The following is a 55,908-nucleotide window of genomic DNA, read 5'->3' on the forward strand; positions in this document are numbered from 1 at the left end:
CGAGAAGATCTACGACGCATTCGCGGCCGGCACCGTGCCGATCTACCTTGGCGCCCCGAATGTTGATGAATTCGTCCCTGCAAATTCATACATCGACGCCAACGCTTTCCCCAACGCCAGGGACCTGGCGGCCTATCTCCAGCATCTGATCGAAACGCCGCAAGATTACGAGACCTACTTTGCCTGGCGCTCGACGCCACTGCCCGACAGTCTCGTCAAACGTCTGCAAGGCTTGGAAATCCCTGCCTTCTGTCGGTTGATGAACCTTGTGGGTCAACGCCGGGAAGAACGGCCAAATCCGCCATCGGGACGGCCAATTCTCCCTTTCGGCCGCATCTCCTTCCTGCGCACGCGGCTGCGTCGCTGGAAGAAAAAGGTCGGAGGCTGACGACCGGGGCATGAGGGGAGAAGGAGGAATGCTCCTTCAACCGATTTGCATTCACACCACCCGCAATCTCCGCTTGAAGGCCATTGTGCAACGCGATACGCCCTTGCCCAAATCGACAGACCGGAGACTTGCCGTGAGCACGCCAAAGACCAGAACCGAAACCGATACGTTCGGCCCCATCGAGGTTGCAGCCGACCGTTATTGGGGGGCGCAGGCGCAGCGTTCCCTGGGCAATTTCAAGATCGGCTGGGAAAAGCAGCCGGCTTCGATCGTGCGCGCGCTCGGCATCGTCAAGCGGGCCGCGGCGGAAGCCAACATGGAGCTGAAGCGGCTCGATCCGGCGATCGGCAAGGCGATCATCGCGGCCGCGCAAGAGGTCATCGACGGCAAGCTCAACGACCATTTCCCGCTGGTGGTCTGGCAGACCGGCTCCGGCACGCAGTCCAACATGAACGCCAATGAGGTGATCTCCAACCGGGCGATCGAGATGCTTGGCGGCGTGATGGGGTCGAAGAAGCCGGTGCACCCCAACGATCACGTGAACATGAGCCAGTCGTCGAACGACACCTATCCGACGGCCATGCACATTGCCTGCGCCGAGCGCATCGTGCACGATTTGCTGCCGGCGCTGAAGCACCTTCACAAGGCTCTGGACGCCAAGGCCAGGGCCTTCAATCACATCATCAAGATCGGCCGCACGCACACGCAGGATGCCACTCCCCTCACCCTCGGCCAGGAATTTTCCGGCTATGCGGCGCAGGTCGCCTCCTCGATCAAGCGCATCGAAATGACGCTGCCCGGACTGCAGGAACTGGCGCAGGGCGGCACCGCCGTCGGTACCGGCCTCAATGCGCCTGTCGGCTTCGCCGAGCGGGTGGCTGATCGCATCGCCGCCATCACCGGCATCGCCTTCGTCACCGCGCCGAACAAGTTCGAGGCGCTCGCCGCACACGATTCCATGGTGTTCTCGCACGGCGCCATCAACGCGGCTGCCGCAGCACTCTTCAAGGTCGCCAACGACATCCGCTTCCTCGGCTCCGGCCCACGCTCCGGGCTCGGCGAATTATCGCTGCCGGAGAACGAGCCCGGCTCTTCGATCATGCCCGGCAAGGTCAACCCGACGCAGTGCGAAGCGATGACACAGGTCTGCGTGCAGGTGTTCGGCAACAACGCCGCGGTGACCTTCGCCGGCAGCCAGGGCCATTTCGAGCTCAATGTCTACAATCCGCTGATGGCCTACAACTTCCTGCAGTCCGTGCAGCTCCTCGCCGACGCGTCGGTCTCCTTCACCGACAATTGCGTCGTCGGCATCGAGGCCCGCGAAGACAACATCAAGGCGGCCCTCGACCGCTCGCTGATGCTGGTAACGGCGCTGGCCCCGACCATCGGCTATGACAACGCCGCCAAGATCGCCAAGACGGCGCACAAGAAGGGCACCACACTGCGCGAGGAAGCACTGGCCACCGGGCTGGTCAGCGAGGCTGACTATGACCGGCTGGTGCGGCCGGAGGACATGACGCATCCGGGATAAGGTGTTTTCGGCGGGAGAATTTCCTCCCGCCGCCCCGCCTTTCGACACGAATTTCGCGCGTCTTGCCCGATCATGGAAATGTACGGACTGTGAACAATGTGTCGCCAGATAGGCGGCTTTGGTGAACAGTCGGCATCGTCTATCTCTGGCTCATTCAACCCATTCGGAGAGCCACCATGTCCATCAACACTTCAGCCGCCGGCGCCGGCACCGCGTCCAACAGCTCTGTCACCATCCTCCTCGGCCGCATCCTGCTCGCTGTCATTTTCCTGCTTTCCGGTTTCGGCAAGCTCACCGCCATTTCCGGCACCGCCGCCTATTTCGGCGGCCTCGGCTTGCCGGCGCCAACGGCAACGGCCGTCATCGTCGGTCTGATCGAACTGCTTGGCGGCCTTGCCGTCCTCGTCGGCTTCCAGACCAGGCTCGCCGCCTGGGTGCTCGCTGTCTTCACCGTCGCCACCGGTCTGGTCGCGCACACCGGCTGGGCCGACCAGATGCAGATGATCCAGTTTCTCAAGAACCTCGCCATCACCGGCGGCTTCCTGCTGCTGGCTTCATCGGGCGCCGGCGCCTACTCCATCGACGCCAAGCGCGGCTAATCCTTCTTCCCATACCTGAGAGAAGCGGCGCGGAATTTTCCGCGCCGCTTTTTCGTTGTCTGGAATAGCCAGTTCGGTTTCGGCTCCAGCTTCGCAGGCGTAAGCTGCGCGGCGCCGGCTCGATCCCAATCGGGCGCCGGCAAGGGAGGTGGCCATGACCCGCAACGCATTGCTTCTGGTTTCGCGACTGCTGTTTGCCGTGCTGTTCGTACCGTCCGGCTTCCAGGCCCTCGCCAACATTGCCGGCACGACCAGTTATTTCGCCGGCCTCGGCCTGCCGCTGCCAGCCCTTGCCGCCTGGGGCACGGGCCTGTTCGAGCTGATCGCCGGATTGCTGGTCCTCGTCGGCTTCCAGACCCGGGTCGTGGCGCTGCTGCTGGCAGCCTTCTGCGTCGTTGCCGGCTTCATCGGCCATTACGGCCAGGGCGCTGACGATGCGACGCTCGCCTTCCTGCACCAGCAGATGCTGATGAAGGACATTGCGATCGCGGGTGGCTTCGTGGCGCTGGCCATGGCCGGTGCCGGAGCCTGGTCGGCCGACGGACGCAGTTTCGGCATCGGTGCGGACGCGACCTGAGCCTCGATCCACCGGAACGCGCTATTTGACCGAAACGCTCGGCCCGCCTTCCACTGCCAGCACCAGCCTGCGGTTGGTGATCCGAGCCAGCTGCGCCAGCCGGCCGGCTGGCCGCTCGCCGTAGAGGTCGGAGAGCGAGGCCGGCAACACCAGCGCCAGCACGCCATTGGCGCGCGGCTCCCATTTCAGCCTGGGCATGATGCCGGGCATCGAGGCCGTCAGCAGATAGACGACACGCATCATCGCCGCCAGCACCCTGGCCCGCTCGAGGTAGCGCGGCGTCGCCAACGCCTTGATTTCCGGCGCGATGGATTCGTTGAAGATGCCGTCGTGACGATAGGCGTTGGCCAGCGCCAGGAAGGCACGGCCCGGATGGTCGACGCCGAAGAAAGAGGCATGAGCAATGATGTTGAGCGATTGCCTGCCGCGATACTCGGGATGCGCGCGCCAGCCGATGTCGGCCAGCAGTGCGGCGGCATGGCGGTAGCGCGCCTCGTCCTCGGTCTCGTCGATGCCGAAGGCGGCGAAGGATTTGGCCGTCCAGTCGACCAGTTCATGCGCATGGGTGACCGAGCGCGAACGCAACCGGGCAAGCTCCTCGGACGCCGAAATCAACGGATCCGCCTTCTGCTCCGCCTCGTCGAGCAACGAATAGAGGAAGCCTTCGCGCACACCGAGCGCCGAGACGATGATCTTCGACGGCTGCATCGCCGCCATGATCTCCTGCAGCACAATGGCGCCGTATGGCAGCAGCGAACGGCGGTTCTTCGAGACGCCTTCGATGCCCTTGACCTTCTCGATCTCGGCTTTGCCCACCTGCTTGAGAAAGTTCGCCGCACTGTCGGCTGATATCTCGTAATGGTGCATGACGCCGAGCGGGTAGTTGGTCATCTCCATGTGCAGCCGGGCGAGGTTTCGCCAAGTGCCGCCGACGGCGTAGAAGGGCCGGCCCTGCCCGCCCTTCAACAGCTTGGCCCGCGCAAGCTCTTCGCGCGCGATCTTCTGCGCCTGGGTGAGCGAGTTCTTCGCCATGTCCTGCAGGCGCAGACCACCGAGCGGCAGCGTTATGCCGTCACCGATTGCCTCGCCACTGACGTCGACAAGTTCGAGACTGCCGCCGCCCAGGTCGCCGGCGATGCCATTGGCCGGATGGAAGCCGGAAATGACGCCGAGCGCCGAATAGTGGGCTTCCTGGCGCCCGCTAATCACCCGGATCTCGGTCTTGAGCACGTCCTCGGCCCGATGGATGAAATCGGGACCATTGATCGCCTCGCGCGCGGCGGCGGTGGCCAAGACATACATATGCTCGGCGCCGGCCTGATCGGACAGCGCGCGAAAGCGGCGGAACTCTTCCATCGAGCGCGTCACCGCCTCGGGGTCGAGTTTGCCGGTCGAAACGATGCCGCGGCCAAGACCAGCCAGCATCTTTTCGTTGAACAGCATGGTCGGCGAGCGCGCCAGCCCTTCATAGACAACGAGGCGGATCGAATTCGACCCGATGTCGATGATGGATAGCGGTCGGCGGTCCTGCAGCCGGCCCTGGGAATCAGACAGCATCAGGTGGACGCTGCGGCGTTCTTCTTGCGGCGCTTGAACTGCGCAATGCGTTTGGGCGCATGCGACTTCAGCGCGTCACCCCGTCCGGACAGGCTCGGATTGGTCATGAAATATTCCTGCGCGTTGAACGGTTCCTCGCCCTCCTCCAGCACCACGCGCCGGGAGGTTCCATCAGCCAATACGTCGAAACTTTGCTGATTGTCCATGATGTTGCCGAGCATGATCTGGCCGAGCACCTGTTCATGCACAGTTGGATTGGTGATCGGCACCATGGTCTCGACACGACGGTCGAGATTGCGCGGCATCAGGTCGGCCGAGGAGATGTAGACGATCGCCTCGTCCGACGGCAGGCCATGGCCATTACCGAAGCAATAGATGCGGCTGTGCTCCAGGAAGCGGCCGACGATCGATTTGACCCTGATGTTTTCCGACAGGCCCGGCACCTGTGGCCGAAGGCAGCAGATGCCGCGCACGACGAGGTCGATCTCGACACCGGCGCGGCTGGCATCATAGAGGGCGTCGATGATGATCGGGTCGACAAGCGCGTTCATCTTCATCCAGATGCGCGCCGGCCTGCCCTCCAGCGCATGGGCGACTTCGTCGGAAATGTGCTGCAGGATGCGGTTCCGCAGCGTGAACGGCGAGATCGCGAGCCGCATTTCGGCGGTCGGCTCGGCATAGCCGGTGATGAAATTGAACAGCTGCGCGACGTCGCGGGCAATCGTCGGGTCCGTGGTGAAGAAGGACAGGTCGGTGTAGATGCGCGCGGTGACCGGATGGTAGTTGCCGGTGCCAAGATGCACGTAATTGCGCAGCTTGCCGTCCTCGCGCCGCACCACCAGCGACATCTTGGCATGGGTCTTCAGTTCGAGGAAACCGAACACGACCTGCACGCCGGCGCGCTCCAGGTCGCGCGCCCAGCGGATGTTGGCTTCCTCGTCGAAGCGCGCCTTGAGCTCGACCAGTGCGGTCACCGACTTGCCGGCCTCGGCCGCGTCGACCAGCGCGCGCACGATCGGGCTGTCGTTGGAGGTGCGGTAAAGCGTCTGCTTGATCGCCACCACTTCGGGGTCGGCCATTGCCTGGCGCAGGAACTGCACCACCACGTCGAAGGATTCGTAGGGGTGGTGGACGATGATGTCCTTCTCGCGGATGGCGGCAAAGCAATCGCCGCCATGCTCGCGGATGCGCTCGGGAAAGCGCGGATTGTAGGGCCTGAATTTGAGGTCGTCGCGGGGCACGGCGACGATCTCGGAGATCTGGCTGAGCGCCAGCGGCCCGGTCAGGACGCTGATGCGGCTCGATGAGACGCCGAGTTCGCTGGCCACGAAATCGCGCAATTCGTCAGGCATCAGCTTGTCGAACTCGATGCGGATCACCGATCCGCGACGGCGGCGCTTCAGCGCGGTCTCGAACAGGCGCACCAGATCTTCCGATTCTTCCTCGACCTCGATATCGCTGTCGCGGATGATGCGGAACGTGCCCGAGCCCTTGACCTCGTAGCCGGGGAACAGCTTGCCGATATAGAGCCCGACCGCCTCTTCCAGCGGGATGAAGCGGACATGGTGCTTGCGATCCGGAAGGCGGATGAAGCGCTTCAGCGCCACTGGCAGGCGCAGGAGCGCGCTCATTTCCTCGCCGTTCTTGCGATGGCGAAGCTGCAGGGCCATCGAGAAGCCGAGATTGGGAATGAACGGAAACGGATGCGCCGGGTCGATCGACAGCGGGGTAAGCACCGGAAACACCTGATCCTGGAAATGCTCTTCCAACCAGATCTTCTCGTCCTTGGTCAGAGCGTCGCGGGTGATGGTCTCGATGCCTTCCTTGTTGAGCAGCACAGTCAGCGCCGAAAGGCTCTTCTGCTGGTCTTCCTGCAGCCGTTCGACCTCGCGCAGCAGCTGTTCGAGCTGCTGTTCGGGAGTGCGGCCATCAGGGCTCTTCAGCACGATGCCCTCGCGGACCTGGCCGGCGAGGCCGGCGACCCGCACCATGAAGAATTCGTCGAGATTGGCAGCCGAGATCGAGAGGAAACGGACGCGCTCCAGCAGCGGATGATGGGTGTTCAGCGATTCCTCGAGCACGCGGCGATTGAACTGCAGCCAGGAAAACTCGCGATTGACGAAACGATCGGGATTGCCGCCTTCCGGGCTCGCCACTTCAACATTGATGAATTCGCTCTGCACCGGCTTCAGTTCGTTCATGGTTCCTGCTCTTTCCACCGCTCAGCCGGTTAACCGGCTTAACTTATCCTCTGACAGGCTTTTGCGACAGTTTCATTTCATCGATCTTGCAAAGAGACCTGTTATGATCCAGATGCATGCGAGACTGCGTTAAGGAGACGACGATGGCAGGCGGTTCCATTCCCCATTTCCAGAACGATGCGGGCCATCCGGCGATCGACATCGGCGTCAAGGAATTCATGTGCACGGGCGCCAACCCGCCTTTCGATCACCCGCATGTGTTTCTCGACATGGGCGACGACAATGAGAAGGTCTGCCCCTATTGCTCGACGCTCTACCGCTATTCGCCGAAGCTGAAGGCGACGGAAACGCTGCCTGCCGGCTGCCTCTACATCGACCAGGCCGCCTGATTCCTTCGCGACGGACCTAATGGACGACATGCGCTCCCGGCAAATCGTCATCGCCGGAGCGGGCGTCGCCGGGCTGACCTCCGCACTTGCTTTTGCCAGACGCGGCTACCCAGTGCAGGTGTTCGAGCAAGCGCCGCGCCTGGAAGCTGTAGGTGCCGGCCTGCAGCTTTCCCCCAACGCGACACGCATCCTGCGTGACCTCGGCGTACTCGACCGGCTGTTGCCGGCGGCGGTGCGGCCGGAGGCAGTGGTGCTGAAGGATGCGAGGACGTTGCGCGAATTGGCGCATGTGCCGTTGGGGCAGTCGGGTGAAGACCATTGGGGCGCTCCCTATCTCGTCGCGCATCGGGCCGACTTGCAGAGCGCGCTGATGGCGTGTGCTGCCGAGATGCCTGATATCCATCTCACCGTCGGGGCGCGCGTCCAAGGAATTGCGACTGACAGCCATGGTGTCACGGCGACCGTCGAGATCGGCGGCAAGACTGCGGAGGAACAAGGCTCGTTGCTGGTCGGGGCCGATGGCGTCTGGTCGTCGGTGCGCGGGCTTGTCGATGCAAGAAGGATGGCATCGCCAAGAAGCCGTTTTTCGGGAGAGTTGGCCTGGCGCACCACCGTCGCGGCCGACAGCAGCGCCGGGCGGGCCTTCGCCGCGATCGGCGCAGCCGATTGTGTCACGACGTTCCTGCATCCGGGTTTCCACATGGTCGCCTATCCCGTCAGCAAGGGCGACGCATTCAACCTCGTCGCCTTCACCAAGGGCGAGCGCATTGCCGAGGGCTGGTCCGGCCATGCCGATCCCGGCATCCTCGCCGCCGCCATGCGCGGCACCGCGCCAGGACTCGTGAAGCTGGTGGAAATGGCCGGGCCGTGGCTGACCTGGCCGCTGCATACCGTCGAACAGAAACAGCCCTGGACAACGCCGACCGGCATTGCGCTGATCGGCGATGCCGCGCATGCGATGACGCCATTCGCGGCACAGGGCGCGGCGATGGCGATCGAGGATGCCGCGACGCTTGCCACTCTGGTCGCCGACTTCCCCGCCGATCCGCGAAAGAGCCTCACCATCTGGGAGAATCTGCGGCGGCCGCGCGTGGAGAAGGTGCTCAAGCGCGGTGCGCTCAACCGGTTTGCCTGGCACGCCCGGGGCCCGGTGGCGCTGGCCCGCAACCTGGTGCTGGCGACGCGGCCGGCGGAGAAGCTCGCGGCTGATCTCGACTGGCTTTATGGCTGGGAGGAACCGAAGGTCGTTAGGCGGTAGGACGTCGGGACAAGTCAGCCCGATAGGTTGACGGGACAGCGCCTCTCTGTCCTGCCGGACATCTCCACCACCTGGGGAGATTGGCGGCTTTGGCGCCGGCGTCCATCTTGGAAACGTTGCCGAGTCTCAATTATACAACCGCATCGACCACCCCAGCGACACCGGCAGCGGGTTCCACCAGCCGGTCCGCAGGCCTGCGGTACGCAGAGCGGCAGCGGTCCAGGTGTTGCAGCCGACCAGCGCGTTGAAATGGCCTTTGGCTTCGAAAAAGCCGTCGAATTTTGAATAGGCAGCGTTCTGGACATGGATCGGACCGTTCGGCCCCTGCTGAAAACTGGCCTGGATGAAATCGAGCAACGCCGCGAACCGCTTCCCGTCAATGTCGAAGCCCGCGACATCCGGATGTGGTTCGGCGATGGCGCCGGCGACATCAACATGCATCACCGAGGCATCGAGGGTCAGCGCCTTCATCACCGGACCGGCCTTGAGTTCGGACCAGGTCGGTGTTTCCAGATAAAAGGCGCGGCCGCCCCAGCCGAAGATGATGTAGCGCACCTCCGGACTATCGGCCGGGATGCCGGCCTCGACCAGAAAATGAAAGCGCTGGCGCACGGCATCGTCCACCGGGATGGCGATGTCGGTGTGGATCGGGTTCTTCAGCACCAATATGTGCCGCGTGCCCTCGCCCGCGGATGCTGCCGGCCAGAGCGGACGCGGCACCAGCGTGCCGAGGGCCGCTGCAAGCAGGATCGCGGCAAGCGACATGGAAAGGAAACGCAGGACTTTTCTCATCGATGACGCCCGCTGCCCTGCCGCCAATCGCATCAGCCGATCCATAAGAAAAGAGCCCGGCCGCATTGCGGCCGGGCTCTTGCGCTCGGTGTGAAACCGGTCAGTGCAGGATCTGCGACAGGAACAGCTTCGTGCGCTCATGGCGCGGATGGTCGAAGAATTCGGCCGGCGTGTTCTGCTCGACGATCTGGCCCTGATCCATGAAGATCACCCGGTTGGCGACCTTTCGGGCAAAACCCATTTCGTGCGTGACACACAGCATGGTCATGCCTTCCTCGGCGAGCCCCACCATGGTCTCCAGAACTTCCTTGATCATTTCCGGGTCGAGCGCCGAGGTCGGCTCGTCGAACAGCATGATGCGCGGGTTCATGCACAGCGAGCGCGCGATCGCCACGCGCTGCTGCTGGCCGCCTGAAAGCTGTCCCGGATACTTGTTGGCCTGCTCCGGGATTTTCACGCGCTTGAGGAAATGCATGGCGATTTCCTCGGCTTGCTTCTTGGGCGTCTTGCGCACCCAGATCGGCGCCAGCGTGCAGTTTTCCAGGATGGTCAGATGCGGGAACAGGTTGAAGTGCTGGAACACCATGCCGACCTCGCGGCGCACCTCGTCGATCTTCTTCAGATCATTGGTGAGTTCCTTGCCGTCGACGATGATCTTGCCCTTCTGGTGCTCCTCCAGCCGGTTGATGCAGCGGATCATGGTCGACTTGCCGGAGCCTGAAGGCCCGCAGATGACGATGCGCTCGCCGCGCATCACCTTCAGATTGATGTCCTTCAGCACATGGAATTCGCCATACCATTTGTGCATGGCGATGATGTCGATGGCGACATCGGTGGTCGAGATGTGCATCTTGGCGGCGTTGACCTTGATCTCTTCCGCGCTGACGGCATTTTCGGTGGCCATTGACAGGGTCCCCTTGGTCTTTCGTTTAGCGTTTGTAGCCGGTGTCGAGCCGGCGTTCGGTGTACATTGAATAGCGCGACATGCCGAAGCAGAACAGCCAGAAGACGAAGGCGGCGAACACCAGGCCGGACCGGGCCGTTTGCGGCGTAGCCCAGTTGGCGTCCGAGAAGTTCTGCTTGACGACACCGAGCAGGTCGAACATCGAGATGATCAGGACCAGGCTGGTGTCCTTGAACATGCCGATGAACGTATTGACGATGCCGGGAATGACCAGCTTCAGCGCCTGCGGCAGAACGATCAGCCCCATCTTCTGCCAATAGCCGAGGCCGAGCGAATCGGCGCCCTCATACTGGCCTTTGGGAATTGCCTGCAGGCCGCCACGCACGACTTCGGCCATATAGGCGGCGGCAAACAGCGACACGCCGATCAGTGCCCGCAGGAACTTGTCGAAGGTGACGCCAGCCGGCAGGAACAGCGGCAGCATGACGCTGACGAAGAACAGAACGGTGATCAGCGGGATGCCGCGCACCGTTTCGATGAAGATCACGCACAACGTCTTGATGATCGGCATTTTCGAACGCCTGCCCAGCGCCAGCACCGTGCCCAGCGGCAGCGACACGGCAATGCCGACGAAGGACAGGCTGAGCGTGACCAGCAGGCCGCCCCAGCGCGAGGTCTCGACATGCGGCAGGCCGAACACGCCGCCGATCAGCAGGAAAAAGGAGACGATCGGCAGCACCAGGAAAAGCAGGATGGCGTTCAGCCCCTTGCGGGGGACACGCGGGATCAGCATCGGCACCAGCAGCGCCACGAACAGGATGGCAACCAGGATCGGCCGCCAGCGTTCCTCGATCGGATAGGTGCCGAACATGAACTGGCCGAACTTGGCATTGACGAAAGCCCAGCAGGCGCCGGTCCAGCCATCCGGCTGAATGCCGCCTTGTGCAACGGTCGCACAGACGGTGCGGTCCGGCCCTGTCCACTGCGCGTTGAGGAACGCCCAGTTGACGACCTGTGGCAGGATCCAGGCGACGATGACGATGCCAAGGATGGTGAGGATGGTGTCGCCAACCGTGCCGACCAGGTTCTTGCGCACCCAGGCCATCGGGCCGCGGACGCTTGTGGGCGCGGGCTGCGCCAAGGCCATTTCGGTGCGCACCCAGGACATATCGTGTTCCTGCATGGCTCTACCTTTCCACCAGCGCCATTCTGGCGTTGACCACGTTCATGACGGCCGAGGTCACCAGGCTGAGGATGAGATAGGCGATCATCATGATCAGCACGCCTTCGACCGCCTGTCCGGTCTGGTTCAGAACCGTGCCGGCTGTCGCCGTCAGGTCCGGATAGCCGATGGCGATCGCCAGCGACGAGTTCTTGGTCAGGTTGAGATACTGGCTGGTCAGCGGCGGGATGACGATGCGCATTGCCTGCGGCACCACAACCAGCCGCAGGATAGACCCGGATCGCAGCCCAAGGGCCGCCGCCGCCTCGGTTTGGCCCTTGCTGACACCCCTGATGCCGGCGCGCACGATTTCGGCGATGAAGGCCGCCGTGTAGCAGGACAGCGCCAGATAGAGCGACAGGAACTCCGGCTTGACCTGGAAGCCGCCGGTCAGGTTGAAGGTGGATTGTTTCGGAAGATCAAAGCTCAGCGGAAAACCGCTCAGAATATAAGCGAGCAGTGGCAGGCCGACGATCAGCGCCACGGAAGTCCAGAACACCGGAAATTGCTGGCCTGTCACCATCTGCCGCTGACGCGCCCTGCGGGCGACGAACCAAGCCATGGCGATGCCGACAAGCAGAGCGACGAAGATCAACCAGGAGCCCTCGCCCCACACTGCGCGGGGAAAATAGAAGCCACGCTGGTTGAGGAAGGAGCCGAAGGGCAGATGATAGCTGTCACGCGGCGCCGGCAGCACCGCCAGCACGCCGGAATACCAGAAGAAGATGACCAGCAGCGGCGGGATGTTACGGAAGACCTCGACATAGACCGTGCAGATCTTCTGGATCAGCCAGTTCTGCGACAAGCGGCCGATGCCGATGACGAAGCCGATGATCGTTGCGGTGATGATGCCCGCGACGGCGACGATGATGGTGTTGATCAGGCCGACGAGGATGGCGCGGCCGTAGGTCGAGTCCGACGTATAGGCGATCGGCGTATCCGAGATGTCGAACCCGGCGCGTCCCCTGAGGAAGCCGAAGCCGGAGGCGATGTGCAGGCGCTGCAGATTGTCGATGACGTTCTGCACGATCCACCAGACAGAGCCGAACAGGACGATGACGACCAGCGTCTGGAAGAAGAGACTGCGGACTTTCGGATCATTGATGAAGGAAGCCCGGCTGGGCTCTTCGCGAAGAACTTCCTGCGATGCCATGTGACCGTCCCCTGGAAAGAGAAACCGGAAGGCAGAGTATCTGCCTTCCGGATCACATTTCGGTCAGCGGATCGGCGGAGCGTATTGGAGGCCGCCCTTGGTCCACAGCGCGTTGATGCCGCGCGCGATCTTGAGCGGGCTGCCCGAGCCGACATTGCGATCGAACATTTCGCCGTAATTGCCAACGGCCTTGACGATGTTGACGACCCAGTCGTTGGAGACGCCGAGATCGGTGCCGATCTTGGTATCGACCTCCTGGCCGAGCACGCGCTTGATCTCCGGGCTGGCCGAATTCTTCATCTCATCGACATTGGCCTTGGTGATGCCGAGTTCCTCGGCGTCGAGCAGCGCGAAATAGGTCCACTTGACGATATGGTACCACTGGTCGTCGCCCTGGCGCACGGCCGGGCCGAGCGGCTCCTTGGAGATGATCTCGGGCAGCACGACGTGATCGGCCGGCGAGCCGAGCGTCAGGCGGATGCCGTAAAGGCCCGACTGGTCGGTGGTGTAGACGTCGCAGCGGCCGGCATCATAGGCGGCATTGACCTCTTCGAGTTTCTCGAAGACGACCGGATTGTACTCCATCTTGTTCGCCTTGAAGTAGTCGGCGAGGTTGAGTTCGGTGGTGGTGCCGCTCTGCACGCAGACGGCGGCGCCCGAGAGCTGGAGGGCCGAATTGACGCCTGGCAGCTTCTTGGCGTTGATCATGAAGCCCTGGCCGTCATAGTAGGTGGTGCCGACGAAATTCAGGCCGAGCGCGGTGTCACGATTGATGGTCCAGGTGGTGTTGCGCGACAGGATGTCGACCTCGCCGGACTGCAGCGCGGTGAAGCGTTCCTTGGCGCTGAGCGGCGTGAACTTGACCTTGGTGCCGTCACCGAAGACGGCGGCCGCGACAGCGCGGCAGAAATCCGCATCGATGCCCTGCCAGTCGCCCTTGTCATCCGGCGCCGAGAAGCCGGCCAGACCGGTCGAGACGCCGCACTGGATGAAGCCCTTCGCCTTGACGGTGTCGAGCGTCGTGGCCGACGCGGCCGACGCCATCAATCCAAGCGTAGCGGCGCCAAGAATGCCGATAGCAATATGTTTCATGACCCACAGACCCTTTTCTCTGTTTTTCAGGCAAACCCTGATCTTTTTTCCCGTGTGAACGCAGCTCCCATCCCGGCCCATTTCCGGGACCCCGCATCGTAACCGACGCGCCGCCTCCCATTCACGAATGGCATCGAAGGCGATAATTCCTGTGAGGTCAAGGAAAATGACCGAATCCGAACGTGTTTGAAAATCGATTGCCTGAAATGCCCGATCCGCAGACAAACGCGCTCGATATCCAGGCCGTGACTCCATAAATCTGCCGGGCGGACTGCATGCAAGATCCTCTGTGACCCGATAGCCAACTTATTATTACTGCACAGCAGCGCATCAACGCTGCACCAACAGCCGGCATTTCTTGATCAGCCGGCGCTCAAGCGCTCGATTTTGCCGACAGCATCGTGAATGCTCCACATGGTCCCGATCTCGTGAGCGATCCGGCCAGCAGCGGCTCGAATTCTGGGATCGGCGAGTGCTCTCTCTATTGCCGCGCGCAGCGATGTCGTATCGGGGTTCGGCAGCGCGATGCCTGCGCCGGCTGCTTCCACCCTCCGCGCATTTTCGGGCTGATCGGCGTTCAAGGGTGTGAGGACGATCGGCAACCCGTTTGCCAATCCGGCCAGGACCGTGCCTGCACCGCCGTGGCAGACGAGAGCCGCTGCCCGTGGAAATATCTCGCGCTGAGGTACCCAAGCCTCGACCGTCACATTCTCGGGAACGGCACCGAGCAGCGACCGATCCATCTCCGCGCCGGTCGAAAACAGCGCCCGAACAGGCAAGTCCGCGACGGATTTCAGGGCCGTGCGAAACAGCTCGTGATTCTTGGACGATCCCGCCGCCAGCGTGCCAAACGTAATGAAAACCAGCGGTCTTCCATCGTCGAGCGCCCATGTCGGAACGGCACTTTCCGGGTCCAGGCTCTCCCTCTCCGTCCGCACACGGAACGGCGCCAATGAGCCGACCGTCTCCACATCGCCGTCCAGGGACGCGGGAAATGACGTGAAAGTCGGCGTGGCGCGCAGAGCCGCCCCGACATCCGGTTCGAGTCCGGCTTCCTGACGCAGGACGTCAACCGGCGCCACTGCGCTTGCCATTGCGACCGCTTCTGAGAGACCGTTGATGGTCGCGACGCTGGCAACCGGAATGCCATTCTCCGCGGCCACAATCGCGGCCGCAAACTCCAGCGACTCACGCACGATGACGTCCGGGTTCCAGGTCCGGAACGTTTCGCGAAGCCCTGGCAGTGCGGCTCGCGCGTTGAGGTCCGCGAAAACGTCGCGGACCATTGTGCGGCCCATTTCCTCGGCGGTCATGTTGGAGGTCGCCGCCCAGACCTTGCCAAGTTTCTCGTCACCCGGATGACCGAAAGGCACGTGCGCCAACCCTGTGTCCCGAAGTATTGGACCGGCGCTCTCCGGTGAGGCGAACAAAACTTGATGGCCGTGCTTCATCAGCGTATGCGCGTAGGGCAGCAATGGTCGTATGTGGCCTGTCATCCGCATGGATGAAAATAGGACGCGCATGCCGCTCCCCTGATCTTGTAAGCAGACCGACTTTGCAGACCGTCCAAGTGACGACGTGCATGAAATGAATGGACCCTGTTTTACAAAACAAAGCAATGCCGCGGCATGTCACCCTCGGCCCACTCGCGACCGGTCAAATCGGCGGCAAGTCTGGCGATGTCCGTGTTACACCGAAGCGAACGTAAGGTCGGAGCATCAGCGGCTGCGCGGTGGGGCATGGGGGATTGATGGCGTTGCCCGAGACGTGATCCAAGCTTCGAGACCGGAGCCCGAGCCATGCGCTAGGAAGCGATTAAGACTGGACCGGGATCAAGCCGCTGCTGCTGCCCGACAAATCGCGCGAGGTCGGCGGGCACGTGACAGAAGACGGCCTCCGCGAAAGAAATTGGCATATCCGAAGTCGGTTTCCTGGCGAACGCCATGCTGTTGCACGGCCCATGCCGCCGCACTATGGCTAGCGGCTTACCAGAAGAGGCAAGATGAATGGCAAAAGACGGCAACGAGCAGGGTTCAGGCAAAGTGGGCATCAACACGCGGCTTGCCCATTCGGGTAACAACCCGCACGACTATTTCGGTTTCGTCAATCCGCCGGTCGTGCATGCCTCGACGGTGCTGTTTCCCAATGCCGCCGCGATGGCGAGCCGCAGCCAGAAATACACTTACGGCACGCGCGGCACGCCGACGACGGACGCCCTTGCCCAGGCCATCGACGCGCTGGAAGGATCCGCCGGCACGATCGTGGTGCCGTCGGGCCTTGCGGCAGTGACCATTCCGCTGCTCGCCTTCGTATCGGCCGGCGATCATCTGCTGATCGTCGACAGCGTCTACCATCCGACCCGCAATTTCGCCGACACCATGCTGAAGCGGCTCGGCGTCGAGGTGGAGTATTATGATTCGCGTATCGGCGCCGGCATCGCCGCCCTGATCAAGCCCAACACCAGGGTGGTGTTCACGGAATCGCCGGCGTCCAACACATTCGAGGTGCAGGACATCCCGGCGATCGCCAAGGCGGCGCATGCGGCCGGCGCCATCGTGATGATGGACAACACCTGGGCGACGCCGCTCTACTTCCGGCCGCTCGACCATGGCGTCGACATCTCCATTCATGCCGCGACCAAGTATCCGGCCGGCCATTCCGACGTGCTGCTCGGCACCGTGTCGGCCAATGAAAGCCACTGGAAACAGCTCTATGAGAGCTTCTGCACGCTTGGCTGCTGCGCAGGCCCCGACGATGTCTACCAAGTGCTGCGCGGCCTGCGCACCATGGGCGTGCGCCTGGAACATCATCAGCGCAGCGCGCTTGCCATCGCTTCGTGGCTCGAAGGCCAGCAGGGCGTGGCGCGCGTGCTGCACCCTGCCCTCCCCAGCCACCCGGACCACGAATTGTGGAAGCGCGACTTTTGCGGCTCGAGCGGCATCTTTTCCATCGTGCTTGCCGGAGGCGGCCAGAAGGAGCAGCACGCTTTCCTGGACGCGCTGCAGATCTTCGGGCTCGGCTATTCCTGGGGCGGCTACGAGAGCCTTGCGGTGCCGGTCTGGCTTGGCGACCGCGTCGTTGCACAAGCCGCTTATGAAGGCCCGCTGATCCGCCTGCAGATCGGCCTTGAGGATGTCGACGACCTGAAAGCCGACATCATGCGCGGGCTGGCCGCAGCCGCGGCCTGAGCGGTGCGCGCGAGCTGACTGCCGCACAGAGTCAGCAAACGGTCGCAAGGCCTTGACGCTGATGACAAAGCGCGAGCCGCTCGCGGCATCCCATTGCCGCGCGGCGCGCAATATTATTCTCTCGGGCCGCGACTTTCCGGATTTGTTTGACTTTCAAATCCGCGGATTCGGCCGCATTGCGTGCTGCACGGCATCCCCGACCAATCCATTTGTCACAAAGCTTGCCATGGCCTTTCGTCTTTTTGTCCCCATCCTTGCCGGCGCGACGCTGCGCGAACGCATCCTTGCGTGTATCGGCGCCATGATCGGCATCGCGCTGACCGGCGTGATCAGCGGGCTGGCGATGGGTGGCGGCCCGCACGTGGCCCTGCTGGTGGCGCCGATGGGCGCCTCCGCCGTGCTTCTCTTCGCCGTGCCCGCGAGCCCTTTGGCGCAGCCCTGGTCGATCATCGGCGGCAATTCCGTGTCGGCGCTGGTGGGCGTGACCGTGGCGCATTTCGTCCATGATCCGGTCATTGCCTCGGGCCTCGCTGTAGCTTTCGCCATCGCGGCGATGTCGTTCACGCGCTGCCTGCACCCGCCAGGCGGCGCGGCGGCGCTGACGGCCGTGCTCGGCGGGCCTGCCGTTGTCAGCGCGGGCTTCCTGTTCCCCTTCGTGCCGGTGGCCTTGAATTCAATCATCCTGGTCACGCTCGGCTTCCTCTTCCACAGGCTGGCGCGGCGCAACTATCCGCATGTCGCCGCACCCGCCGCCAACAGCCATGGGACAGCCGATCCGCCGGCGCAGCAGCGCGTCGGCTTCCGGCCCGAGGATATCGACGCGGCACTGACCACGCTCTACGAGACCTTCGACATCGACCGCAACGACCTGGAGCGGCTCCTGAGACAAGTCGAGCTGCAGGCCATGGTGCGCTCGCACAGGACGTTGCTCTGCGAGGACATCATGTCCCGCGACGTCGTGTCAGTGCCGGAGCAGGCCACCATCGAGGAGGCGCGCCAGCAACTGCTCAATCACAATATCCGGACCCTGCCGGTGGTCGACGCGGACGCCCGTCTGGTGGGCGCCGTCGGCCTGCGTGAACTGACGAGGGCCAGCGACACGGTGAAGGGCGTCATGTCGAAGGCCGGCACCGCCTCGCCCGATACGCCGGCGATGAGCCTGCTTCCCGTGCTGACCGACGGGCGCAGCCACGCCGTGGTCATCGTCGACCGCGAACGACGCATTCTCGGCCTGATCACCCAGACCGATCTTCTGGCGGCGGCCGCGCGCGTTCAGGCCGCAGACAAGGGATTGGCGGCGGCTTAGAATAGGGAAGTCAGGTTGCCGAAATCCGGGAACCTTTTTCCGGCGGGCGCATCCAACGTGCAGTCATGCGCTGTTTGGGGAGATCCGGTCGCGATGAGCAAGCTCGTAATGCCCGCCAAAATGCCGGAGGCGGCTGAAGGCCCTTCCGGCGACGTGCTGCTCGTGCAGCGTGCGCTCGCACGCGAGGCTGGTGCTTTTCGCGCTATCATCAAGACACATAACCAGTTGCTCTACCGGATCGCCCGCGGCGTGGTGCGCAACGACGCTGAGGCCGAGGACATCGTGCAGGAGGCCTATATGCGGGCCTTCGCCAGCCTCGGCTCCTTTCGCGGCGACTCCTCGCTCGCCACCTGGCTGTCGCGCATCGTCATCAACGAAGCGCTCGGCCGGCTGCGCAAGAGGCGCCACACCGTGGCGATGCCCGAGAACCCGGAAGCGCAGATCATCCGCTTTCCCATCAATCCCAGCGACGACCCGGAGCGGACCATGGCGCAGCGGCAGATTCTCGCACTTGTCGAACGGGCGACCGACAGCCTGCCCGACATCTACCGCGTGGTCTTCGTGGCCCGTGTCATAGAGGGCCTCAGCATGGAGGAAACCGCCGATCTGCTCGGCGTGCGGCCAGAGACCGTCAAGACAAGGCTGCACCGGGCACGCACCCTGTTGCGCAAGGCGCTGGACGACGAGATCGGCCCGGTGCTGCTCGACGCCTTCCCCTTCGCCGGCCGCCGCTGCGAACGGCTGACCCAGTCCGTGATGAGACGCCTGGGCTTCGAATGATCCTGCTCTGATTTTGCGGGAACGTTTCTCCCGGCCGTGCATCCAATCAGCGTCAACTGAAAATCGAGCCCGGCGCCTCCGCGCGGCCGGGCGAAGGAGGATGCCATGCTCACCCGATATACCGCGGCCCTTGCCGCCCTGCTTCTCGTCAGCGCTGCCCCGTTCGCGCAAGCCGCCGACAAGCCGACCGATCCGCAGATCGCCCATATCGCCTATACAGCCGGCGTCCTCGACATCGAGGCGGCCAAGCAGGCGATCAAGACATCGAAGAACGAGGAGGTCGTCGCCTTCGCCAAGGACATGGAGCGCGACCACGAGGCAGTGAACAAGCAGGCGCTCGACCTGGTGAAGAAGCTCAAGGTGAAGCCCGAGGACAACGCCACCAGCCAGGCGCTGAGCAAGGCGGCGGAGGCCGAACGCGCCAAGCTCGCCAAGCTGACAGGCGCAGCCTTCGACAAGGCCTATATCGAGAATGAGGTGGCCTATCACAAGCAGGTCAACGGTGCGCTCGAAACCCTCCTCATCCCCTCGGCCAGCAATGCCGAGCTGAAGAGCCTGCTCGAGACCGGCCTCAAGATCTTCCAGGGCCACGAACAGCACGCCGAACACGTCGCCGGCATGCTGAAATGAAAGCGGACGTCTTGATCCATCCGTCCTGGCTGGCCGCCCTGGCGCTGATGCTTACAGCGGCGCCGGCGGCGGCCGCGACCATAGAGGTCACCATCGACAAACTCGTCTTCTCGCCGGCGACCATCGATGCGAAGGTCGGCGACACGATCGAGTGGGTGAACAAGGACGTGATTGCCCACACGGCCACGGTGAAGGGCGGCTGGGAGGTGATGATCCCGCCGAAGAAGTCGGCAGGCCTGACGTTGAAGGCGGCGGGCGCGGTCGACTATTTCTGCCGCTTTCACCCCAACATGAAGGGCCATCTCGACGTGTCGCCCTGATCAGCGGCCCTGTCGAGCCGTAGCGAGGCGCGCCTGGCCTCGTCAGGCCGGGCGACATGCGTCCACGAGCCATCGTAACTTGCTTTGCGCCGCTCGATCCAGGCATCGAGCCCTTCGCGCAAATCAATGGTCGGAGCCATGCGGGCGAACTGCTCGGCTTCGACCAGAAGGCCTTCAGCGATGCCGTGGTTGAGCCCGCGCGCCACGGCGGTGAGAATGCTCGCGACCGCAAGTCCGGAGTGCCGAAGGATACGCCTGGCCAGATCAAAAGCCGCCGGCATCAGGTCGTCGTGGGGGACGACCTGGTTGACAAGACCGAGTTCAAGAGCACGCGGCGGCGGAAACCAGTCCCCCGTCAACAGCAATTCGAGCGCCCGCTTGCGCCCGGCGAGCCTCGGCAGGCGCTGGGTGCCGCCGAAGGTCGGCGGCATTGCGAGGTTGATTTCCGGCTTGGCGAACAGGGCGCGGTCGCTGGCGATCGCCAGCGGCACGGCCTCGGTGATCTCGCAGCCGCCGCCGAAGGCAATCCCGTTAACGGCGGCAATGACGGGTTTCCGGTAGGCCTCAAGCCGTGCCGTCAGCCGCTGGCCGCGCATGACGAAGTCCCGTAACGCTGTGTCGGTACCGGCGGCAACGCTGCCCGAGAATTCGTGGATGTCGCCGCCGGCCGAGAAGGCCCGCTCTCCCGCGCCGGTCAGAATGATCGCGCGAATGCCGTCGTCGACTTCAACGTCATCGAGGATCGCGAGCAGGCGATCAATCAGGGCATAGTTCAGCGCATTGAGCTTTTCAGGGCGGTTGAGGGTAAGAACAGTCACCCCGTCGCGGGTCTCGTTCAGGACAAGATCGGTCATGGTTCTTCCTTTCCAAATACGATGGGAAGGGACCACGCTTTCGATTGTATGTATATTCACTAGTCGGTATACATGACGTATGATCCAAGCACAAAGCCCCACCCGCGAACGCATCGTCGAAGCCGCGACCAAGCTCTTCTACGCAGAGGGAATCGGCCGCGTCAGCGTTGATGCCATCGCCGAAAAGGCGGGGCTCACCAAACGGACGCTTTACTATCACTTCAAGAGCAAGGACGACCTGATCGCCGCATACCTCGATGGTCGCGACCAGCCCAATCTACGGCAGATGGCCGGCTGGTTCGATGCGGCGGAAGGTGGCGCGGATCACAGGGTCGAAGCAATCTTCACCAACCTTGCGCGGGTCGCGCGTCATCCAAAATGGAAAGGATGCGGCTTTCTGCGCACGGCCGCCGAACTCGCCTCAATGCCCGGCCACCCGGCTGTCAAGGTCGGAGCACGTCACAAGTCAAATTTTGAAGCCTGGCTGGCTGGCGCGTTGTCCGACCACGGCATCAAGGAACCACGGGCGGTGGCCCGCGAGATCGTGCTGCTGATAGACGGCTCGTTTTCGATCATGCTGATCCACCGCAATCCCGACTATATCGAAGCCGCCGGGCACGCCGCCGCCACTCTGGTCAGGGCGCGCATTTGAGGCAGGAACTAAGTGCTTCTTGGTTTGTCCCTAATTCCCATTTCAGCCCAGAATGCGCGTTGCTCGGGTGTTCGCCTCAAGCTCGCGTGACATTCATGTATTGCCAGGCCAGGAGTGGTGTTGGCCTCGACAATGACGATGTCATCGTTCGTCAATGCGACATCCCACCCGATGAGGCCCGGATAGGGTAGTTGGCTTGCCAACCTCAACATACGCGACTTGACAACATCCCAGTTGGGTATGACCGCGTTGCGGATTTGGACACCAGAGTCCGGATGACGTTCACTGACTTGGCGGCCCCTCTTTTCCGAATTGTAAGAGAGGCCGGGGCCAAGAACGCCGTTCAGCGGATCCACCAGCGCCGAGATTCCGCCACGCCCGATCTTCCAGTTGTCGGTCGGATAGGTTTCCGGACGGCCCATCTTCATGGTCGCCGCCAATATGACAGTGCGGTGGTTGGAAAAATGCGTCCCGGTCAGCACCCGAAGCGTGTTCAACGTGGGTGGAAAAAATGTCTCGCTCCATGTTCCCTGTCGGATGATCTCCGAGATCGTGTAGGCATCAGGCTTCTGGCGCAAAAAACCGTCAAGCCATTCCCGGGCGTGCACCTTGTGGCCATTGACCTGCAATCCTTCAGGGGCATGAACGAGCCTTAATGCACCTTTCGCGTGTCCGCCCGCAGCAGGTTTGAGAAACAATTCACCCTTCTGATTTACAAGCGAAAGTATCGTTCCAAATTCAAGACGTTCTTCCGGTTTCGCGAGATCAACAAGATGCTGGCCGGCGACATAGTGCGTCATTGGCGGCGCTACGGAGGGCATGACATGGTCAAGCCATGCCTTTTGGTTCAGCTTATTGAACAAGAACTGGTCAATGCGATTGTTGTAGGCTGCGAGCCGGCGGGTGTACAAACTGAGGGGTGTATATTCTTTTCGAAGAAACGCCTGCTCCTCGAGCATGATCAATGCTTGCGACTGGTGGCCTCGAAGCAAGCCGCGCAACCGCCACAGGCCGCTTGGCGCTGGGTCCTCGAATTCGGTCCGTACAAAAGCGCTGTATGCACGCCATCGACGTGCCATTGCGACCACCGCCCCCAAAGGATCACCTCTCCCACTACAACTCAGAAACTGCCCCAAAATCTATCGTGAGCACGCTGGCGCCGGATATCAAGTCCGCAAGCCGAGTTTGTGTTCATGGTGCGCGGCCGAATTGGTTCCGAGAGCTAACGGCTGCTTTTTCTTAATGCCCCAGCGCCAGCCATGCCGTGCCGGCCACGAGCGTGATCAGCGTCAACGGCAAGCCGACCTTGAAGAAGGCACCGAAAGACAATTGTGTGCCGGCGGCCCTGGACTGTTCGGCGACGATCAGGTTGGCGACCGAGCCGAGCAGCGTGAAATTGCCGGCGAGCGTGGAACTCATCGCCACCACCAGCCAGGCCCGTTCGGGATTTTCCAGCCCGGGTATGAAGGGTCGCAATGCCAGTACGGCCGGCACATTGCTCATGATGTTGGAAAGCACCGCGGTGAATCCGGAGAGCCGCCAGATGTCATCGAGGCCGAGATTCTTGGCCGAGGCGATGATGTCGGGCGTGAGCAGCGTCCTTTCTGCGCCGGCAACCACCACGAACAGACCCGCGAACATGAACAGCAGCGGTCCGTCGATCTCGCGGTAAATACGCGCGGGCTTGATGGCGCGGGTGAGCAGGAGAATGGCGCCACCGATCAATGCCGCCTTGGCGACGGGAACGCCGGCGAAGAAGGCAACGGCCAATCCGATGCAGACGATCACCGCCTTCAGCACCTGCCCGCGATGCATGCGCCCGCGCGACACATGCGGCGTCAACTCAGCGCTGCGGGTAAATTCTGTGCGATAGACGATGCGCACGATGACGATGACCGCGACCAGGCCGAACAGGGCGACCGGTGCGAGCGCCGCCGAAAAGGCAGGATAGGAAATGCCCGACAGCGCGCCGATGACCATGTTCTGCGGATTGCCGGTGATGGTGGCGACGCTGCCGCAGTTCGACGCGGTGGCGGTGGCGATCAGATAGGGGATCGGGTTGCGGTTGATGACGCGGGTGACGTGGACGACGATCGGCGCCATGACCAGGCAGATGGCATCGTTGACCAGGAAGGCCGACAGCACGCCGGTCAGCAGCGTGACCATGACCAGCAGCATGAACGGCGCGTGCGCGTGTTCGATGGCGATGGCGCCGAGGCCGCGAAAGGCGCCTGAGACCTTCAGATGCGCCACCACGATCATCATGCCGAGCAGAAGCGTGATGGTGTCGAAATTGATCGCGCGGTAGGCATCCTCCATGCTGATCGCGCCAATCGCGATCATCGCGGCGCCGCCAAGCAGCGCAATCCCCGCCCGGTCCAGACGCAGTCCAGGTATGCGGCCGACAGCCACGCCGGCATAGGTCAGGACCAGGATCAGCAGTGCCGCCGCGCCCATCAATGTCATTGGTAAGAAGCCCCGCTCGATCTGGTGGCGCCGATGCGGTCCGCCCGGTGGTTCTTTTGCATGTCAACTTTGGCGATGTCGAGATTGATGACAAACGGAGTGGGCAGCTGTCGTTGCGGGCGGTATCGCTAACGTCGGTAGAAATCCAGTCGCTGTTGCAATGCCTGCGGCGAAAACAGCCGCTCGACAGTCTGCCGCGCTTTGTGGCCCACACCAGCCCTCAGCGCCGGATCGGCCTTGAGCTCGGCCAGGATTTGCGCCGCCTGTTGCGTCGTCTCGAAGAGAAAACCGTTCTCGCCATGGATGATATGGTCGGCATAGCCGCCATGCGAATGGCAGACCACGGGCAAACCGCAAGCCATCGCCTCGAATACCACGCGGCCGAAGGTCTCCACATGCGAGCCGGTGCGGTAGTAGAAGACGTCGAGCGTCGGCAAGAACTGTTCGGCGGCAAGCTGGCCTTGCGGCAGGAGTTCCAGCTGCGGATGTGGCGTGAGCTTGTCCTTGAGCGGCGTCCCGCCCTGGATCCGCACCGCAACGCCATCGGCCAGCAATGCCTCATAAAGCGCCGCATCGTCGGCATGATGCTTGTCCGCCGTGTCGCGGCTCAGACGCCCGACCGTGAACGGTCGATCCGACCTTGCCGGCCATGGCGAGAAACGCTCGATATCGATCGGCGACGGATGCACGACGCCTTCGACCTGCAGCATGCGCTTCTGAAAATCGGAGATCAGCACCAGTTCGGCGTCGGGCCAGCCCAGCAGGCGCGGCATGCCGCTCGTCAGCGCGATGATTTTTGGGTGGAAGGTGTTGAAGACATAGATCAGCCGGCGTGGCCGCCGGATCAGGTAAGGCCAGATCTTGTTGCGCCAATGCGCGCCGAGGAAGACGTAGGTGCCGCCGTCCGGCACGTCGCGCTTTGCCGGCGAGACGCGGTGAATCGGAAATTGCCGCATCAGTTCGTCGGACACGCGCGAAGAGGTTGCCCAAAGACGCACCTGCTGGTCGGCGCTCAACAGCCGGTACAGGTCGAGGGTTTCGCGCTCGCTGCCGCCAAACGGGTTTTGAAAACTGTTGAAGAGATGGATCATGATCGCCGCGCTTGCCTGGCCTTGCCCGGGGCCATCCCGCCACTCGTTCGCCGGCACCGAAAGGTCGTGACTGCACCAGCGGGCCGGAAGACCGAGGAGATCAAGAAAGCAGAAATGTCTCTGGCGATGCCCAATACATCACCTTAGCCGGAGGAAGCACACCGACAGGAAGGCGTCAAGGAAACGGCCGCCTTCACGCGTTGCAAGGCTGCCTTCAATGCACCGTGGCGACGCTGGGCTGAGATACCAGGGCGGCTTCCGCCGGGTCGAAGCTGACCTGGTCGCGTCCATTCGACTTGGCGGCATAGAGCCGTCGGTCGGCGGCCGAGAATATCGCCTCGTAGGTGGTCGGGCCACTGAAGCTGGTGCCACCGATAGAGACGGAAAGCGGACAGGCGCGGCCGCCGGGCGAAAAGTCCATCTCGCGGATCCGCCGGCGGATGCCTTCGGCAACCAGCCAGGATTGCGAGGGGTCGACACCGGGAAGAAACACGCCAAACTCCTCGCCGCCGATGCGGCCGACGATATCACTGCCGCGCAATTGCCCCTTGATTGCCTGCGCGATCAGCTTGAGCGCCTGGTCGCCGCAGTCATGACCGAGGCGGTCGTTGATCGACTTGAAGTGGTCGGCATCGATGATCAGCAGCGCGCCGGAACGGGCATGCTCCTGCTTGCGGGTCTCCTCGAGATAGGCCTCGACCAGCATCGAGAAGGCGCCGCGGTTCAGCACCGCCGTAAGACTGTCGGTCGCGGCGATGACGCTGAGTTCGCGTTGGGCTATGGCCAGTTGGCGGATCTTCCACATGAGAAGAAACAGAAACGAGCCGCCCAGCACCAGGGGAAGAAGCAGGTCCGTAAGTTGCGCGCGCCAGACAGCCTCGGGCGAGAGATAGGGGAAATTGAACGAATCAACAAAAAACGCCACGGCAATGAAGAATGCCGTGCCGGCCGCGGTGACAGCGATCACCCTGCCCCAGCTGGTCGGCGACAGGTCGAGCTTCATCCCATTCCACTCCGTTAGCCGCCTCTACTATGACGTGCCAACGCAAACAAAATGATAAGACTTTCCCTTCAATTCGAGATCAGTGAGCCGGAGCACGCCCGCCAATCGGTGGTCGTGCTCCGGCGGTGAAAGCAGTTCGGTGCTTAAATTTCGCGCGATGCGGGAGTTCCCGAACGTCAACGGCCGGGCGCCGGTCGACTCGCCTCCACAACGAAGGATGCGGCGATCAAGTCGTCGGCATCCAGTCGTAGCGAGCCGTCGCCTGCTCCCATGATGGCGGCGACCTTGTGGAAGGTCTTCATCTCATAGTCGGAAATTTCGGCATCCTGCATTCTGGCCTTGAGTTCAGCGATACGCCGCCCCAAGGCAGGGGACGTTCCAATTTCTCGTTTCGACATGGCCTGGCTTCTCCTCCCCCAACCCGCACTTGTTTTGCCCCGCCCATTCGCTGGCCCCCACATTGCCCTTTTATGAGGTTCCGCGAATACAAGGCCCCGAACGCCTCATGGGGCCTAAGGTTCCAATCTCGGCGGATCACGAAATAATTCCGGATCGCCCGTCGAGCTTTGCGCACCATCAACAGCCATCTGGATGCTGTCTCGTTCTGGATCAGCCAAGTTGGCATCGCAATTGCGTGGCCGGATCAGCAGGGGCGAACAATGCACCCGGCATGATCCCTGGGCGGGCGACCTGCCGCCGAGAAAGGCGCGACGGGTTTCGTGAGATGTTCCGAAGCCGCCGGTTTTTAAGGTAAGTCCATGGCCGACAACAAACCGTCTCCCCCATCCGTAGAAATCTCCCGATCCCTGGGCGAGTGGTTTGTCCGCATCGTAAGAACGAACCGCAACACGTATTCCAGAGCCTTCGAACGGGAGGCCGATGCAGTCGCTTTCGCTGAGGATCAGCGTGCGCGTCTGACATTGCAAAATCCCACGAGCATCTAGTCGTGCGGAACCGGTACCTTGGCGCAGTGAACGATGCGAGATCCTGTTTAGCGCTTTGCCCTTCTGGACTGGCTCGGGGTCAGGAATCCACCCATTATCAGGTCTAAGGCGTCGAGTGCCTCTTCATCCAGCAAGTTTGTCAAGGCCACTCCACCCACGAGCACAACCTCGTCGTTGTCTATGTCGTAGACCTCCCAGAGCCCATCCTTGACCCTTCGAATTGCGTGCCGACGCTGCATAAGGGTGTCCTAATAGTCGAGTCTCGGAAACTCCTGCAAGAAAATCGGTCCGGGTGCCCGGATTAACGGTGGAAAACTATGATCCAAACCCAACTAGCGGGTTTGGCCATGCCTTACCAGCGGACCCGTTCCTCCAAGTTCCATTGCGAAACGAAAAACCGGAAAGGTGGCAGACTTTATGCGAAAGCTGTTTGCGTGTTTTAGCAAAGCAGCCATCACGGGCGCGGAAGCAAACGCCGGGACACCAGGGGCCGGATCGTCCGAACGGCCGTGGGAGCGGGGAACTGCACACGCGCGTTAACATTCGTTAACATCTCTAATTTAGCATCCGCTCATCATGCGTTTCTCCATTCTACTCTTTTGCTGGTTGGCATTCTTCGGTTGGGACTTCGCCGCTCACGAAGGTCAGTTCACCATCGGGCTCGGAACACGAATCGTGCGTTTGTTTCAGTAGCCGGCCGTTGGCCGGAGTTCGATCTCGACATCGAACGCCCTCCAAAGACATACCAGCCGGTTGATCTGGAGACGGTTCGACAGGCAGATTCTGCTCGCAGATCGGGTATCTTTGAAATTGTTGGCGATCCCGACAGGATTCGAACCTGTGACCATCGGCTTAGAAGGCCGGTGCTCTATCCAGCTGAGCTACGGGACCGCTGGCCGGCCAAAAAGGGCCGGCTGGATATGGCGCTGGCCGCCGTTCAATGCGTCCAGGGCGTCCTGCGGTCATAGCGGAAATTTTCCGCATAGGAAATCTGGCGGCGCTTGGTCTCTTTCGGCTCCTCGACACGGAAGGCAAGCCCTTCCTTTTCGGCGTAAGCCACGGCTTCTTCCCGCGTGTCGAAGGTGAGCCTGATCTGGCTTCTCATATCTCCAGAGGTCGTATAGCCCATCAGGGGATCGATCTTCTTGCGCATCTCGGGATCGAATTCCAGCACCCAGTGGCCGGTCTTGGCCTTACCGGACTGCATCGCGGTTTTGGCTGGGCTGAAAATGCGCGCGGACATGGCCACCTCATTGTTGTGCAAGGCAGCATCGCCGCCCTTTGCCCGTCATTACTGCGCAATGCGCATGGCGGCAAGGTTTTTGCACTTGCCATGCAGCACCGAAATGAATAGGCAACAGACCGTTCGGAGTGTAGCGCAGGCTGGTAGCGCATCTGGTTTGGGACCAGAGGGTCGGGAGTTCGAATCTCTCCACTCCGACCATCCCTTAAAAAAACGCAGTACCGATAGCCATTGGCGTGATCGCATGGTCATTTTTGGCCGCTTCCGGCCTTGCGGCGATGCCACGGTGGGCCGCGACGATCAGGGCCTCGGCGGCCTTTCTTGCCGGACATCGCCCAGCCGCGCCGCCGCATGGCCGTGGCGGATCAGAATGGTCGCGGCCGCCGCACGGGTGATCGCTCGATACGTTTGAAGGTAAGCTCGCCGGGCGAGAACCCCAACAACCTCATTCCCGGCGAGCCTACAACCTGATTTGGAACGCAATCAGGACCGGGGTCAGCCGGCAACCTAGCGCTGCAAGATGGATGCCAGCTGTTATTTCCCAAAATGGGACACGCTTCGCGTTTGCCGACCGTCTGAACACCGAGTCACCCGGAGCGCGTTGCACCAAAAACATCGATGCGGCCCGCTCCATGTCCTGTTTGTGCATGTCGTGTCCCAAGGGCACGTCTGGGCGACATGCGTCAAATCTCGAACGCGCCCTGCCCTTCGTCCATGGCGCTGACCGCTTCGGCCGCCAGCGCCCGCGTGATCGGCGTCTTGCGCTCGAGCGCGGTGCGGTCCAGCCGCTCCACCACGCGCATGGCGGTCGCCAGCGAGCGTTCGATGCGCCGCACCAGATACTGCACGACATGCGGCTCGACCTCGACCTGGCGGTCGGCGAACAGCTTGGTTATGACGCCGGCGAGCAGGAGATCATCGGGCTCGTGGATTTCGACCGTCGCCGCCGCTTTCAGCCGCGAGGCGAGATCAGGCAGGGAAACACCCCAGGCCGACGGAAAACGGCGCGCCGTCAACAGCAGCGTCGAGCCGGCGCCACGCACCGCATTGATCAGATGGAACAGGCCTTGTTCGTCGATCGCGCCTGTGTCGACATCGTCGATCAGCACCGGCCGGGCGCCAAGGTTTGCAATGCTGTCGCCAATGCGTGCGGCATTCACGGCCACCGCGTTGGCACGCGCGCACCAGATGGCAGCCAGATGCGTCTTGCCGGAGCCGGCGGGACCTGCCAGCACCACCACCGGCGCCGGCCAGTCCGGCCAACGGTCGACCAGCGCCGCCGCCTGGTTGTTGGTGCCGGAGACGACAAGTTCGTCGCGCGTATACCCGGTGCCGTGGCCGAGATCGAGCGGCAGCTGGCGCGGCGGATCGGTTCGCTGAGCAGTCACTTCAGCGACGCGGCTGCGTGCGGTGGCCGCCGCCGCGATCTGCCGGCAATGGCGGCAAGGGCTCGGTCGCGCGGCCCTTGTAGAGCGGCGATTCGAGATAGCGGGCGATGGCAAAGCGCACCAGGACCGCGACGGCCGCGGAAGCCGGAACGGCAATCAGCAGGCCGACAAAGCCGAACAGCGCGCCGAAGGCGAACAGCGCGAACATCAGCCATACCGGATGCAGGCCGACGCTTTTGCCGACCAGCCTGGGCTGCAGGATGTTGCCTTCGATGAACTGGCCGATGAAGAAGACCACAGCGACGGCGACGATCATCGTCCAATCCGGCCAGAACTGGACGAAGGCGACGCCGACGGCCAGCACCAGCCCGGTCAGCGAGCCGACATAGGGGATGAAGGAGATCAACCCGGCGAACAGGCCGATGAGGATCGCAAAATTCAGCCCGGTCAGCGTCAGGCCAGTGGCGTACATGGCGCCCAGCACCAGACAGAGCGTGCCCTGGCCGCGCACGAAGCCGGCGGTCGCTGTGTTGATGTCACGCGCGATGGCGCGCACGGTCGCGACGTTGTCACGCGGCACCCAGCTGTCGATGACCGCCACCATGCGGTCCCAGTCGAGCAGCATGTAGAAGGCAACGACCGGCGTCACCACGAACAGGCTGACCACCGAGACCAGTGCCATGCCGGAACTCCACAGCGAAGTGAATACGGTGGTGATCAGGCCGAAGCCCGAGGTCAGCAGCGAATTCAGTCCGTCACGCAAGCCATTGGCATTGACGCCGAATCTCTGCTCCAGCCATTTCGGATCAAAGGAGGTGATCAGGCTCTGCAGCCGGGTGAGATATTCCGGCAGCTTGCCGGCGAAATCGGCCATCTGCGTCGCCAGCACCGGAATGAGGATGACGAAGGCCAGTACCAGCACGATGAGGAAAGTGATGAGGATGACCACCGTCGCCATGAAGCGGGACAGGCCGAGCCGCTGCAACCGGTCGGCGACCGGGTCGAGGAAATAGGCAAGCACCATGCCGGCGACGAAAGGCAACAGGATGGCGCTGAAGACATAGAGGAAAAGCGCCAGGATCGCCGCGCCGGCCAGCCAGAAGAAGATCTGGCGGCGGAACGCGGAGGACGCGGCAATTTCGGCAGCCGCAGCCTCGATCACTGCCGCTTCTTTCTCAGATGTCCTGATTGGAGCTTTCGCCATAGCCGCTCATATGCCTCAGCCAAGCCACGAGATAGGCTGCGGCCGAAGCCACGGTCAAGACCCCGGACAGCAATATGAGGCCCTGCCTCAAAGGGTCGAGGCGCATGGCAAAGGCGAGTTCGCCCAGCACTACCGCCGCCAGCACGATCTGGATGGCTGTATTGGCCTTCGATACCAGAAACGGCTTTATCTCGACGGGATGAGCCATTACCGTGGACAACAGGATCGCGCAGACGATCAGCGCATCGCGCGATACCATGGTGACGACCAGCCACAGCGGCAACTGCCCGGTGAAGCCCATGACGACGAACACCGAAACCAGAAGCAGCTTGTCGGCCATCGGGTCGAGATAGGCACCAAGCCTGGACTGCTGGTTGAAACGGCGTGCGATAAAGCCATCGACACCATCCGACACGCCGGCAATGACGAAGCCGGCAAAGGCCCAGTCCCAGCGCGCCTGCAGCATGGCCAGCACCACGGCAGGCACCAGGACAAGGCGCAGGATGCTGATCAGGTTGGGGATGGTCAACGTATTGTCCCGCCATATTCTCTTTCGGGATAGATGAGGGAGACGGAAGGGCGACACAAGGGAGAAGCAGTCCGTTCCAAGCGCGAGCGCCATGCGGGATGCCAGGCTATCCACGTTTTTGTCAGGCCAAATGGCGCTCGGTTCGGCCGTTATCCTTGCGGACCGAAACCGTTCATGCGAAGAGCCCGCAAACGAGCAGGAAAATTGTGATGAGCAAGCGCGAAACTGGCCAGCACAAAACGGGCCAGTCCAAAACGAGCAAGCGCAGGAACGGGCTCACCTATGCCGAGGCCGGCGTCGATATCGATGCCGGCAATCTCATGGTCGAGAAGATCAAGCCGCTGGTGCGCGCCACGCGCCGGCCGGGCGCCGATGGCGAGATCGGCGGTTTCGGCGGCCTGTTCGACCTCAAGGCCGCCGGTTTCACCGATCCGGTGCTGGTCGCCGCCAATGACGGCGTCGGTACCAAGCTCAAGATCGCCATCGATGCCGGCAAGCACGACACGATCGGCATCGACCTCGTCGCCATGTGCGTCAACGATATCGTGGTGCAGGGCGCCGAACCGCTGTTCTTCCTCGACTATTTCGCCACCGGCAAGCTCGACCCCGACCAGGGTGCGGCGATCGTCGGCGGCATCGCCGAAGGTTGCCGTCAGGCCGGCTGCGCTCTGATCGGCGGCGAGACGGCGGAAATGCCAGGCATGTATCACGGCAAGGATTATGACCTCGCCGGCTTTGCCGTGGGCGCGGCCGAACGTGGCCAGCTTTTGCCCACGGACGACATTGTCGAAGGCGACGTGCTGCTCGGCCTCGCCTCCTCCGGCCTGCATTCGAACGGTTTCTCGCTGGTGCGCCGCATCGTCGCCGCCAGCGGCCTGGCGTGGAGCGATCCGGCGCCATTCAACGACGAGGCGACGCTGGCCGAAGCGCTGCTCGAACCGACCCGCATCTATGTCAAATCGATCCTCAAGGCCATCCGCAACACGCATGGCATCAAGGCGCTGGCCCACATTACCGGCGGTGGCTTTCCGGAAAACATTCCGCGCGTGCTGCCCAAGGATTTTTCGGCCGAGCTCGATCTCGAAGCGATCGACGTCCCGCCGGTGTTCTCGTGGCTGGCCAAGACCGGCGGCGTGGCGCCGGAAGAGATGATGCGCACCTTCAATTGCGGCGTCGGCATGATCCTGGCGGTCGCGTCCGGCCAGGCGGCACAGGTCGCCGCCGTGCTGCAGGAAGCCGGCGAGACAGTGACACCGATCGGCCGCATCGTGCCGCGCCGCGATGCCGGCGTCATCTATCGGGGCTCGATCGGCCTATGAGCAGAAAACGCACAGTTGTCCTGATATCAGGGCGCGGCTCCAACATGACCGCGCTGATCGCCGCTGCCAGCGACCCGGCCTTCCCGGCCGAGATCGTCGGCGTCATCTCCGACAAGGCGGACGCCGCCGGCCTCGGCATCGCCAAGGCGCGCGGCATCGCCACGCAAGTCATTGCCCGCGCCGACCATGGCAGCAAGCAGGCGCATGACGCGGCGATCGACGCGGCGCTTAACGCCTTCAATGCCGAGATCGTGGCGCTGGCCGGCTACATGCGCATCCTCACATCAGGCTTCGTCCAGAAATGGCAAGGCCGCATGATCAACATCCACCCTGCCCTGCTGCCGGCGTTCAAGGGCCTGGACACCCATGCGCGCGCGCTGGCCGCCGGCCTGCGCATCCATGGCTGCACCGTGCACTTCGTCACATCCGAGATGGATGACGGGCCGATCATCGCGCAGGCGGCCGTGCCGGTGATGGTTGGCGACAATGCGGATACGCTGGCCGCCCGGGTGCTGAAGGCCGAGCACCGGCTTTATCCGCTGGCCCTTGGGCTGGTCGCCGAGGGCAAGGCGCGCATGGAGGGCGGGCGCACGGTGCTTGCCCACTTTGCCGATGACGCCGACAACGGCACCTCGGTGGTGATGGCGCCCGACCCGCTGCGCGAGGAAGCCGACCTGGAACATCTGGCGCGGATCACGCCCTGAGCCGAGAGTGCGGCGATGAGACAACTTCTTCTCCTGCGCCATGCCAAGTCGAGTTGGGACGATCCTGATCTCGACGACTTCGATCGGCCACTCGCCGAGCGCGGATTGAAGGCGGCCAAATTGATGGGGCGCGAGCTTGCAGCGCGCGACTGGCTGCCGGACCAGGTGCTGGTGTCGTCGGCGCTGCGCACCCGCGACACCTGGCGGCTGGTCGCCGCGGAGTTGCCCGCGCATCCACGGGTCGCGTTTGCCCAGCCACTCTATGAAGCTTCGGCTGCTGATATTCTGGACCAGATCCACAAGGCCGACCGGTCGAGCGGCTGCCTCATGGTGGTTGGCCACAATCCTGGACTGGAGAGCCTGGCAAAACAGCTCGCCGGTCCGGGCTCGGAGGCCAAGGCGCACAAGAGGTTCGAGGAAAAGTTCCCCACGGCAGCCCTCGCGCGCTTTGTCTTCGACGGCGAGTGGTCCGCCCTGGTCTCCGCGCGGCTGACGCATTGCCTGCGCCCGAAGGATTTGGGCTAGAAGGCCACGGCCTATCAGGCGTTCGCAAAATCGCCGCCGTCAGATTGTGGTCGAGGTTTTACCAGTCCGCAGCTTAGTTTTTCGTGTAGTCAGGCCCAAAGCGTGTCGGCAGGCCGTCGGCGAGTTTCAACCAGGGGAGCTTCTCCTCAAAAGCGACATGCAGCGTGGGTGCAAATTTTTCCGGCTCCTCCATCGCCGCGGCAAAAAAATGCATAACACCGGACATGTTCTTTGAGCGAAAGGACAGCGGTGAGCCACATTCATCGCAAAATGTTCTTTCCACACCGGGAGAAGAGTTGAATACTTTCGGCGCCTTGCCTAGCCATCGCCATTGGCTGTCCAAGACACCTATGTAGGTGGTCATCGGCGCGGAACATTGCCGCCGACAACTTTCACAATGACAGACCACGCATGCTTGTGCCGAGCCATCGACTTCAAATGCAATGACGCCACATAAGCAATGACCACGCATGCAAATCCTCCTTGAGCCAACTGACCTGACCGACAATTTTGTACCGGGCGTAGTGATAGAGCCGCCATGAGATACGCCGAACTGGCGCTCAGTTGCGACATTCGGTGTTGATGATTGTTGTCGCCTGCGCGAGGATTTTCTTCCAAGCGGCATTCACTACCGCCTTGGCGGCAATATTTAACTTGTTCGTAGAGTTTCTTCGACCGGCCGCCAGCGCCAAAGCCTGTCATACACCGATGAAAGTGCCGGCGGCGCCTTCTTGTCGAGCATGGCCTTGGCGGCCATCGGATTGTCGTTTCGCGTTTATGAGTCCGCAGCCTGGATATCCAGTGCTGGGGAGACGGCGGACCAAGCCCGCCGTACGCCCGCTCGAAATCTCAGTTCCCCCAGATTCCCTGGCCGGGTTCCGGCCAGTCGGTGGCGGTCTTCATCTTGGCGTCGGCTGCCTTGTGCCCGGCCATATCCGTGTTCTTGACCGCGCCGGTGACGGCATGATCGACGCCGGCAATCGAAGCAACCGGCTGGTTGGCATTGCCGGAGCCAAAGTGGTCGCTGCCGGCAAAAGCGCCGCCGGTCGCAAAGAGAAGAGCGAGGGCAGCGAAAGCAATCTTGTTCATTTCAATCTCCTGTTCATCCGTTGGGCGGCGTCTTGGGAGGACGGTTCCGCTGGGGATAAGACCCGGGGCCACCCGGTTTTATTCCTGGAGGTGGACGCTTTTTCTGCCGGATGCGCAGATTGGCCAAACCGATGCCACCTGCCCTGTCGCACAAAAAACAAGAGCGGCGGGCCAGGCCCACCGCTCTTTGTTATTATCGAAGCCTGCTTGAGCGTCGGCTCAGTTGCCCCAGATACCCTGGCCGGATTCCGGCTGGTTTGAATCGGGCGTCAGCTTGAAGCCGTGATGCTCGACCGGCTTGCGGATCGAAGCCGTGTGGCTGTGGTCGATATTGCCGGCAGGCGCCGTGATGGCCGGCTGGTTGACGTTGTCCGAATTATAGTGGTCGCTGCCGGCAAAGGCGGTGCCCGTGGCAACGAGGATGGCGGCGGCAGTAAGTGCGATCTTGGTCATTTTCTTTACTCCAGTATTTCCAGTTCTGTCCGTCTAGTGGCGTGCCCTTGGGAGGAATTTCGCGTCGCTCGGACAGGCTGGAAGTGGTTTTTTCATTCGCCGACTTCCAATCACGAAGATGTTCCATCACACACCGGATCGAGACGTCCGACCTCGGCCAAATGGCAGAACACCAGAAATTTTATTGAACAATATCATATTGTTATAGGAAATCGCCCAATGCATGGCACGGCGATTTGCTGAATCAGCAGTCCCCATCCGCTCACGGCTCGTCAACATAAGTTGAACCGACCGGTTCGATTTCGATCAACCCCCATGTGAACCGCTGGAGCCCTGCCTTCCCCATAACCCGATCGGCATTGGCACTTATACCCATGCACATAAAACAAGAGCGGCGGGCCAAGCCCACCGCTCTTTGTCGTCTACCGTGGTTTGAAGGATTAACGGCCCCAGATGCCCTGGCCCGACTGAGCCGGCACGTTGGCATTGGCGTCGCCCTGTACCTTTACGGACTTGGCGATCGAACCGGTATGCGTGTTGTCGACGTTGGAGACCGACTGGTTGGCAACCGGCTGGTTGACATTGTTGGAACCATAATTGTCGCTGCCGGCAAAAGCGGTGCCCGTGGCAACAAGGATGGCGGCGGCGGTAAGAGCGATCTTGGTCATTTTAAGTACTCCTGAATTGAAGGTCGGATTGAAATCGACAGTCGCGATTAGCGGCCGAACAGGTTGCGGTCAGCGCCCTGCGGAGCCTGGGTCTGGACGGTTGCGGTCGACTTCGAGATCGAAGCGGTGACCGAATGGTCGACAGCGGCGGCGGGCTGATTGACGTTGGCCGAGTTAAAGTTGTCGCTGCCGGCGAAAGCGGCGCCCGTGGCAACGAGGATGGCGGCTGCGGTAAGAGCGATCTTGGTCATTTTCTTTACTCCAGTATTTATCTGTCCTGTCCGTCTAGTGGCGTGCCCTTGGGAGGAATTTCGCGTCGCTCGGACCACCCCGAAGTAGGGAATGCCTTTTGGGATTTCCAGTCGCCCCGGTCCTGCAGGATTTCGTTATATTATAGACAATGAATATTTCGCCGCGGCAAACTCGACGCAAATTATCCAATCATTTCATTCTGTTAAACTCTTCCCTTCTGACGAAGGCCTAGTGATTTTGGAGGCCATTGTTCACCGTTTGCGGTACAATCTGTCAATCAGAACCGAACCGTTCGGTTCGATTTGCGTGCGAAAACAGGCTGACCTAAACCAGCAAGGGTCTGCTGTTACCCCGCGCCAGGGCCGCATTTGTCTTGCGTTGCGATCGATACTGTCGCTCATTCAAGAGAGATCAGGGGTGCCGCGGCCGATCAAGCCTTAGGCGTTCCGCGGGGAGATGGGATCCGGGCCGCCATAGATATGCGACTGCTGCTTGTTGAGGACAATCGTGAACTCGCCGACTGGTTGGGCAAGACCTTGCGCCAGGCGAATTATGTGGTCGACATCGTCCATGACGGCGAGGATGTCGAGCATGCGCTGGCGGCCGGCGATCATGCGCTCGTCATCCTCGACCTGGCGCTGCCGCGCATGGGCGGGATGGAGGTGCTGCGCATGCTGCGGGCACGCGGCAACGCAGTGCCGGTCATCGTGCTGACCGCCAACGCCAGTCTCGATGGCCGGGTCAAAGGCCTCAACGAAGGCGCGGACGACTATCTCGCCAAGCCGTTTCAGATCGAGGAGCTCGAAGCGCGCATCCGCGTGCAGCTGCGCCGCGCCAATGACCGCACCGCACCTGTCGTTGCCTGCGGCGATCTCGTCTTCGACACCAACACGCGGCTGTTTTCGCTCGCCGGCGAAATGCTGGCACTGACGCCGCGAGAACACGCGGTGCTCGAACAATTGATGGTGAAGGCCGGGCGTACCGTGAGCAAGGCCGCACTGTCGGCTGCCATCTACGACTTCGAGACCGATGCGGATCCAAGCGCCATCGAGATCTATGTGCACCGTGTGCGCAAGAAGCTCGAAGGGTCGCGGGTCCAGATCGCCACCTTGCGCGGCCTCGGCTATCTGTTGCGCCATGAGGATTAACAGTCTTCGGCTGCAATTGCTGGCCTGGGTGGTGCTGCCGCTCGCCGGGCTGGCGACCATCAATCTATGGACCAGCCAGCGCAATGCGCTGGCGACCGCCGATCTGGTTACCGACCGAATGCTGGTCGGCTCGGCGCGGGCGATTGCCGAGCAGGTCGCCATGGTCGATGGCGTGCTTGACGCAACGGTGCCTCCGGCTGCCATCGAGATGTTCGATACCGGCGACCGCGACAGCGTCTATTACCGGGTCGAGACCGCCGGCGGGCGATTGCTGACCGGCTATCCGGATCTCCCCGAAGCGCCACAGCATGCCAGCATCGGGGCCAGCTATCGCGACCATCCGTTGCGGCTGCTGACCCTCAGCCATGCCGTCATCGGTGCCGGCGACGACTCGCCGATATCGGTCACCGTGGGCGTCACGCTTGCCGGCCATGACGCGATGGTCAAGCGACTGTGGTTCAGTGCCTTTGCCCAACAGCTGGCGCTGGTGGCGATTGCCGGCGTGTTCGTGCTGCTCGGCCTGCGCCGGGGCTTGGCGCCGCTGATCCGGCTGCGCGACGCGGTGCGCTCGCCGAGCCGCAGCGATCTCGACCCGGTCGAAGTGCCGGGCGCGCAAAGCGAGATCCGGCCGCTGATCGACGCGCTGAACGTCTATATGGAGCGCGTGCGGAGGCAGATGGCGGCGCAGCGCCGCTTCATCGCCAATGCCGCGCACCAGTTGCGCACGCCGTTGGCGCTGCTTTCGACGCAGGCGAGCTATGCGCTACGCGAAACCGTCCCCGACGCGCGCCAGGAAGCGCTGGTGGCATTGCAGGCCAGTTCCGGCAAGCTGGCACGACTGGCCGAACAGTTGCTCACCCTGTCGCGCGCCGAACCGGGCAGCCGGCGGCCGCGCGCCGACCGCATCGACCTGACCGAGGCCGCCCGCCATGTGCTGGAAACGCAGGCGCCGGCGGCGATCGCCCGCAATATCGATCTCGGCCTTGAAGAAACCGGTCCCGTGCCGGTCGTCGGCGACGGCACCATGCTGCGCGAAATGATCGTCAACCTCGTCGACAATGCGCTGCGCTACTCCTCATCGGGCGGCAGCGTCACGGTGAGACTGGCGACCGTCGATGGCGAAGCCGTGCTGACAGTCGCCGATGACGGGCCTGGCATTCCGCTGGACGAAAGAGATCATGTGTTCGAGCGCTTCTACCGCATCGCCGGTTCGACCGAGGAAGGCAGCGGCCTGGGGCTCGCCATCGTGCGCGAGGTCGTCGAAAACGCCGGCGGCCGCGTCACCCTGCGGGATGGCGCGGCCGGCGGACTGGTGGTCGAGGTCAGGTTGCCCCTGGCCTGACCAATCAGGTGCCCTGTTCGTTGAAGGGCGCCGGGCGCCACTTGACGACATAGTTCTCGAAGCGGGTGATGATGAACTCCACCACCAGCGCCATGACAGCCAGGATGATCATGGCGGCGAAAACGCCATTGGCGTTGAAGGCACCCTGCGCGGTCGAGATCAGCAGGCCCATGCCTTGCTTGGCCCCGAGGAACTCGCCGACGACGGCACCAACCAGGGCAAAGCCGAAGCTGACATGCAGGCTGGCAAGGATCCAGCTCATCGCCGAGGGGATGATCACCGAGGTGGTGATCTGGAACGGCGACGCGCCGAGGATCTGGGCGTTGGCGATCATCGCACGGTCGGCCTCGCGCACGCCCTGAAAGGCGTTGGCGAAGACGACGAAGAACACCATAACCACCGCAAGCGCCACCTTCGAGGCCATGCCGAGGCCGAGTGCGATGATGAACACGGAGCCCAGCACAACGCGCGGCACCGAATTGGCGATCTTGATGTAGATCGAGAAGACATCCGCCAAGAGCCGGTTGCGGCCAAGGATGATGCCGGCGGCGATACCGCCAACGGCGCCGATGACGAAGCCGAGGAAGGTCTCCTCCAGCGTCACATACATCTGCAGCCAGAGCGACCCTTGCGACGTGCCCTCGGTGACCCACACCCAGATCTGGTCCCAGATGCCGGAAGGGCTGGCGAAGAAGAACGGGTCGATGACATTGTAGTCGGCGCCGAGTTCCCACAGGCCAAGGGAGACGACAAGGATAGCCAGGCGCAAGCCGATGACCAGCGCATGACGGCGGCGCAGCCGCGCCCGCGCCCGGGCTTCGGCAACGGCGATCGAAGCATCGCGGACGGCGGCCTGATTGGCGGTCGGAGAGATTGCGGTCATGCTGTTTCTCCTTTCAATGGCCAGCCTGCAGGCCACGGCTCTGACCGAGTTGCACTTCCTCGCGCAAATCGCTCCAGATCACCTTGGCGATCTCGATGAATTTCGGGTCGTAGCGGATGTCGGCCATGACGCGCGGGCGCGGCAGGTCGATGCGGTAGACGCTCTTGACCGTGCCCGGCCCGGCGGTCAGCACATAGACCTTGTCGGCCAGTGCCACCGCCTCTTCCAGGTCGTGTGTGACGAAGACGACAGAGGATTTCTGCTCCGACCACAGGTCGAGCAACTCGTCCTGCATGGCGGTGCGCGTCTGCATGTCGAGCGCGCTGAACGGCTCGTCCATCAAGAGGATCTTGGGTTGGTTGATGAAGGTCTGCGCTAGTGCGACGCGCTTGCGCATGCCGCCCGAAAGCTGGTGCGGATAGTGCTTTTCGAAGCGGCCGAGCCCGACGCGGGCGATCCAGTCGCGCGCCCGCTCATAGGCTTGTGCTTTCGGCGTGCCACGATAGAGCGGACCGGCGGCGACATTGTCGAGGACGCTGCGCCATGGGAACAGAGCATCGGCCTGGAAGACGAAGCCGATGTCGCGGCTGATGTCGGTGACCGGATTGCCCATGACGCGGACATTACCGGTGGTCGGCCGCAGCAAGCCGGTGACCAGATTGAGCGTCGTCGACTTGCCGCAGCCGGTCGGCCCGACGACGCAAGCGAATTCGCCGCGCGCCACGGTCATGGTGAAGTCTCGGATCGCCGTCATCATATGGCCGTCCGGCGTGACGAAGCGTAGCGTCACATCGTCGATGGCGATCGCGGCATCGGCTGGTGGCGCGGCCTGAGACAGCTTCTCGGCCGCCATGGTTTGCACTTGCATGGCGCACTCCTGAGGTGTTGGCGTGGAGACGCCGCCGGTCGGCCAGCAGGCTTACCGTCATCGGCATCCGGAAAGGCGCCGCTGCCGAACTGATTCAGCCAAGCGGCGCAACTTGTTGTTCCTCAACGCGGAGCGGAAACCCGCACCCGTCGGACGGCGCTATTTGGCGGCGTCGACGAATTCCGTCGTGAAGGTCTTCGACAGGTCGATCTGCTTGCCCTGGAGGCTCTTGGAGAAAGTCGACAGAACTTTCAGCACCGTCTCCGGGCCATCGGCCGGCATGCGGCCGTCGGGCGTGAACATCGCCTTGCCGCCGGCCAGGCCCTGTACGTAGAGGTCCTTGTTGCCGGCGTAATAATCCTTCGGCATCTTGTCGGCGATTTCCTCGGCCGAATGCGTGGCGATGAATTTCATCGTCTTGACGAAGGCATTGGCGAGTTTTTGGGCCTCGTCCTTGTGGCCTTCGAGCCAGGAAGACTGGACATAGAAGGACGCCGCCGGATAGTCGCCGCCCAGCGCTTCCTTGGTCTTTTCGGGCGTGCGCATGTCGACCAGCACATTGGCCTCACCGGTCTTGAGCAGTTGCGCGATTGTCGGCTCGGTGGTCATGCCGGCCTGGATCTGATCCTGCTTGACGGCGGCGATGAAGGTGTTGCCGGCGCCAACCGGCAGCAATGTGTAGTCGCCGGGCTTCAGGCCGTTGCGAACCGCAAGATACTGGGTAAGGAAATCGGTCGAGGAGCCGAGACCGGTGACGCCAAGCGTGGCGCCCTTGAAGTCGGCCGGCGACTTGATCTCGGGATGCTTGGCGGAGACCAGTTCGACCTCGCCAGGCGCCTGGCTGAACTGGACGATCGACTGGATGTATTTGCCCTTCGATTGCAGGTCGACGGTGTGGTCGTAGAAGCCGACGACGCCTTGCACGGCACCGGCCAGCAATTCGTTCTCGGCCTCGACGCCGGCACGCGAATTGACCAGTTCGACATCCAGCCCCTCATCCTTGAAGTAGCCGAGCTGCTGGGTGAGCACGGCCGGCAGATAGATCTGCTTTTCCATGCCGCCGACGATGATGGTGATCTTCTCCGCCGCCGATGCCGTGGTGGCGCCCGTGGCGACGATGGCAAGCGTCAGGGCTGCTGAACGCAAAATGCGTTTCGATATGAAACCGGTCACTTAATTTCCTCCACTTGGGCGGCGCGCCATCCCGGCTGTGCCGCATTCCTCCTTGCCGGCCGCTCCCGCACCGGTCACACGGCGAACGCCGCAATGCCGTCATTGCATGCCCAAGCTTTCAGCTGGCTTTCAGTCGTTTTGACGGTTGTTGAAAGGGAAGCCGCCGTGGGTCACGAGGCGGCAAAACCAAGCATGTCGCGCATATCGTATTCGCCGGGTGACCGATCGGCGACCCAAAGTGCCGCGGCGATCGCGCCACGGGCGAACATGATGCGGTCGCCGGCCGCATGCGACAAGGTAACGAGTTCACCCTCGGTACAGAAGCTGACGCTGTGCTCGCCGATTATGCTGCCGCCACGTGCCACCGCAAAACCGATCTCGCCGGCCGGACGTGCGCCGATGAGCCCGTCGCGAACGCGCCTTGCGACCGCGTCCAGTTCGACGCCGCGTCCACCGGCAACGGCCTGGCCCAGCATCAGTGCGGTGCCCGACGGCGCATCGACCTTGTGGCGATGATGCGACTCGAAAATCTCGGCATCCCAGTCATCGGCATCGAGCGCTCTCGCCGCCTGTTCCACCAATCCGACCAGCATATTGAGCCCGAGCGAAAAACTGCCGGAGCGGACAATGGGAATCGTTTTCGCGGCGTCGGCGATATCAGCCAGTTCGGCGGCATCGAAACCCGTCGAACCAACCACCAAAGCGGGGCCGCCCCGGTTCGCGCAAAACCGCGCCAGGTCGGCCGAAGCCGCCGGCGTGGTGAAATCAATCACCACGTCGGCCATGGCAAGCGCGTCGTCGCGGCTCACCAGCCCGTCGCCGACACTATCCGGGCGATGAAAGCGTGCAACGAGCGCCAGCCGCGGATCGGCCTGCACGGCCTCCACCATCTGGCGGCCCATGCGGCCCAACGCGCCGGCGATGGCGATCCTGACCGGTGGCCGCGCCATGATTTCAGCTATTTCCACATGCCGCGCATGCGCGCGCCGATGTCGACGCGCACTTCCGGTCGGGGTGCCCTGCCCTGCGCCGCTTGCACGCCAGGCCACGACATCTGCTGGAACGCGGCGAGGATCGAGGCCGGGATAAAACGCGTGCGCGAGGCGTAGAGATGGCGGTCGCCGCGCGCCGCCTGGCCATGCGGAAAGAAGCGCTGCGGCATGACCAGGTTGAGGCTGTCCTTGGCCCGCGTCATCGCCACGTAGAGCAGCCGGCGCTCCTCCTCGATATCCTCCTTTGTGCCGACACCGAGATCGGCCGGAATGCAGCCATCAACCGTGTTGAGCACGAAGACGTTCTTCCATTCCTGGCCCTTGGCCGAATGGATGGTTGACAGGATCAGATAGTCCTCGTCGCGATGTGGCGGTCCGGCCTGGTCGCTGGTGGCGTCCGGCGGATCGAGGGTCAGCTCAGTCAGGAACCGTTCGCGCGAGGCGTAGCCCGAGCCGATCTGCTCGAGCTGCAGCAGGTCGGCACGGCGCGTGATGACATCCTCATGGATGCGCTCCAGATGCGGCTCGTACCAGAGTCTGACCTGTTCGAGATCCGCCGGCCATTTGGCGCCGGCCCGCAGGCCGGAATAGAGCGCGACGAAGCTCGGCCAGTCGTCCGCCGCGCGTTGTGGCGGCCGCCAGCCGGCCAGCCCCATCGCCTCATCAAGTGCTGTCGTCATCGTCTCGACGATCTGTGCCGCGGCTGAAGGGCCGATCCCCGGCATCAGCTGCAGCACGCGGAAGCCGGCGACGCGGTCGCGCGGATTTTCGGCGAAGCGCAACACCGCCAGCACGTCCTTGACATGGGCGGCATCGAGGAATTTCAGCCCGCCGAACTTGACGAAGGGAATGTTGCGCCGCGTCAGCTCGATCTCCAGCGGCCCGCTATGGTGCGAGGCGCGAAACAGTACCGCCTGCGATTTCAGTGCCGTGCCGGCCTCACGCTCGGCAAGGATCGTATCGCAGACGAAGTTCGCCTGCTCGACCTCGTCGCGCACGGTGACCAGCCTTGGCTTGTCGGTGGATTTGCGCTCCGACCACAGGTTCTTGGTGAAGCGCTCCGAAGCCTCGCCGATCACCGCATTGGCGGCCGCCAGAATGGTCTCGGTCGAGCGGTAGTTGCGCTCCAGCATCACCACATCGGCGGCCTGCGCGAACTGTTTTGGAAAATCGAGGATATTACGCACCTCCGCGGCGCGGAACGAATAGATCGACTGCGCATCGTCGCCGACCACCGTCAGCCCGGCACCGTCGGGTTTCAACGCCATGAGGATCGACGCCTGCAGCCGGTTGGTATCCTGGTATTCGTCGACCAGCACATGGTCGAAACGCCCGCCCAGATGCGCCGCGATTTCCGGCTCGGCCGCCATCTGCGCCCAGTAGAGCAGCAGATCGTCGTAATCGAGCACGTTCTGCGCCTGCTTGGCCTCGACATAACCGGCGAACAGCTGCTTCAGTTCTCCCGCCCAGCCGGCGCACCAGGGGAAGGCCGCCCCCAACACTTCGCCGAGCGGCGCCTGGGCGTTGACGGCGCGCGAGTAGATGGCAAGGCAGGTGCCCTTGGTCGGGAAGCGAGCCTCGGTCTTGGAGAAGCCGAGCTCGTGACGCACGAGATTCATCAGGTCGGCGGAATCCTCGCGATCATGGATGGTGAAGGCCGGGTCGAGGCCGATCTCCAGCGCATAGTCGCGCAACAGCCGCGCGCCTATGCCATGAAAGGTCCCGGCCCAGGTCAGCGCATCGGTGATGACAGCGGCGTCGCGGCCGAGCACCTCGCCGGCGATACGCTCGACACGTTTTGCCATTTCAGATGCGGCGCGGCGCGAAAAGGTCATCAGCAGGATGCGGCGCGGGTCGGCTCCCCTGACGATGAGATGGGCGACGCGATGCGCCAGCGTGTTGGTCTTGCCCGAGCCCGCGCCGGCAATGACCAGCAAGGGCCCGGCGATCTTGCCGTCACCATGCTCGACGGCCTGACGCTGAGCATCGTTCAGCCGGGCGAGATAGGCAGGCTGGGCAGTCGGCTCCAGAAAAGTCGAATCATGGGCGGCAAGGTTCATCGCCCATCAAGCATCGTTTCCGCTTTGTTCGCAACAAGGAAGCGGTGATATGCCATGGCGAAGCAGAGCCACCCGAGGAGCGGGATTTGGTTCCCGGCCGACTGCCGAGGGCCGTGCGGCAAGGATAGAGAGCTGCGACGCTTCCGCGAGCGAAACGCCTGGCGACTCCAGCCCGCGCCAGACCGTTGAGTGACAAAAGCACCGAGTTGGTGGCTCAACGCCACGTCGGATTCACTACCGCTTCAAGCGCCGATTGCCGGCATTGCCGCCAAGGCCTTACGGCTTGCTTGGTGATCATCGATCATTTGTGTAACTCGCATTGATGATCGCCTCAGCCAATCTTTCAACATCGTCTGTATTGGTGGCGTAAGACATAACGAACCTTGCAGTTATCCCTTCGTTCTCTTCATCTATCAAATAGAATTTGAATCCACATTTTCGCAGACGTTCATATGTGCCCATGTCAGCTTTCAGGAAGACCATGTTGGTCTGCGCTGGGTAGCAAGGCGCTATGCCGTTTTGCGAGAGTGCATCTCCCAACCGACACGCCATCGCGTTTGCGTGTCGGGCTGACTCCCTCCAAAGGTCATTGTCGAAATAGGCTTCGAGCTGGGCCGCCAGAAACCACAGGCGGGAGGGCAAATGGCCTGACCGCTTCATCAATCGCTTGAAATCATCGGCCAGGTCATGCTCGAAGAAAACAACAACCTCAGTCCCTATCGCGCCGCCCTTCGTCGCACCAAGGCACAGGACGTCGACGCCCGCGCGCCAGGTAAGCTCGGCGGGTGTCGAGCCAGATGCCACGACGACATTGGCGAATCGGGTGCCGTCCATATGCACTGCCGCGTCATGGCCTTTGGCCCAGCTGGCCAGCCGCAACACTTCATCCGCTGAATAGTATGTCCCGACTTCCGTTGCCTGACTTAGCGAAAGCGCGGTCGTTCGCAATTGGTGCACGTCATCAAGAAATCCGAAGCCACGGGCGCAGGTTTCGGTATCCAGTTTTCCATTCTTGCCATCCAGAGCTTTCAGCCTTCCCTGGCTGTGAAACTCCACCGCGCCGCATTCATCCCGATAGACATGCGATAACCTATGGCAAAGAATCTGACCGAAACGTCCGGACATCTGGGCGAGAGCGAGGGCGTTTGCCGCGGTTCCCGTCAGAATTGGAAATGCCGCAACCTCGTGCTCGAATATTTTGGCAAGTCTTTCTTCCAACCTGCCTGTGATTTGATCGTCACCATAGGCGTCCATCCACATGCCGCCTCCTTGGACGGCTGCTTCAAGGATTTGTGGTAACGGCGGAGCGACATTGTCGGATCGAAAATCCTTGTTCATTCCGAGGCCAGGATTTCCTCACGCGAAACATCGGTCAGCAGGTGACCAAGGCAGTCGCCCCTGCGAACCCTGCCGATGGCCCGGCTGCAAATCCATGTTCCGGATTCCGGGAAAAATACCCGCACCCCGGCTTGCACCGGGGTTTCAGGATTGAGGATTGTGCCCGCAAGGTCGCCCCTCCCGACCTCGTCGCCCACGGCGGCGGCGGGTTCAAAGATTCCGTCGCGATCGGCATAGAAATAATGCCGCTGGCTCGCGTTCATCAGCCGGCTTTCGATCTCCTCTTTCCATTCGCTTGCCAGCGGAAGAATTTTTAGATGCGCCATAAGGCGGTACATTGCGCGCTCAGCCACCCGGGTGGCCTGTCTGGAAATCCTGCCGCCACCGCCGAATTCGCCACTGAGGTAGACAACGCCGTTTCGGTACGCGGCACGGCCGGCCTCCGATCCCTGGGGTATACCCTTGTGAGCCCAGGCGATGGGAGCATTCATGAACTCAAGTGCATCGAGAGTATCTGCCGCCTTGTCGGGATCGTCGGAAACAGTCGCATAAGTGCATGGCATATATTCCAGGGAGCTGCCGCCTGAATGGAAGTCGAAGAAGACGTCACACATCGGCAGGATGGTGTTTGCTATGTAATCGGCGATCCGGGACGTGGGATTGTCGGAAATCGAGTCGCCAAAACAGCGGTTCAGGTTTCCGCCGTCGAGTGGAGACACTCGTGATCCCTCCAGCGCGGCCGGCAGATTTGCCGCCGGCAACACGATGATGCGGCCCGACACCGAGTCTGCATCCAAGGTCTGGATTAGACGGGTCAGGATTGCCTGGCCCTCATATTCGTCCCCGTGCGACCCGGCCATCAGCAGCAGCGTCGGTCCGCTTCCGTTCTTGAAAAGCGAGATAGGGATCGGAACGATCCCGTAAGCGGAGCGATGGACGGAATGCTCCAGGTTCAGGAAAGAATCCTGCCGTCCAGCACGGTTCCAGTCGATGTCCGTCCACAGCGGCGACAATGACAAATCTTCCTCCTGCTCAAAAAGATCCCATCATGGAGAACAGGGTTGATCCGGCTCTCCATGAGATCTCCATCGCTTGTGGTGTCAGGCCGAGAACCAGACGCGCTCGGCGGCGCGGTCACCCGACAAGTCCGAGACGGCACTCGGCTCAAATCCATGAACGCGAGAACTTCTTGCATCCAGGAAGTCGGCAAATACGGGGATTACGCTGGGTCCTTCATTGTTGAGAATTGCCTGCATCTCACCGTAGATTTCCTTGCGCTTGCCGAAATCCAATGCCGATTTCCCTTCTGCAAGAAGCTTGTCGAATTTCTCGTTTGACCAGTAGGACTCGTTCCATGATGCGCCCGATTTGTAGATAAGCGAGAACGTCTGATCGATCGGCCGGGTCAGCCAGACCGACATGCAGAAGGGCTTTTTCATCCAGGTATCCGTCCAGTAGCCGTCCGCCGGCCGCCGCTGGACTTTGAGATTCACATCGCCCGCAGACGCGCCGTTTTGATAAATGGTGGCCATGTCGATCGCCTCAGGGAAAGCGGCGTCGGACGTGAATAGATCAAGTGACAACGAATCCAGACCAGCCTGCTTCAGATAGAATTTCGACTTGTCCGGATCGAACTGATGCTGTGGCAGCTCGGCGTTGTAGTAAGGGCTCAAGGGGGAAATCGGTTGGTCGTTTCCAATGATGCCCAAGCCCTTGAACATGAGGTCCAGGACCTTCTGGCGGTCAAACGCGTATTTGAGGGCCAGTCGCACATTGTTGTCGGACGTAGGCTTGACGTTGTCGAGCGCGATGAACGTCCAGTGAATTCCGCCAGGGCTGCGTACGATTTCAATATTGGGAATCGCAGCCATGAGGCCGGCAATCTTACGGTCCACGCGGTTGATGATGTCCGCCGCACCGCTCCTCAAAGCCGTGACGCGGGCGGTCGCATCATTCATCACCGTGGTCTCGACCGCATCAACATGCGCCCGGTCAGGCTTCCAATAGTTTTCGTTGCGTTCCACGATCGAGCGAATTCCCGGTTCGAAAACACGCAGTTTGTACCCGCCGGTCCCGACAAGATTTTTGAAATCGGTGAACCCATCGGGAACGATCATCGCGTGATAGTCCGAGAATGCGTACATGAAGTCCGCATTCGGAGCGTCCAGTTCGATTGTCAGCTGGTTCTTGCCATCGGCTTTTACGTCCTTGATCGAGTTGAAAATAGCCTTCGCGCCTGATGAAGTTTCCCCTCGATGCAGGTTGATCGAATAGATAACGTCAGCAGCTTCGAGCGTCTTGCCATTGTGAAATTGCACATCCCTGCGCAAATTGACGATCCAGGACTGAGCGCCTTTCGTCTCCCAGCTCTCGGCAAGCTCGGAGACGAGCTTGTTGTCTGGCGTTATCTCGACCAACTGATTGCAAATGGAGACACCGACGTTTCGAGCCACTGTTTCGGCGTATGTTCGTGGATCCAGCGAGTCGCCGGAGCTTCCGCCCGCCAGCGCCATGCGCAAGGTACCCCCCTTCTTCGGCGCCTCGGCGCGAGCGCTTCCAATTCCGACACCGGCGACAGTTGCAGCAAGTCCAAGTTTGGCCGCGCCTGACAGGATTTCGCGTCGCGTTGGCGACCAGCGCAAATCGGATGGCAGTTTCATGGCATTCCCCTTTGTTGATTGTTTGTCAGGCTGACCGACGGCGCAGTTCGGCAAAATCGCGCAGATCGTCCGCTAGGCTGCTTTCGCCGTGCTCGCGAATTGCTTTTTCGGCAACATTCGGATCGCCCGACAGAATTGCCTCGACGATCGGGCGATGCCAGCTGGTCAGGTCTATTCGGCTTGGCCAATGACTTTCCGACCAGCGATAGAGCCACTCGACTTTGTTTGAGAGGCCGAAATATTGGCGGGACAAACTGGCATGCCCCGCAAGATCAACAATCGTCCTGTGGAAACCGAGATCCGCATCGACGCGCTCGCCGCTGTCCTCGCTGGCCTCCGCCTGTTGAAGGCGGGCAAATGCCGCCTTCAATTTGCTCTCGGTTTCCTTGTTTTTGCCAACAGCGGCCAGACGAGCTCCAAGGCCCTCAAGAGCGCCACGAAGCGTGTAGGTCTCCCATAGCTCTTTCTCGGATATGTCTCGAACCGACCAGCCGGAGTAAGGCTGCTTCACGATCAAGTCTTCCGTCTCCAGGGCGGAGAGGGCCGCACGGACGGTGCCACGGCCCGTACCAAGCTGTTCCGACAGGTCAATTTCGGTAAGCCGAGCCCCCGGCAAGAGCCGCCCGTGCAGTATCTCGATACGAAGCTGGGCAGCGGCTCTGTCCACAAAACTGAGTTTGTCGATTTTCATATCGGTCTCCAGCATCATGCTTGGCGATTGTCGACAATCGATAATCGCCAAGCATTGTGCTGTCAATCGTCTTCCAGATCGATTTGGACGGCCCTTCGGTGCGTGGAGCCGGACTCTTCTTGTTAGCGCATGGGACGGAGGGAACGCCTGGTTCAATCCATCGCCAGCAGCGATGGTCTGCGACCTCGGCCATCTGTCAGAACACTCCGTCGTGTTCCCCGCAGGCGATGCGGCCTTGCATGTGCTGCTTCACGTTCATACCGGCGCAGCATGCTGTCTTGTGGAAATGAGATGATACCCGAGAACGTGGACTAACGCTCGAGTCTCTCCGGTATTTCGGCGATGCATTCCTCGAGCCGCTTCAGGCGGAACTTGGCATTGCGAAGTTCGTGTCCTGCTTCAAGCCGCCGATGCCTCCCCTGAGAGGAAGTCGTCATCAGGTCGCGCTCCAGTTCGGCGATGCGTGCGCGCACCTGCCGTGCCTCCTCCTGACGCAACGCCTTTATCCAGCTCCGCCCGCGCATCTGTCTTCCCGCAACACCCCAAAGACCTGCGGCTTCCATGCCAGCAAGACCCTAATTTCCTGCAAGTGCGAATATTCTAAATTTAATTAGTGCTAATTTAGCAGGCGTTCGCCGCAAGGAAGAAGGCCGGCGCCGCTTGGGAGGTGTCTGATAGCGCCGGCCAGGCGGATATCAGGTCCGCCGCAGGGTGAAGGCTAGCTGAGTCTTGCCGCTACGTCATGCGGGATCGCGGATTTCGGCCTTTTCGAGGCGTTTTCCCCCGCCAAATGCACCCGTAGCCTGTCAAACCTCAAGCCGTTGCCGGGCGATGGCGACATGGAAATTGGCGCCGAACAACAGCCCGTCATCGTTGAAGTCATAGCTGGAATTGTGGAGCGGTGCCGAAGTCTCGCCATTGCCGAGGAAGACGAAGCAGCCCGGCACGTGATCAAGGAAACGGGCAAAGTCCTCCGATGCCGTCATCGGCTCCCGGGCGACCGCGATATTGCCGGGCTCGAATACGCTTCCCGCGGCGGCAAAGGCCGCGTCGACCAGTTCGGCATCATTGCGCAGCGGCACGAATTCTCTGCTGTAATTCACCTCGGCGGCAACGTTGTAGGCAGCAGCGGTGCCCTCGGCGATGACGCGCATCTGGCGTTCGATCCCGGCGCTGACCTCGGGGTGGAAGCTGCGGGCATCGCCCAGGATGCGGGCAAGACCGGGCAATGCATTGCGCGTGCCGTCGGTGATCAATTCGGTCACCGAAACCACCGCTATGTCGGCCGGGCTCAGCCGGCGTGAGACGATGGTCTGCAGATTGGTGACCAGCGCGCAGGCGGCGACCAGTGTCTCGTTGCCCGAATGCGGCCGCGCCGCGTGGCCGCCGATCCCCTTCAGCACGATCTCGAAATTGTCCTCCGCCGACATCACGGGACCGGCGCGGGTCTCGAAGTGCCCGACGGGAAGGCCGGGCATGTTGTGCAGGCCAAATATCTCGTCGAAGGGGAAGCGCTGCATCAGGCCATCGTCGAGCATGGCCAGGGCGCCCCTGCCCCACTCCTCGGCCGGCTGGAAGATGAAGCGCACGGTGCCGTCGAAACCGCCCTCGCTTGCCAGCAGCTTGGCCGCGCCAAGCAGCATGGCGGTGTGACCGTCATGGCCGCAAGCATGCATTATTCCTGCATTGCCGGAGCGATAGGGCGCGCTCGATTGCTCTGATATGCGCAGCGCATCCATGTCGGCCCGCAGCGCGATGGCGCGGTTGCCGCTGCCGCGCTTCAACGTACCGACGACGCCGGTGCCACCGACACCCTCGGCGACATCGTCGAGGCCGAATTCGCGCAGTTTGGCCGCGACGAAGGCAGATGTGCGTTTCTCCTCGAAGCCGAATTCCGGGTGCGCGTGCAGGTCGCGCCGCCAACCGGTCATCTCGCGCTTCAGCGTTTCGGGATCGAGTTCAGCCATGTCCTCACCCTTCGAGTTCGGCAAGCTCAGTGATCACATCAAGCAGGATGTTGGCGCCGGCAACAAGCTCGGCATCCTCGGTGTGCTCAAGCGGGCTGTGGCTGATGCCTCCGGCGCTCGGCACGAAAATCATCGCCGCCGGGGCGATGCGCGCGATCATCTGCGCGTCATGGCCGGCGCCCGAGGTCATGCGCCTTGAAATGAGCCCGCGCTTCCTCGCGGCGGTCTCGATCAGCTCGACCACTCGGCCGTCGAAGACAACCGGCTCGAAGCGCGCGAGCCTTTCGACCGTCACGGCGATGCCCTCGACGGCGAGTTGTTCGAGAAAGGCGGCCAGCGCCGCCTCTTCCGCCTGCAAGCGCTGCTCATCGGGATCGCGCAGATCGACTGTGAAGACGGCGCGCGATGGAATGACGTTGATGGCGTTCGGCTCCAGGCGCATCGTGCCGACTGTGGCAACGGTTGGCGCGTTGGACGCCGCTGCCCGGTCATGCAGGAAGGTGACGACGCGTGCCGCGGCATATCCGGCGTCGCAGCGCATCGACATCGGCGTGGTGCCGGCATGGTTGGCGACGCCATCGAGGGTGATGCGCTGCCAGGAGATGCCTTGCAGCGTCTCCACCGCGCCGATTGGAATGCCTTCGCGCTCCAGCACCGGCCCCTGTTCGATATGCAGCTCGACATAGATGTGCGGCTTGAGAAAGCCCGGTTCGCGGTCGCCGGCATAGCCGATGCGGACGAGTTCCTGCCCAAGCGTGCTGCCGTCGGTCCCGACAGCGGCGAGTGCCGCCTCGACATCGACGCCGCCGGCATGGACCAGCGAGCCCATCATGTCGGGAGAGAAGCATACGCCTTCCTCATTGGTGAAGGCCGCGACGGCGAGCGGGCGCGACGGCGAGAGGCCCGACGCCTTCAGCGTCTCGATCACCTCCAGCCCGGCAAGCACGCCGTAGCAGCCATCATAGATACCGGCGTCGATGACGGTGTCGATATGCGAACCGATCAGCAGCGGCGCCTTGCCTGCGTTGCCGGCGCTTTGCCAGATGCCGAAAATGTTGCCGATACGGTCGATGGCGACATCGAGCCCAGCCTGGCGCAGCCAGCCGACGAAAAGATCGCGGCCTTGCCTGTCGGTGTCGGAAGCGGCCAGCCGGGTCAGCCTGCCCTCACTGTCGCGGCCGATCGCGCCCAGTTCTCGGATGCGGCCAAGCAGGCGCTGTGCATCGACGGCGATCATGGTGTTGCCTCGGCGGCAAGCTTGCCGGCCAGCACATCGGCCGGGCTCATGCCGACCAGTTCGGCATAGCGATGCGGGTCGGTGGCGCCTTCGGTGTTGATCACCAGCACCCGGGATTTGCCGTCAAGGCCGAGGTCGGCCTTGTTTTCGGCCACCGCCCGGATCAGCCCGGCAAGGCCGACGCCGCCGCTCTCGCCGGAGACGATCACCGGATCGTCGCCGACCGGCCGTGCCAGCCGCCGCATCACCGCGACGGCGTCGTCCTCGTCCACGGTCATGAAGGCATCGGCGCCGCGCGCCAGCACCCGCCAGGCGACCTGCGAGGCCTCGTAGCATTCAAGCATCGCCATGACAGTTGGCTGATCGTGCGCCACCTTGACCACACGCCCAGCCACAGCGGCTGCGACGATGCATGCGGCACGCGCGGGCTCGACGACAGTGAAGGTTGGCCTGGCTTCGCCAAGCACGATGGCGAGATGGCCAGCCACCGCGGCGGCAATGCCGCCAACGCCGGCCTGGACGAAGACGTGGGTTGGCGGTTCGCTGAGCTGGCGCAGCGCTTCGCGCACGATCGCCGTATAGCCCTGCATCACAAGGCCAGGAATGCGTTCATAACCCGGCCATGACGTATCCGACACCACGGTCCAGCCCTTCTCGGCCGCGACTTCGGCGGCTTGCCTGACCGAATCGTCATAATTGCCGTCGACACGAACCATCTCCGCGCCATAGCGCGCTATTGCCGAGATGCGCTCGTCGCTGACCCCGGCATGGACAAAGATCACGGACCTGGCGCCGGCAAGCCCGGCGCCTTGCGCGACAGAGCGGCCATGATTGCCGTCGGTGGCGCAGGCAAAAGTCATCTTTGCGGCGACCGAGCGAACATCGGCTCGATCGAGATCACTGACATCGACAGAGCGGCCAAGGCGCTTGCCTGCCTGTTCCAGCACCAGTTGGAAGACCGCATAGGCGCCGCCCAGCGCCTTGAAGCTGCCAAGGCCGAGACGAAAGCCCTCATCCTTGACATGCAATGCGCCAAGGCCGAATTCACTCGCCAGAGCCGGCAGCGCGTGCAGTGGCGTCATTGTGTGATTTTCACGGTGGGCAAGGAAGCGCTCGATCGTGTCCGCGCCCGTGACCCCGAGGATTTCGGCATCGGCCACATCAAGCGGCTTACCGTGCAAGGCATTGCGATTGAGCAGGAACACTGGCGGTCTCCTTGGCAGTCAGCGAGAATATATTGCAAGGCAGGCGCAAAGAGCGCTGTAATTAGGCCTTCAAAATGCAAGTTTCTTTCGCCGGGATAGCTCCATTGCCTCCATCGCCGCCCCCGCTCGACAGTTTCGACCTCGCCATCCTTGCCATCCTGCAACGGGACAATACTAGGCCGCAGAGGCTGATCGGCGAAGCAGTGAACCTGTCGGCGCCAGCGGTACAGCGGCGCATCAAGCGCATGGAGCAGACCGGCGTCATCGCCGCCAATGTCGCGATCATCGAACCCGCGACAGTCGGCCAACCCATCACCATCTTCGTCGAGGTGGAACTGGAGAGCGAACGCACCGAACTGATCGACGCCGCCAAGCGGCAATTCTCCGAAACGCCTGAAGTGCAGCAATGCTATTACGTCACCGGCGAAGCCGACTTCATCCTCGTCATCACCGTGGCCGACATGGGCGCCTATGAGGCGCTGACGCGAAAACTGTTCTTCGGCAGCAACAATGTCCGGAAATTCCGCACCTTCGTCGCCATGGACCGCGTCAAGGTCGGACTGACGGTGCCGTTGCCGGACTGAGCCTTGCCGGCAGGCAGGACTCCAGCCAGGCCCGCCATGCTTTTGACATTCTAAGGAAGCGAACTGAGCGGCGGAGGCGCGCTTGGACGACACCATCCCAGTTGCGATCATCGGTGCCGGGCCGGCGGGCCTGGCTGTTGCGGCATGCCTGCGCCAGGCCGGTGTCGACTTCATAATCATCGAAAAAGAGCAGCAGGCCGCACCCGCATGGCGGCGGCACTACGAGCGCGTCCACCTGCATACCACCAAGCGCTATTCGTCCCTGCCCTTCGCGCCCTTCCCGAAGCATTATCCACGTTATGTGCCGCGCGATCTCTTCGTCGACTATATCGATGCCTATGCGCAACGCTTCGACCTGCGACCCCAATTTGGGGAAACGGTGAAAGCGATCGCCCGGGAGGACCACGGCTGGCGTGTGGAGGCGACATCCGGCCCGTTGCGCGCCAGGCATGTGGTGATTGCGTCAGGCTATAATGCCGAGCCCTTGCGACCCGGATTTGCCGGCATCGACACCTTTACGGGCAAGACATTGCACAGCGCCGACTATCGCAATGCCACGCCTTTCGCCGGTCAGTCGGTGCTGGTCGTCGGCATGGGCAACACCGGCGCGGAGATTGCGCTCGACCTGGCCGAAAACGGCGCACGACCGACGATTTCCGTGCGCGGCGGCGTTCATATCGTGCCGCGCGAACTGTTCGGCGTGCCCATCCAGATGGTTGGCATGGCGGCGCGGCTGGGGCCGCAACGCGTCAATGACGTTCTCTTCCCCGTCATCCTCGACCTGGTGCTGGGAAGGCCGGAAAAATATGGGCTCAAACGGCCGAGACAAGGACTGCTGCAACAGATTGCGGTCGCGTCGCGCATTCCGGTGATCGATGTGGGCACCATCGACAAGATCCGCGAAGGCGCGATCAAGGTCGCGCCTGACATCGCCGAGATCTCGGAACGCGGCGCCCGTTTTGCCGACGGCAAGCACGGCGAATTCGACGCGATCATCTTCGCCACCGGTTTCCGGCCGGGCTATGCCAAATTTCTCGAGCCCGGTATCCAGCCGGGCCGCAGTGGCGTCACCGCACAGGCCTCGGATCTCGGCCTCTACCTCGTTGGCTTCCACAATGCGGTCACCGGGTTGTTGCGCGAGATCGCGATCGAAGCCCAGGCGATCGCCGACGACATCCATCACCGGCTGAACAGAAAGAAGGCCACCGAAATCCTGCCGGTATAGTCGGCCCAGCGCTTCGTCCGGCTCAACTTGCCTTGCGCAGCCAGACCTTGTTGTCGTGGAAGGCGGCGCCGCCATAGGGCGCCGGCGCATCAGCGCCGGTCAGCACATTGATGCCCTCGCCGCGCTCATGCGCGCTGTTCGGCCAGATGCCTTCGGCGATCACCACGCCGCGCTTGATGCCGTCGAAGAATTTCGCGTGCAGCACCAGGTCGCCCCGCCGGTTGCCGACCTCGACACGATCGCCATCGGCAAGTCCAAGGTCCG

The 55,908-nt window shown here is 62.4% G+C and carries 57 protein-coding genes and 2 tRNA genes (2 of these 59 running past the window's edge); 20 read left to right on the top strand and 39 right to left on the bottom strand.

The features are described from left to right. The 4 genes from MesoLj_RS26400 to MesoLj_RS26415 form a co-directional block, all read left to right on the top strand. Window positions 1–388, top strand: partial view of a glycosyltransferase family 10 domain-containing protein gene (locus MesoLj_RS26400; protein ID WP_202323093.1) — the 3' end only. It extends 599 nt beyond the left edge of the window; the window shows 388 of its 987 coding nt (coding positions 600–987); its start codon lies beyond the left edge, outside the window; its stop codon occupies window positions 386–388. Window positions 389–521: 133 nt separating this feature from the next. After that, window positions 522–1,919 (top strand): class II fumarate hydratase, encoded by a 1,398-nt coding sequence (gene fumC / locus MesoLj_RS26405; protein WP_140768240.1) that lies wholly within the window; start codon window positions 522–524, stop codon window positions 1,917–1,919. 176 nt (window positions 1,920–2,095) lie between these two features. Further along, on the top strand, window positions 2,096–2,518 hold the full coding sequence (locus MesoLj_RS26410; RefSeq protein ID WP_140768242.1) for a DoxX family protein: 423 nt from the start codon (window positions 2,096–2,098) through the stop codon (window positions 2,516–2,518). A 154-nt stretch (window positions 2,519–2,672) separates the two neighbouring features. Continuing rightward, window positions 2,673–3,095: a DoxX family protein gene (locus MesoLj_RS26415; RefSeq protein ID WP_202323094.1), complete on the top strand. Its 423-nt coding sequence runs from the start codon at window positions 2,673–2,675 to the stop codon at window positions 3,093–3,095. A gap of 21 nt (window positions 3,096–3,116) precedes the next feature. On the opposite strand, the gene ppx is transcribed toward MesoLj_RS26415, so the two are convergent. Both ppx and MesoLj_RS26425 read right to left on the bottom strand, forming a co-directional pair. Next, a complete protein-coding gene (gene ppx / locus MesoLj_RS26420; protein ID WP_140768246.1) occupies window positions 3,117–4,652 on the bottom strand; it encodes an exopolyphosphatase in 1,536 nt (511 codons plus the stop codon). Beyond that, window positions 4,652–6,853 carry an RNA degradosome polyphosphate kinase gene (locus tag MesoLj_RS26425; protein WP_202323095.1) on the bottom strand — a complete coding sequence of 734 codons (2,202 nt, stop codon included), beginning with the start codon at window positions 6,851–6,853 and terminating at the stop codon, window positions 4,652–4,654. Before MesoLj_RS26425 ends, ppx begins: the two co-directional genes overlap by 1 nt. A 143-nt stretch (window positions 6,854–6,996) precedes the next feature. Between MesoLj_RS26425 and MesoLj_RS26430 the strand changes: the two genes are divergently transcribed. Both MesoLj_RS26430 and MesoLj_RS26435 read left to right on the top strand, forming a co-directional pair. Continuing rightward, on the top strand, window positions 6,997–7,242 hold the full coding sequence (locus tag MesoLj_RS26430; RefSeq protein WP_015318409.1) for a zinc-finger domain-containing protein: 246 nt from the start codon (window positions 6,997–6,999) through the stop codon (window positions 7,240–7,242). Window positions 7,243–7,261: 19 nt separating this feature from the next. Further along, on the top strand, window positions 7,262–8,500 hold the full coding sequence (locus MesoLj_RS26435) for an FAD-dependent monooxygenase (RefSeq protein WP_202323096.1): 1,239 nt from the start codon (window positions 7,262–7,264) through the stop codon (window positions 8,498–8,500). 126 nt (window positions 8,501–8,626) lie between these two features. On the opposite strand, the gene MesoLj_RS26440 is transcribed toward MesoLj_RS26435, so the two are convergent. The 6 genes from MesoLj_RS26440 to MesoLj_RS26465 all read right to left on the bottom strand — a co-directional run bounded on the left by MesoLj_RS26440 (window position 8,627) and on the right by MesoLj_RS26465 (window position 15,186). Beyond that, a complete protein-coding gene (locus MesoLj_RS26440) occupies window positions 8,627–9,292 on the bottom strand; it encodes a TIGR02117 family protein (protein ID WP_202323097.1) in 666 nt (221 codons plus the stop codon). Window positions 9,293–9,392: 100 nt separating this feature from the next. After that, complete coding sequence (locus MesoLj_RS26445; protein ID WP_031240865.1) at window positions 9,393–10,142, bottom strand: amino acid ABC transporter ATP-binding protein; 750 nt, start codon at window positions 10,140–10,142, stop codon at window positions 9,393–9,395. A gap of 79 nt (window positions 10,143–10,221) precedes the next feature. Then, entirely contained in the window at window positions 10,222–11,379 is a 1,158-nt protein-coding gene (locus MesoLj_RS26450) for an amino acid ABC transporter permease (protein ID WP_202323098.1), read from the bottom strand. Between the two features lie 4 nt (window positions 11,380–11,383). Further along, window positions 11,384–12,571, bottom strand: a complete 1,188-nt coding sequence (locus MesoLj_RS26455; RefSeq protein WP_202323099.1) for an amino acid ABC transporter permease — start codon at window positions 12,569–12,571, stop codon at window positions 11,384–11,386. Between the two features lie 63 nt (window positions 12,572–12,634). Continuing rightward, window positions 12,635–13,663, bottom strand: a complete 1,029-nt coding sequence (locus MesoLj_RS26460) for an amino acid ABC transporter substrate-binding protein (protein ID WP_202323100.1) — start codon at window positions 13,661–13,663, stop codon at window positions 12,635–12,637. A gap of 362 nt (window positions 13,664–14,025) precedes the next feature. Next, window positions 14,026–15,186: a glycosyltransferase gene (locus tag MesoLj_RS26465; protein ID WP_202323101.1), complete on the bottom strand. Its 1,161-nt coding sequence runs from the start codon at window positions 15,184–15,186 to the stop codon at window positions 14,026–14,028. 483 nt (window positions 15,187–15,669) lie between these two features. Here MesoLj_RS26465 and MesoLj_RS26470 point away from each other — a divergent pair, with 483 nt between their 5' ends. The 5 genes from MesoLj_RS26470 to MesoLj_RS26490 all read left to right on the top strand — a co-directional run bounded on the left by MesoLj_RS26470 (window position 15,670) and on the right by MesoLj_RS26490 (window position 19,887). Further along, the gene (locus MesoLj_RS26470) at window positions 15,670–16,851 is read left to right on the top strand and encodes a cystathionine beta-lyase (protein WP_202323102.1); all 1,182 of its coding nucleotides are present in this window, start codon (window positions 15,670–15,672) and stop codon (window positions 16,849–16,851) included. Between the two features lie 226 nt (window positions 16,852–17,077). After that, a complete protein-coding gene (locus MesoLj_RS26475) occupies window positions 17,078–18,157 on the top strand; it encodes an HPP family protein (protein ID WP_202323103.1) in 1,080 nt (359 codons plus the stop codon). Between the two features lie 93 nt (window positions 18,158–18,250). Then, the gene (locus MesoLj_RS26480; protein ID WP_202323104.1) at window positions 18,251–18,937 is read left to right on the top strand and encodes an RNA polymerase sigma factor; all 687 of its coding nucleotides are present in this window, start codon (window positions 18,251–18,253) and stop codon (window positions 18,935–18,937) included. 105 nt (window positions 18,938–19,042) lie between these two features. Next, on the top strand, window positions 19,043–19,567 hold the full coding sequence (locus tag MesoLj_RS26485; protein WP_202323105.1) for a DUF4142 domain-containing protein: 525 nt from the start codon (window positions 19,043–19,045) through the stop codon (window positions 19,565–19,567). Further along, window positions 19,564–19,887, top strand: a complete 324-nt coding sequence (locus MesoLj_RS26490; protein ID WP_202323106.1) for a cupredoxin domain-containing protein — start codon at window positions 19,564–19,566, stop codon at window positions 19,885–19,887. Before MesoLj_RS26485 ends, MesoLj_RS26490 begins: the two co-directional genes overlap by 4 nt. Here the strand turns inward: MesoLj_RS26490 and MesoLj_RS26495 are convergent. Next, window positions 19,848–20,741 (bottom strand): crotonase/enoyl-CoA hydratase family protein, encoded by an 894-nt coding sequence (locus tag MesoLj_RS26495; RefSeq protein ID WP_202323107.1) that lies wholly within the window; start codon window positions 20,739–20,741, stop codon window positions 19,848–19,850. The genes MesoLj_RS26490 and MesoLj_RS26495 overlap by 40 nt on opposite strands. Before the next feature lie 79 nt (window positions 20,742–20,820). Here MesoLj_RS26495 and MesoLj_RS26500 point away from each other — a divergent pair, with 79 nt between their 5' ends. After that, a complete protein-coding gene (locus tag MesoLj_RS26500) occupies window positions 20,821–21,393 on the top strand; it encodes a TetR/AcrR family transcriptional regulator (RefSeq protein WP_140768270.1) in 573 nt (190 codons plus the stop codon). 8 nt (window positions 21,394–21,401) lie between these two features. On the opposite strand, the gene MesoLj_RS26505 is transcribed toward MesoLj_RS26500, so the two are convergent. From MesoLj_RS26505 to MesoLj_RS26540, 8 genes are all read right to left on the bottom strand, one after another. Then, on the bottom strand, window positions 21,402–22,472 hold the full coding sequence (locus tag MesoLj_RS26505; protein ID WP_202323108.1) for a sugar-transfer associated ATP-grasp domain-containing protein: 1,071 nt from the start codon (window positions 22,470–22,472) through the stop codon (window positions 21,402–21,404). 160 nt (window positions 22,473–22,632) lie between these two features. After that, window positions 22,633–23,859 (bottom strand): anion transporter, encoded by a 1,227-nt coding sequence (locus MesoLj_RS26510; protein ID WP_202323109.1) that lies wholly within the window; start codon window positions 23,857–23,859, stop codon window positions 22,633–22,635. A gap of 128 nt (window positions 23,860–23,987) precedes the next feature. Next, window positions 23,988–25,007, bottom strand: coding sequence for a glycosyltransferase family 4 protein (locus MesoLj_RS26515; RefSeq protein ID WP_244735170.1), 1,020 nt, complete (start codon window positions 25,005–25,007; stop codon window positions 23,988–23,990). 157 nt (window positions 25,008–25,164) lie between these two features. Beyond that, window positions 25,165–25,953: a GGDEF domain-containing protein gene (locus MesoLj_RS26520; protein ID WP_140768278.1), complete on the bottom strand. Its 789-nt coding sequence runs from the start codon at window positions 25,951–25,953 to the stop codon at window positions 25,165–25,167. Window positions 25,954–26,129: 176 nt separating this feature from the next. Continuing rightward, on the bottom strand, window positions 26,130–26,351 hold the full coding sequence (locus MesoLj_RS26525) for a hypothetical protein (protein ID WP_140768280.1): 222 nt from the start codon (window positions 26,349–26,351) through the stop codon (window positions 26,130–26,132). Between the two features lie 593 nt (window positions 26,352–26,944). Further along, entirely contained in the window at window positions 26,945–27,136 is a 192-nt protein-coding gene (locus MesoLj_RS26530; RefSeq protein WP_140768282.1) for a hypothetical protein, read from the bottom strand. 575 nt (window positions 27,137–27,711) lie between these two features. After that, window positions 27,712–27,788: transfer RNA gene (locus tag MesoLj_RS26535), tRNA-Arg, on the bottom strand. 46 nt (window positions 27,789–27,834) lie between these two features. Next, window positions 27,835–28,140 carry an ETC complex I subunit gene (locus MesoLj_RS26540; protein ID WP_015318428.1) on the bottom strand — a complete coding sequence of 102 codons (306 nt, stop codon included), beginning with the start codon at window positions 28,138–28,140 and terminating at the stop codon, window positions 27,835–27,837. A 124-nt stretch (window positions 28,141–28,264) separates the two neighbouring features. On the opposite strand from MesoLj_RS26540, the gene MesoLj_RS26545 reads away from it, so the two are divergent. After that, window positions 28,265–28,341: transfer RNA gene (locus MesoLj_RS26545), tRNA-Pro, on the top strand. A 482-nt stretch (window positions 28,342–28,823) separates the two neighbouring features. Here MesoLj_RS26545 and hdaA read toward each other — a convergent pair. From hdaA to MesoLj_RS26560, 3 genes are read right to left on the bottom strand one after another with little or no spacing between them, the layout of a single operon-like run. After that, a complete protein-coding gene (gene hdaA / locus MesoLj_RS26550; RefSeq protein WP_202323110.1) occupies window positions 28,824–29,528 on the bottom strand; it encodes a DnaA regulatory inactivator HdaA in 705 nt (234 codons plus the stop codon). Between the two features lies 1 nt (window position 29,529). Then, complete coding sequence (locus tag MesoLj_RS26555) at window positions 29,530–30,732, bottom strand: AI-2E family transporter (RefSeq protein WP_202323111.1); 1,203 nt, start codon at window positions 30,730–30,732, stop codon at window positions 29,530–29,532. Beyond that, window positions 30,704–31,261 (bottom strand): CDP-alcohol phosphatidyltransferase family protein, encoded by a 558-nt coding sequence (locus MesoLj_RS26560; RefSeq protein ID WP_202323112.1) that lies wholly within the window; start codon window positions 31,259–31,261, stop codon window positions 30,704–30,706. Before MesoLj_RS26560 ends, MesoLj_RS26555 begins: the two co-directional genes overlap by 29 nt. 209 nt (window positions 31,262–31,470) lie before the next feature. On the opposite strand from MesoLj_RS26560, the gene purM reads away from it, so the two are divergent. From purM to MesoLj_RS26575, 3 genes are read left to right on the top strand one after another with little or no spacing between them, the layout of a single operon-like run. Beyond that, window positions 31,471–32,580 (top strand): phosphoribosylformylglycinamidine cyclo-ligase, encoded by a 1,110-nt coding sequence (purM, locus tag MesoLj_RS26565; RefSeq protein WP_065004974.1) that lies wholly within the window; start codon window positions 31,471–31,473, stop codon window positions 32,578–32,580. Further along, window positions 32,577–33,284 (top strand): phosphoribosylglycinamide formyltransferase, encoded by a 708-nt coding sequence (gene purN / locus MesoLj_RS26570; protein ID WP_202323113.1) that lies wholly within the window; start codon window positions 32,577–32,579, stop codon window positions 33,282–33,284. Before purM ends, purN begins: the two co-directional genes overlap by 4 nt. 15 nt (window positions 33,285–33,299) lie before the next feature. Then, on the top strand, window positions 33,300–33,809 hold the full coding sequence (locus tag MesoLj_RS26575; protein ID WP_202323114.1) for a SixA phosphatase family protein: 510 nt from the start codon (window positions 33,300–33,302) through the stop codon (window positions 33,807–33,809). Between the two features lie 73 nt (window positions 33,810–33,882). Here MesoLj_RS26575 and MesoLj_RS26580 read toward each other — a convergent pair whose 3' ends face one another. From MesoLj_RS26580 to MesoLj_RS26600, 5 genes are all read right to left on the bottom strand, one after another. Then, window positions 33,883–34,281 carry a GFA family protein gene (locus MesoLj_RS26580; protein ID WP_202323115.1) on the bottom strand — a complete coding sequence of 133 codons (399 nt, stop codon included), beginning with the start codon at window positions 34,279–34,281 and terminating at the stop codon, window positions 33,883–33,885. A gap of 377 nt (window positions 34,282–34,658) precedes the next feature. Beyond that, on the bottom strand, window positions 34,659–34,898 hold the full coding sequence (locus tag MesoLj_RS26585) for a DUF680 domain-containing protein (protein WP_202323116.1): 240 nt from the start codon (window positions 34,896–34,898) through the stop codon (window positions 34,659–34,661). A 219-nt stretch (window positions 34,899–35,117) separates the two neighbouring features. Beyond that, window positions 35,118–35,351: a DUF680 domain-containing protein gene (locus MesoLj_RS26590; protein WP_140768295.1), complete on the bottom strand. Its 234-nt coding sequence runs from the start codon at window positions 35,349–35,351 to the stop codon at window positions 35,118–35,120. A gap of 440 nt (window positions 35,352–35,791) precedes the next feature. Beyond that, entirely contained in the window at window positions 35,792–36,019 is a 228-nt protein-coding gene (locus MesoLj_RS26595; RefSeq protein ID WP_202323117.1) for a DUF680 domain-containing protein, read from the bottom strand. Window positions 36,020–36,066: 47 nt separating this feature from the next. Next, window positions 36,067–36,270: a DUF680 domain-containing protein gene (locus MesoLj_RS26600; protein WP_202323118.1), complete on the bottom strand. Its 204-nt coding sequence runs from the start codon at window positions 36,268–36,270 to the stop codon at window positions 36,067–36,069. Between the two features lie 480 nt (window positions 36,271–36,750). On the opposite strand from MesoLj_RS26600, the gene MesoLj_RS26605 reads away from it, so the two are divergent. Further along, entirely contained in the window at window positions 36,751–37,419 is a 669-nt protein-coding gene (locus MesoLj_RS26605; protein WP_172351110.1) for a response regulator, read from the top strand. After that, window positions 37,409–38,761 carry a sensor histidine kinase gene (locus tag MesoLj_RS26610; RefSeq protein WP_202323119.1) on the top strand — a complete coding sequence of 451 codons (1,353 nt, stop codon included), beginning with the start codon at window positions 37,409–37,411 and terminating at the stop codon, window positions 38,759–38,761. The genes MesoLj_RS26605 and MesoLj_RS26610 overlap by 11 nt, the downstream gene beginning before the upstream one ends. 4 nt (window positions 38,762–38,765) lie before the next feature. On the opposite strand, the gene MesoLj_RS26615 is transcribed toward MesoLj_RS26610, so the two are convergent. The 13 genes from MesoLj_RS26615 to MesoLj_RS26675 form a co-directional block, all read right to left on the bottom strand. Continuing rightward, window positions 38,766–39,644: an ABC transporter permease gene (locus MesoLj_RS26615; RefSeq protein WP_202323120.1), complete on the bottom strand. Its 879-nt coding sequence runs from the start codon at window positions 39,642–39,644 to the stop codon at window positions 38,766–38,768. A gap of 13 nt (window positions 39,645–39,657) precedes the next feature. After that, window positions 39,658–40,512 (bottom strand): ABC transporter ATP-binding protein, encoded by an 855-nt coding sequence (locus MesoLj_RS26620; protein ID WP_202323121.1) that lies wholly within the window; start codon window positions 40,510–40,512, stop codon window positions 39,658–39,660. Window positions 40,513–40,671: 159 nt separating this feature from the next. Continuing rightward, window positions 40,672–41,685: an ABC transporter substrate-binding protein gene (locus tag MesoLj_RS26625; RefSeq protein ID WP_202323122.1), complete on the bottom strand. Its 1,014-nt coding sequence runs from the start codon at window positions 41,683–41,685 to the stop codon at window positions 40,672–40,674. Window positions 41,686–41,855: 170 nt separating this feature from the next. Beyond that, entirely contained in the window at window positions 41,856–42,635 is a 780-nt protein-coding gene (dapB, locus tag MesoLj_RS26630) for a 4-hydroxy-tetrahydrodipicolinate reductase (protein ID WP_202323123.1), read from the bottom strand. 8 nt (window positions 42,636–42,643) lie between these two features. Beyond that, window positions 42,644–44,737 carry an ATP-dependent helicase gene (locus MesoLj_RS26635; protein WP_202323124.1) on the bottom strand — a complete coding sequence of 698 codons (2,094 nt, stop codon included), beginning with the start codon at window positions 44,735–44,737 and terminating at the stop codon, window positions 42,644–42,646. 294 nt (window positions 44,738–45,031) lie between these two features. Then, entirely contained in the window at window positions 45,032–46,075 is a 1,044-nt protein-coding gene (locus tag MesoLj_RS26640) for a threonine aldolase family protein (protein WP_202323125.1), read from the bottom strand. Then, complete coding sequence (locus MesoLj_RS26645) at window positions 46,072–47,094, bottom strand: succinylglutamate desuccinylase/aspartoacylase family protein (RefSeq protein ID WP_202323126.1); 1,023 nt, start codon at window positions 47,092–47,094, stop codon at window positions 46,072–46,074. Before MesoLj_RS26645 ends, MesoLj_RS26640 begins: the two co-directional genes overlap by 4 nt. An 81-nt stretch (window positions 47,095–47,175) precedes the next feature. After that, window positions 47,176–48,735 carry an ABC transporter substrate-binding protein gene (locus tag MesoLj_RS26650; RefSeq protein ID WP_181179510.1) on the bottom strand — a complete coding sequence of 520 codons (1,560 nt, stop codon included), beginning with the start codon at window positions 48,733–48,735 and terminating at the stop codon, window positions 47,176–47,178. A 25-nt stretch (window positions 48,736–48,760) separates the two neighbouring features. Then, window positions 48,761–49,426, bottom strand: a complete 666-nt coding sequence (locus tag MesoLj_RS26655) for a GntR family transcriptional regulator (protein ID WP_202323127.1) — start codon at window positions 49,424–49,426, stop codon at window positions 48,761–48,763. A gap of 311 nt (window positions 49,427–49,737) precedes the next feature. Continuing rightward, complete coding sequence (locus MesoLj_RS26660; protein WP_244735171.1) at window positions 49,738–49,989, bottom strand: hypothetical protein; 252 nt, start codon at window positions 49,987–49,989, stop codon at window positions 49,738–49,740. A 243-nt stretch (window positions 49,990–50,232) separates the two neighbouring features. After that, window positions 50,233–51,393, bottom strand: a complete 1,161-nt coding sequence (locus tag MesoLj_RS26665) for a M20 aminoacylase family protein (protein WP_202323128.1) — start codon at window positions 51,391–51,393, stop codon at window positions 50,233–50,235. A 4-nt stretch (window positions 51,394–51,397) separates the two neighbouring features. Next, entirely contained in the window at window positions 51,398–52,630 is a 1,233-nt protein-coding gene (locus tag MesoLj_RS26670; protein ID WP_202323129.1) for a Zn-dependent hydrolase, read from the bottom strand. Next, window positions 52,627–53,835, bottom strand: a complete 1,209-nt coding sequence (locus tag MesoLj_RS26675) for a diaminopropionate ammonia-lyase (protein ID WP_202323130.1) — start codon at window positions 53,833–53,835, stop codon at window positions 52,627–52,629. Before MesoLj_RS26675 ends, MesoLj_RS26670 begins: the two co-directional genes overlap by 4 nt. Before the next feature lie 104 nt (window positions 53,836–53,939). Between MesoLj_RS26675 and MesoLj_RS26680 the strand changes: the two genes are divergently transcribed. After that, on the top strand, window positions 53,940–54,419 hold the full coding sequence (locus MesoLj_RS26680) for an Lrp/AsnC family transcriptional regulator (protein ID WP_244735172.1): 480 nt from the start codon (window positions 53,940–53,942) through the stop codon (window positions 54,417–54,419). An 82-nt stretch (window positions 54,420–54,501) separates the two neighbouring features. Beyond that, window positions 54,502–55,644 (top strand): flavin-containing monooxygenase, encoded by a 1,143-nt coding sequence (locus MesoLj_RS26685; protein WP_202323132.1) that lies wholly within the window; start codon window positions 54,502–54,504, stop codon window positions 55,642–55,644. Window positions 55,645–55,666: 22 nt separating this feature from the next. Here the strand turns inward: MesoLj_RS26685 and MesoLj_RS26690 are convergent, their stop codons facing one another. Beyond that, window positions 55,667–55,908 carry the 3' portion of a molybdopterin-containing oxidoreductase family protein gene (locus MesoLj_RS26690; protein ID WP_202323133.1) on the bottom strand. It continues 1,867 nt past the right edge of the window, so the window shows 242 of its 2,109 coding nt (coding positions 1,868–2,109); its start codon lies off the right edge, out of view — the gene reads right to left on this strand; the stop codon is at window positions 55,667–55,669.

The organism is Mesorhizobium sp. 113-3-9 (assembly GCF_016756515.1).
In the GTDB taxonomy this organism is placed as follows: Bacteria; Pseudomonadota; Alphaproteobacteria; order Rhizobiales; family Rhizobiaceae; genus Mesorhizobium.

Bases quoted from the DNA above. Each gene is read 5' to 3' on its own strand.
- MesoLj_RS26520 (WP_140768278.1), bottom strand. From the start codon at position 25,953: ATGAAGCTCGACCTGTCGCCGACCAGCTGGGGCAGGGTGATCGCTGTC.
- MesoLj_RS26650 (WP_181179510.1), bottom strand. From the start codon at position 48,735: ATGAAACTGCCATCCGATTTGCGCTGGTCGCCAACGCGACGCGAAATC.
- MesoLj_RS26455 (WP_202323099.1), bottom strand. From the start codon at position 12,571: ATGGCATCGCAGGAAGTTCTTCGCGAAGAGCCCAGCCGGGCTTCCTTC.
- MesoLj_RS26655 (WP_202323127.1), bottom strand. From the start codon at position 49,426: ATGAAAATCGACAAACTCAGTTTTGTGGACAGAGCCGCTGCCCAGCTT.
- MesoLj_RS26525 (WP_140768280.1), bottom strand. From the start codon at position 26,351: ATGTCGAAACGAGAAATTGGAACGTCCCCTGCCTTGGGGCGGCGTATC.
- MesoLj_RS26590 (WP_140768295.1), bottom strand. From the start codon at position 35,351: ATGACCAAGATCGCACTTACTGCCGCCGCCATCCTCGTTGCCACGGGC.
- MesoLj_RS26470 (WP_202323102.1), top strand. From the start codon at position 15,670: ATGGCAAAAGACGGCAACGAGCAGGGTTCAGGCAAAGTGGGCATCAAC.
- MesoLj_RS26480 (WP_202323104.1), top strand. From the start codon at position 18,251: ATGAGCAAGCTCGTAATGCCCGCCAAAATGCCGGAGGCGGCTGAAGGC.
- MesoLj_RS26495 (WP_202323107.1), bottom strand. From the start codon at position 20,741: ATGACCGATCTTGTCCTGAACGAGACCCGCGACGGGGTGACTGTTCTT.
- MesoLj_RS26635 (WP_202323124.1), bottom strand. From the start codon at position 44,737: ATGAACCTTGCCGCCCATGATTCGACTTTTCTGGAGCCGACTGCCCAG.
- MesoLj_RS26425 (WP_202323095.1), bottom strand. From the start codon at position 6,853: ATGAACGAACTGAAGCCGGTGCAGAGCGAATTCATCAATGTTGAAGTG.
- ppx (WP_140768246.1), bottom strand. From the start codon at position 4,652: ATGCTGTCTGATTCCCAGGGCCGGCTGCAGGACCGCCGACCGCTATCC.
- MesoLj_RS26620 (WP_202323121.1), bottom strand. From the start codon at position 40,512: ATGCAAGTGCAAACCATGGCGGCCGAGAAGCTGTCTCAGGCCGCGCCA.
- MesoLj_RS26415 (WP_202323094.1), top strand. From the start codon at position 2,673: ATGACCCGCAACGCATTGCTTCTGGTTTCGCGACTGCTGTTTGCCGTG.
- purM (WP_065004974.1), top strand. From the start codon at position 31,471: ATGAGCAAGCGCGAAACTGGCCAGCACAAAACGGGCCAGTCCAAAACG.
- MesoLj_RS26465 (WP_202323101.1), bottom strand. From the start codon at position 15,186: ATGCGCGTCCTATTTTCATCCATGCGGATGACAGGCCACATACGACCA.
- MesoLj_RS26505 (WP_202323108.1), bottom strand. From the start codon at position 22,472: ATGGCACGTCGATGGCGTGCATACAGCGCTTTTGTACGGACCGAATTC.
- MesoLj_RS26510 (WP_202323109.1), bottom strand. From the start codon at position 23,859: ATGACATTGATGGGCGCGGCGGCACTGCTGATCCTGGTCCTGACCTAT.
- MesoLj_RS26660 (WP_244735171.1), bottom strand. From the start codon at position 49,989: ATGGAAGCCGCAGGTCTTTGGGGTGTTGCGGGAAGACAGATGCGCGGG.
- MesoLj_RS26595 (WP_202323117.1), bottom strand. From the start codon at position 36,019: ATGACCAAGATCGCTCTTACCGCCGCCGCCATCCTTGTTGCCACGGGC.
- MesoLj_RS26435 (WP_202323096.1), top strand. From the start codon at position 7,262: ATGGACGACATGCGCTCCCGGCAAATCGTCATCGCCGGAGCGGGCGTC.
- MesoLj_RS26665 (WP_202323128.1), bottom strand. From the start codon at position 51,393: ATGGCTGAACTCGATCCCGAAACGCTGAAGCGCGAGATGACCGGTTGG.
- MesoLj_RS26530 (WP_140768282.1), bottom strand. From the start codon at position 27,136: ATGCAGCGTCGGCACGCAATTCGAAGGGTCAAGGATGGGCTCTGGGAG.
- MesoLj_RS26555 (WP_202323111.1), bottom strand. From the start codon at position 30,732: ATGGCGAAAGCTCCAATCAGGACATCTGAGAAAGAAGCGGCAGTGATC.
- MesoLj_RS26575 (WP_202323114.1), top strand. From the start codon at position 33,300: ATGAGACAACTTCTTCTCCTGCGCCATGCCAAGTCGAGTTGGGACGAT.
- MesoLj_RS26440 (WP_202323097.1), bottom strand. From the start codon at position 9,292: ATGAGAAAAGTCCTGCGTTTCCTTTCCATGTCGCTTGCCGCGATCCTG.
- MesoLj_RS26450 (WP_202323098.1), bottom strand. From the start codon at position 11,379: ATGCAGGAACACGATATGTCCTGGGTGCGCACCGAAATGGCCTTGGCG.
- MesoLj_RS26540 (WP_015318428.1), bottom strand. From the start codon at position 28,140: ATGTCCGCGCGCATTTTCAGCCCAGCCAAAACCGCGATGCAGTCCGGT.
- MesoLj_RS26430 (WP_015318409.1), top strand. From the start codon at position 6,997: ATGGCAGGCGGTTCCATTCCCCATTTCCAGAACGATGCGGGCCATCCG.
- MesoLj_RS26615 (WP_202323120.1), bottom strand. From the start codon at position 39,644: ATGACCGCAATCTCTCCGACCGCCAATCAGGCCGCCGTCCGCGATGCT.
- MesoLj_RS26600 (WP_202323118.1), bottom strand. From the start codon at position 36,270: ATGACCAAGATCGCTCTTACCGCAGCCGCCATCCTCGTTGCCACGGGC.
- MesoLj_RS26460 (WP_202323100.1), bottom strand. From the start codon at position 13,663: ATGAAACATATTGCTATCGGCATTCTTGGCGCCGCTACGCTTGGATTG.
- dapB (WP_202323123.1), bottom strand. From the start codon at position 42,635: ATGGCGCGGCCACCGGTCAGGATCGCCATCGCCGGCGCGTTGGGCCGC.
- MesoLj_RS26585 (WP_202323116.1), bottom strand. From the start codon at position 34,898: ATGAACAAGATTGCTTTCGCTGCCCTCGCTCTTCTCTTTGCGACCGGC.
- purN (WP_202323113.1), top strand. From the start codon at position 32,577: ATGAGCAGAAAACGCACAGTTGTCCTGATATCAGGGCGCGGCTCCAAC.
- MesoLj_RS26605 (WP_172351110.1), top strand. From the start codon at position 36,751: ATGCGACTGCTGCTTGTTGAGGACAATCGTGAACTCGCCGACTGGTTG.
- MesoLj_RS26500 (WP_140768270.1), top strand. From the start codon at position 20,821: ATGATCCAAGCACAAAGCCCCACCCGCGAACGCATCGTCGAAGCCGCG.
- MesoLj_RS26475 (WP_202323103.1), top strand. From the start codon at position 17,078: ATGGCCTTTCGTCTTTTTGTCCCCATCCTTGCCGGCGCGACGCTGCGC.
- MesoLj_RS26580 (WP_202323115.1), bottom strand. From the start codon at position 34,281: ATGCGTGGTCATTGCTTATGTGGCGTCATTGCATTTGAAGTCGATGGC.
- MesoLj_RS26670 (WP_202323129.1), bottom strand. From the start codon at position 52,630: ATGATCGCCGTCGATGCACAGCGCCTGCTTGGCCGCATCCGAGAACTG.
- MesoLj_RS26640 (WP_202323125.1), bottom strand. From the start codon at position 46,075: ATGAACAAGGATTTTCGATCCGACAATGTCGCTCCGCCGTTACCACAA.
- MesoLj_RS26410 (WP_140768242.1), top strand. From the start codon at position 2,096: ATGTCCATCAACACTTCAGCCGCCGGCGCCGGCACCGCGTCCAACAGC.
- MesoLj_RS26445 (WP_031240865.1), bottom strand. From the start codon at position 10,142: ATGCACATCTCGACCACCGATGTCGCCATCGACATCATCGCCATGCAC.
- MesoLj_RS26485 (WP_202323105.1), top strand. From the start codon at position 19,043: ATGCTCACCCGATATACCGCGGCCCTTGCCGCCCTGCTTCTCGTCAGC.
- MesoLj_RS26610 (WP_202323119.1), top strand. From the start codon at position 37,409: ATGAGGATTAACAGTCTTCGGCTGCAATTGCTGGCCTGGGTGGTGCTG.
- MesoLj_RS26490 (WP_202323106.1), top strand. From the start codon at position 19,564: ATGAAAGCGGACGTCTTGATCCATCCGTCCTGGCTGGCCGCCCTGGCG.